Genomic DNA, 43303 nt, shown 5'->3' with positions numbered 1-43303 from the left:
CTAAGCTATATCCTTGTTTTCTAAGTTCATAGACCTGAACTTTATCATCATAAGTTAATTTCATAATAAAAACACCCCAAAAGTTAGATTTTTTTCTGTCTAACTTTTGGGGTGCAGTTCAGAAAAGTCATCTTCGGATGGCTTTTTTGTTTTTATATAAAGATAAAAGTCAATAGATTTTGTGCTATAATCAAGTAGAATGATATTGTATGGAGGAAAGAAGACTTGGAAAAGAAAATCGTAAGAGATATGATATTTTTATCGCAGGTATCCCAGCCTGCTAGTCAGGAGGATTTACCTCTAGCAAAGGATTTACAAGATACCCTACAGGCCAATCGTGAGACCTGTGTTGGACTAGCGGCCAATATGATTGGGGTGCAAAAGCGAGTGATTATTTTTAATATTGGCATGATTCCCATGGTCATGTTTAATCCCGTTATCAAGTCTTTTGAAGGGCCATATGAAACGGAGGAAGGATGTTTGTCTTTGACAGGAGTAAGACCGACAACTCGGTATGAAAAAATTACCGTATCCTATAGAGATGTTCATTGGAAAGAACAGACCATTACCCTGACAGGTTTTCCGGCTCAGATCTGTCAGCATGAACTCGATCATTTAGAAGGTCGTATTATTTAGGCTCAAATCCTTGGTAGTCATAGGAAAATATGCTACACTAAGACTATGAAAATTCTAATCCCAACTGCAAAAGAAATGAACACTGAAATCCCTAGTTTAGATGCAAATCCCTTGCGTCCTGAAAGTCAGGCTATACTAGAGGAGTTAGCAACATACTCGGTCCAAGAACTAGAGACTTTTTACAAAATTTCTGCTGAAAAAGCACAAGAAGAGTATGAACGCATCCAAGCTTTAAAAAATGGAACTGCAAACTCTTATCCTGCTTTGCAACTCTTTGATGGACTTATGTATCGTAACATCAAACGGGACAATCTAACCAAGGCTGAACAAGCCTATCTGGAGAAACACCTCATGATAACGTCAGCTCTTTACGGTGTGATTCCAGCCTTTGCACCGATTGCACCTCACAGACTGGACTTTTTGATGAAGCTTAAAATCGCTGGGAAAAGCCTGAAAAGTCACTGGCAGTCAGCTTATGAAGAGTCGGTGAAGGGTGAAGAACTAATCTTTTCACTCTTGTCTTCGGAATTTGAAACTGTCTTCCCTAAAGAGGTTCGCGAGCAAATGGTGACCTTTAAGTTTATGGAAGACAGAGATGGAAAACTAAAAGTCCACTCAACCATTTCAAAAAAAGCTAGAGGTGCTTTCTTAACAGCCTTGATGGAAAATCAGGTGACTTCTGTAGAAGAAATCAAAAAGCTCAGCTTTGCAGGTTTCCACTATCGAGAAGACTTGTCTAGTGACAAGGAAATGGTCTTTGTAAAATAGATTGAAAATAGAGTCTGTCCTAGGTTGTATCAGGGCAGACTTTTTTATGATTTGACGCTCCTATTTTTAATTCAGAATGGTAGGAATTTTCTCACAATTTTGGTATAATAGGACTATTAGAAAATTTCGAGGAGACAAATATGTCAGTTAAGATTGCTTTACTTGGATTTGGTACAGTAGCCAGTGGTGTACCATTCTTACTAAAGGAAAATGGAGAAAAAATTGTTCAAGCAGCACATTCAGAAATTGAAGTAGCCAAGGTTTTGGTCAAAGACGATGAAGAGAAAGCACGCTTGCTTGAGGAAGGAAATGATTTTAATTTTGTAACAAATATCGATGAAATCTTGTCAGACAAAGACATCACTATCGTTGTTGAGTTGATGGGACGTATCGAGCCTGCTAAAACATTTATCACTCGTGCATTAGAAGCAGGGAAACACGTCGTGACAGCCAACAAGGACCTCTTAGCTGTCCATGGTTCTGAATTGCTTGAGATTACCAAAGCTCATAATGTTGCTCTTTACTATGAAGCAGCTGTTGCGGGAGGAATTCCAATCCTTCGTACCTTGGTTAACTCGCTAGCATCAGACAAAATCACACGTGTTCTTGGTGTTGTCAATGGAACATCTAACTTCATGATGACCAAAATGGTAGAAGAAGGCTGGTCTTATGCAGATGCCCTTGCTGAAGCCCAACGACTTGGCTTTGCTGAAAGTGATCCAACTAATGACGTTGATGGGATTGATGCAGCCTATAAGATGGTTATCCTCAGCCAGTTTGCTTTTGGGATGAATGTCAAATTTGAAGATGTGGCCCATCAAGGAATCCGCAACATCACTCCAGAGGATGTGGCAGTTGCCCAAGATCTTGGGTATGTGGTTAAATTAGTAGGTTCTATCGAAGAAACACCATCTGGAATCGCTGCTGAGGTTACACCGACTTTTCTTCCTAAGGCTCACCCGCTTGCAAGTGTCAATGGGGTTATGAACGCAGTCTTTGTAGAGTCTATCGGGATCGGCGAATCTATGTACTATGGACCTGGTGCAGGACAAAAACCAACTGCAACGAGTGTCGTAGCCGATATCGTTCGTATCGTTCGTCGCTTGAATGACGGTACCATTGGAAAAGCCTTTAACGAATACCATCGTGACCTTGTTTTGGCTCAGCCAGAAGATGTCAAAGCCAACTACTATTTCTCAATCTTGGCACCAGATTCAAAAGGTCAAGTCTTGAAATTGGCTGAACTCTTTAATGCAGAAGATATTTCCTTCAAGCAAATCCTTCAAGATGGCAAGCAAGAAGGCAAAGCTCGTGTCGTTATCATCACTCATAAAATCAACAAGTCACAGCTTGAAAATATTACAGAAGCTTTGAAGGCCTTGTCTGAGTTTGAACTTCTCAACACCTTCAAGGTTTTAGGAGACTAAGATGAAGATTATTGTACCTGCTACAAGTGCCAATGTGGGTCCAGGTTTTGACTCGGTTGGTGTAGCTGTAACTAAGTATCTAGAGATTCAGGTTTGTGAAGAACGTGAAGAATGGATGATTGAGCACCAACTAGGTAAATGGATTCCACGTGACGAACGTAATCTTTTGCTGAAAATTGCTCTACAAATTGTTCCAGACCTACAACCACGACGTTTGAAAATGATTAGTGATATTCCTCTTGCACGTGGACTTGGTTCATCGAGCTCTGTCATCGTTGCAGGGATTGAACTGGCAAATCAATTAGGAAATCTTAAATTAAGCGATCATGACAAATTGCAATTGGCGACTAAGATTGAAGGGCATCCTGATAATGTTGCCCCAGCCATCTACGGAAATCTGGTCATTGCAAGCTCAGTCGAAGGTCAGGTTTCAGCTGTTGTGGCGCCTTTCCCAGAGTGTGCTTTCCTAGCTTATATTCCAAACTATGAATTGCGAACTCGCGATAGTCGTGGTGTCTTGCCTAAGAAATTATCATACAAGGAAGCTGTTGCAGCAAGTTCAATAGCCAATGTGGCTATCGCAGCTCTATTGACAGGAGATATGGTCAAAGCTGGTCAAGCTATCGAGAGTGACCTTTTCCACGAGCGTTATCGTCAAGATTTGGTTCGAGAATTTGCGACAATTAAAAAAGTTGCCAAGAGAAACGGTGCTTATGCGACCTACTTGTCTGGCGCTGGGCCTACTGTCATGGTTCTAGCTGATCCTGATAAGATGCCGAAGATTAAGGCAGAGCTTGAAAAACAACCGTTCAAAGGCAAGCTTCATGATTTGCAAGTAGACACACAAGGCGTGCGCGTCGAAGAAAAATAAATATTGCGATAGGATGGGGAAACTCTCTATTAGAGGGCTTCCTATCCTTTTTTTGAAAATGAAAGATGGGATATGAAATGTTTCCCACTTTTGCTGACCGATAGATGGTCAAGGAGGATTTGAAATGGCAGAAATATATCTAGCAGGCGGTTGTTTTTGGGGTTTGGAAGAATATTTTTCCAGAATTTCTGGAGTGTTGCAAACCAGTGTTGGTTATGCTAATGGTCAAGTAGAAACTACTAATTATCAATTAATCAAAGAAACAGATCATGCAGAGACTGTGCAAGTTATCTATGATGAAAAGGTGGTGTCCCTCCGTGAGATTCTACTCTATTATTTCCGAGTCATTGATCCACTGTCTGTCAATCAACAAGGAAATGACCGTGGTCGTCAGTACCGCACAGGGATTTATTACCTAGATGAAGAGGATTTGCCGACTATCTATGCTCTTGTCCAAGAGCAGGAGCGCATGCTCGGTCGCAAGATAGCGGTAGAAGTGGAGAAACTCCGTCACTATATCCTGGCTGAGGACTATCACCAAGACTACCTCAAGAAAAATCCTGGTGGCTATTGCCACATTGATGTGAGGGATGCTGAGAAACCACTGATAGATGCCGCCAACTATGAAAAACCTAGTCAGGCAGTTTTAAGAGAGAATTTGTCAGAAGAGTCTTATAGAGTTACTCAAGAAGCTGCGACGGAAGCTCCCTTTAGAAATGCCTACGACCAAACTTTTGAGGAAGGAATTTATGTTGATATCACGACTGGTGAGCCTCTTTTCTTTGCTAAGGATAAGTTTGCCTCAGGCTGTGGTTGGCCAAGCTTTAGCCGACCAATTTCCAAGGAACTCATTCATTACTACAAAGACTTGAGTCATGGTATGGAACGTATCGAAGTCCGATCACGTTCGGGTAATGCCCACTTGGGACATGTCTTTACTGATGGACCTCAGGAACTAGGAGGCTTACGCTATTGCATCAATTCTGCCTCTCTACGATTCATTGCTAAGAATGAAATGGAAGAGGCTGGTTATGGCTACCTACTTCCGTATTTGAACAAATAAAAAAGATGGTGGTTTTTCCACCTTCTTCATTTTGAAAATAGAAGGGACATATGAAACAATTACTTTCTTACTTTAAACCCTACCTCAAGGAGTCTTTCCTAGCACCTCTGTTTAAACTGCTAGAAGCCGTTTTTGAACTCTTGGTACCCATGGTGATAGCTGGAATTGTTGACCAATCCATCCCTCAAAAAGATCAGGGTCATCTGTGGATGCAAATGGGCCTCCTCTTTGTGTTTGCAGTCATCGGTGTCCTAGTCGCCTTAGTGGCCCAGTTTTACTCAGCCAAGGCAGCGGTTGGATTTGCCAAGGAGTTGACCAATGACCTCTATCGTCATATTCTTTCATTGCCCAAGGATAGTCGAGACCGTTTGACGACTTCGAGTTTGGTAACGCGTTTGACTTCAGATACCTATCAGATTCAAACGGGAATCAATCAATTCTTGCGCTTATTTTTAAGGGCGCCTATTATTGTTTTTGGTGCCATTTTCATGGCTTATCGACTCTCGCCTGAATTGACCTTCTGGTTTTTGGTCATGGTTGCCATTTTGTCCTTTGTCATTGTCGTGTTATCACGCTTGGTCAATCCTCTCTATAGTATTTTGAGAAAGAAAACAGACCAGCTGGTTCAGGAAACACGCCAACAGATACAAGGTATGCGTGTGATTCGTGCCTTTGGCCAAGAAAGACGAGAAATCGAGAACTTCCAAGTACTCAATCAAGTCTATACAGCTATCCAAATGAAAACAGGCTATTGGTCCACTCTCTTGCCCCCCTTGACCTATTTGATCGTCAATGGAACCTTGCTAGTGATTATCTGGAATGGCTATATTTCTATCCAAGGCGGACTCCTCAGTCAAGGCGCCTTGATTGCCCTGATTAACTATCTTCTACAAATCTTGGTAGAGTTGATAAAACTAGCCATGCTCATTAATTCACTCAACCAGTCTTATATTTCTGCCAAGCGGATTAAAGAAGTCTTCGCTGAAAAACCTGAAGATATACTGGCAGAAATTGCTCAAAAAGAAACTTCCTCGAACCAGTCCTTACGAGTTGAACACTTGAGCTTTACCTACCCAGATGCTGCTCAACCATCCTTGCAAAATCTTTCTTTTGCTATGCAACAAGGACAAATTCTTGGAATCATCGGTGGGACTGGTTCTGGTAAATCGACCTTGGTACAAGTCCTACTTGGGATCTATCCGGCAGATAAGGGAAGTATTTCCCTTTATCGAGATGGACGTAGTCCTCGCAATCTTTCTGAATGGCGGTCCTGGATGGCATATGTTTCTCAAAAGGTTGAACTCTTTAAGGGAACCATTCGTTCTAACTTGACTCTGGGTATGGAAGAAACTGTCTCTGACCAAGAACTCTGGCAGGCTTTGGAAATTGCTCAGGCCAAGGACTTTGTCAGTGAAAAGGAAGGTCAGTTGGACGCAGAGGTTCAAGCAGGCGGTCGTAATTTTTCAGGTGGACAAAAGCAACGCTTGTCGATTGCCCGGGCAGTCTTGCATCAAGCATCTTTTCTCATCTTGGATGATGCGACTTCAGCCCTTGATACCATCACCGAGTCCAATCTTCTGAAGGCTGTTCAAGATAACCTACCAAACACCAGCTTGATCTTGATTTCCCAACGAACTTCAACCTTGAAGATTTCTGATCAAATTCTCCTTTTAGAGAAAGGGGAGCAATTAGCACTTGGAAATCATAAGGAATTGATGGAGACTAGCCAAGTCTATCGTGAAATCAATGCATCCCAACATGGAAAGGAGGACTAGAATGAAAGGCAAACATGCAAGTCAAACCCTTAAACGATTAGCAAAAGATTTAGCTGGCCATCCCGTCCTTCTTTTCCTGGCTTTCTTAGGTACCATTGCTCAGGTAGCCCTATCAATCTATCTACCAATCTTGATAGGACAGGTGATTGACCAAGTCCTAGTCGATGGTTCATCTCAGCTATTTTGGCAGTTTTTCCTCCAGATGATTTTGGTGGTGATAGGAAATACGCTGGTACAATGGGCCAATCCTCTCCTCTATAATCGACTGATTTTCTCCTATACTAGAGATTTGCGCGAAAAAATCATTGAAAAGCTCCATCGTCTTCCGATTGCCCTTGTAGATAGACAAGGTAGTGGGGAAATGGTCAGCCGTGTAACGACAGATATCGAGCAGTTGGCAGCGGGTCTGAATATGATTTTCAACCAATTTTTCATAGGAGTTTTGATGATTTTGGTCAGCATCCTTGCTATGCTCCAAATCCATCTATTGATGACTCTCTTGGTTCTGCTCTTAACACCTCTATCTATGGTCATTTCACGCTTTATCGCTAAGAAATCCTACCATCTCTTTCAAAAGCAGACAGAGACTAGGGGGATTCAGACTCAGTTGATAGAAGAATCGCTCACCCAACAGGCCATTATCCAGTCCTTCAATGCTCAGGAAGAATTTATCGAGAGACTTCATGAGGCAAATGACAACTACGCAGGTTATTCTCAGTCGGCTATCTTTTATTCATCGACAGTCAATCCTTCCACCCGTTTTGTCAATGCCCTCATTTATGCCCTACTTGCTGGTGTTGGAGCCTTACGCATCATGGCAGGTTCTACTTTGACGGTTGGGCGTTTAGTGACCTTTTTGAATTATGTGCAGCAGTACACCAAGCCTTTTAATGATATTTCATCGGTCTTAGCTGAGTTGCAAAGTGCCTTGGCTTGTGCAGAACGTGTTTATACTGTTTTAGAAAGCCCTGAGATTAGAGAAACTGGTCTTAAAGAATTGAACAGCGACCAAGTCAAGGGAGCTATTTCCTTTAAGCATGTCTCCTTTGGCTACAATCCTGAAAAGATCTTAATCAAGGACTTGTCTATTGACATTCCGGAGGGTAGCAAGGTTGCCATCGTTGGGCCAACGGGTGCAGGGAAGTCAACCCTCATCAATCTCCTCATGCGTTTTTACCCGATTAACTCTGGAGATATTTTGCTAGATGGTCATTCGATTTATGACTGTACCCGATCATCATTGAGACAGCAGTTTGGGATGGTGCTTCAAGAAACTTGGCTCAAGCAAGGAACCATTCATGACAATATTGCCTTTGGAAATCCTGATGCTAGCCGAGAGCAGGTCATTGCGGCAGCCAAGGCAGCTAACGCAGACTTCTTTATCCAACAGTTGCCACATGGTTATGATACCAAGCTTGAAAATGCAGGGGAATCCTTGTCTGTTGGTCAGGCTCAGCTCTTAACTATTGCCCGTGTCTTTCTAGCTATTCCTAAGATTCTTATCTTAGATGAAGCGACTTCATCCATCGATACCCGTACCGAGGTGCTGGTTCAGGACGCCTTTGCCAAACTCATGAAAGGGCGGACAAGCTTTATCATTGCCCACCGTTTATCGACCATTCAAGATGCTGATTTGATTCTTGTCTTGGTCGATGGAGATATTGTCGAATATGGCAATCATCAGGAACTCATGGCGAGAAAAGGCAAATACTATCAAATGCAAGAAGCAGCGGCTTTTAGTCCAGAATAGACTTTACCTAGTTTCTTAAGCAAATACAAAGTAAAAGTTGCCTTCGGGTGACTTTTTTGTTACAATAGCTAGAAAAATTATCCAGTATGAATACTTATATAGAAAAGGAGCCTAGGGATGAAAGTCTTTCAGCATGTAAATATCGTGACTTGTGACCAAGATTTCCACGTCTATTTGGATGGTATCTTGGCTCTTGAAAATTCTCAAATCGTCTATGTCGGTCAGGAAAATCAAGAGATTCTTAAACAAGCAGATCAAATCATAGACTGTCAGGGTGCCTGGATTATGCCTGGCTTGGTTAACTGCCATACTCACTCTGCCATGACAGGCTTGAGAGGCATTTGTGATGATAGCAATCTCCACGAATGGCTGGAGGACTATATCTGGCCAGCAGAAGCAGAATTCACACCAGAGATGACTACAAAGGCCGTCAAAGAGGCGCTAACAGAGATGCTCCAGTCAGGAACGACAACTTTCAATGATATGTACAATCCGAATGGAGTAGAGATAAAGAAGATTTATGAAGTGGTCGATGCGTCTAAGATGCGTTGCTATTTTTCTCCGACTCTCTTTTCGTCAGACATGGAGACGACTGATGAGACTATAGCAAGAACACGAGCTGTTATCGAGACAATCAAAGGATATCGGGATCCCAATTTCAAGGTCATGGTGGCCCCTCATTCGCCCTACAGTTGTAGTCGAGAATTATTAGAGGCTAGCTTGAACCTAGCAAAAGAAGAGAACATTCCTCTTCATATCCATGTTGCAGAAACACAGGAAGAGTCAGGTATTATCCTGAAGCGCTATGGCAAACGCCCACTAGCCTTTCTAGATGAACTTGGATATTTAGATCATCAGGCTGTATTTGCTCACGGTGTGGAGTTGAATGAAGCAGAAATTACCCGCTTGGCAGATTCGCAAGTTGCCATTGCCCACAATCCTATCAGCAATCTCAAACTAGCTTCGGGAATTACACCAGTCGTCCAACTTCAAAAGGCAGGAGTGCCAGTCGGTATTGCGACTGACTCAGTTGCTTCTAACAATAACCTTGATATGTTTGAGGAAGGACGGACCGCAGCTCTTTTACAGAAAATGAAAAGTGGCGATGCTAGCCAATTTCCAATCGAAACTGCCCTCAAGGCTCTGACTATCGAGGGAGCTAAGGTGTTGAGAATGGAAGATGAGATTGGTAGTCTAGAAGTCGGCAAACAAGCAGATTTTCTCGTCATTCAACCCCAAGGAAAAATCCATCTCCAACCTCAAGAAAACATGCTTTCTCACCTCGTTTATGCTGTCAAATCGAGTGACGTTAATGACGTCTATATTGCAGGTGAGCAAGTAGTGAGAGCTGGGAAGGTACTAACAGTAGATTTGTAAGTGATACTCTTTCTAATTTTTTAAAGCTAGGTCGGTGTTGTCTTGACTTAGTATGCTCTAACAAGTTTATTGAGTGGGTATTTATTGTGTAGGCTATATAGAAAAAGAAGACTCTGTAAGGTCTTCTTTTTGTTACATAATATTTAATTTGAACATTTTTGAGAGGGACCTCTATCCTCTTTTAATTTTAGAACGAACTAAGTCAAGTGCATAATGAAGTGTTTTATCTTTGATAATAAAGAGGGTGATGGCGTAATAGATGCCACAAGCTGCGATTGTAGAAAGAACCATGCTAATCATCTTCATCGTAACTTCATAGCTATGAACTTGGAAGAGGGTTTTAAAAATATAATAAATTGGGATGAAACCAAGTGATACGATTGTGTAGCGAGCCAAGGTTGTAAAAATCTCTTTCAAATCCAATAGTTTGTACTTCTTAATAAAGCGAATCTCTAGCAGAACCACAATTGCTTCAGCTAGAACGGTTGTGCCAATGTAGTATTCAGGAGTGAAGATATTATTGAAAAACAGCAAGGAGTTAAATAGAATATTTGCTCCACCTCCGATAAAGTAGAAAGCAGTCAAGTGATTTTCATGGTCATTGATAAAGATAATTTGTTTAGCAAGGATTAATTCGATGGCCCAGATAATGGTACGAAAGGCAAAGACACTTGTTACAATTCCAGCTTCTAGATATTTCTCAGAAGAGTAAATAACTGTAGCATAGGTTCCCAAAACCATAATACCAATACTGGTAGGAATCATGAGGAAGTAAAAGAGGGATGCGCCCTGATTGACCAAATTTTTATAAGAAGTAAAATCTTTTTTTCCTAGATAATAACCAAGTCGTGGGATGCTGACGTTGATAGCTCCGCTAAGGACACTAGCAATCAGCATTACGATACTTGAGGCAATGGTGTAGTAGGAGATGAAATTCTCGTCAGGTCCCTTAGTGATGAACATACGGTCTAGCAAGGTATAGAGCATATTAGCATTTGCTAGAAGGAGCATGGTTAAGAGTGGTTTAGATGACTTGAGAAGTTCGATGAACTCAATCTTAACAAAGGAAACCTCTCGCTTAATCCATAGGAAGCTAAGTAGATAGTTGATAATGGTTGTCGCACTCATGATTGTGGCATAGGGAACAATATCATCAGGAGTCTTAACGAAAGCGAAGATAGCGACCAACATTCCAATACGAATAACCAGTGTTTTATAAAGGATAAATGAATAATTCTCATAGGCTTCATTCATCCACTCGATATTCAGAAATTGGAAGAGGGCTTGAATTCCAAGGATATAGTAAAGGATTTTCAGATTGACAATACTAGTATCAAAATGAATAAAGAGGAAATAGATAGCTGTTGTTACAGCTGAAGTAATTAGCGAAATATAGAACAACTTAGAGAAGACATAATTGATCTTGTTTTTGTCATCCTTAACCTTACTGATAGCTCGAATCCCATAATTATAAATCCCAAAGGCAGCGAGTGGAATGACAAAGCTTGCCCAGGTGTTGGCAGTGTTGAAGTAACCGTAATTGGATTTACTAAGAATCCGCGTTAAATAGGGATTAGTAATCAAAGGAAAAACGATATTCAAGATGTTGACCAGCAAGCTAGCCAAAGCATTAACTTTTATATTTTTCATGAAACTTTCTTTCTTATATTCTAAAATAGATACTAGTATTATATCACATTCCAACGCCATTCTTTTGATAAAATCTATGAAATCTTGTATAATAGATAGAACTGAAAGTATGAGGTTACGAACTATGAAAATGAAACAAATCAGTGATACGACATTAAAGATCACCATGTCTTTAGAGGATTTGATGGATCGTGGAATGGAAATCGCAGACTTTCTCGTTCCGCAAGAGAAAACAGAAGAATTTTTCTATGCCATTTTGGATGAGCTAGAGATGCCAGATAGCTTCTTGGATACAGGTATGCTTAGCTTCCGAGTGACTCCTAAGCCAGATAAGGTTGATGTCTTTGTGACCAAGTCTAAGATTGACCAGAATTTGGATTTTGACGATTTGGCAGACCTTCCTGATATGGATGAGTTGGCTAAAATGTCTCCAGATGAGTTTTTGAAAACCTTGGAGAAAACCATGGCAGAAAAAACTAAAGACGATATTGAAGCCATTCAATCTTTGGAACAAGTTGAAAAGGAAGAGGAAGCAGTGCTTGATGAAGCCCTCGAAGCAGAAGAAGGAAAGAGAGAGCCTTATATCTACTATATCTTACGCTTTGACGATTTATCTAGTTTGGTTTCTTTCGCTAAAACAGTTGATTACCAAATGGAGACTTCAGAGCTATATAAGATGAATGATCAATACTATTTGACAGTTTTAGTGGATGTAGAGGATCGTCCAAATCTTTATCCTGCTTGGTTACTGGCTCGCATGCGAGAATTTGCGGATGATAGTGATATCAGTCGCTCAGTCCTTCAAGAATACGGTCAAATCATCATCAACCACGATGCCGTCAAAGGACTCCAAAAAGTTTAATCTAGAAAAAGAGGTTGGGACAAAAGATCCCGACCTCACTTTTTATTAGCAATCAAACTTTGACGCGGTAGCTGATTGAACTTTTTGTTCGTCCTTTAGACTCCAAAAAGCTCCTAATCATCCTCGCGGGGCTGGGACTACGAAATCTAGACTTTGTCTATCGATTTCTGTCACACCGCCTTTTGTTATCTTCTCTGTAAAATCTATTTTAAAAAAATTGGATACAGTTTGTATTCAAAAAATTGCTATATTATAATTTGATAGTAGAATTAAAATTTTAGCATCATTTCATGAAAATTTTCTGAATGGTCAAAGGTTAGTACAAAGTAGAAAAAAAGTCCAAAAAATAAGGTAAAGTAGTAGCTTAAAAGTAAGAAATGGGGTAGAATGGAGGAAGTTACTTTCGGTAGTTTAGAATCGAATTGACTGACAAATCTTTTAGGTGTAAATGTTGTTACATCAACGATTTTACTAAACTATTATATTTTTTTTGTTTTCAAAGTATAATTTTAGTTTATATTTGAAAATAGATAAAATTTGAATCAGTTTTTGAAAAGAGCCCTCATATAGTTTTTGAATCCGAGCAAATGGTATTCCTATGTCTTCCAATCTTGCTAAAATTGATGAAAAACGATATGATAGAATGAAAAAAGCGAGGTGAAATATGGACCAAAGACGGATTCAAATAGAAACACAGCAGATTCTTGAAGATGTACTAGACAAGGCTTCTTTACAGGAGGGAGCACTATTTGTCTTGGGTTTGTCTTCGAGTGAAGTGCTGGGAGGACACATCGGAAAAGATTCGAGTCAGGAAATCGGTGAACTAATTGTCAAGACTATGTTGGAACTGTTAACGGCTAAGGGAATTCACCTGGCTGTTCAAGGTTGTGAACATGTCAATCGGGCTTTAGTTGTTGAACGAGAAGTAGCTATAAAACATCAGTTGGAGATTGTGAGTGTACTCCCGACCTTACATGCAGGAGGTTCTGGTCAATTGGCCGCCTTTCGCTATATGAAGGATCCTGTGGAGGTCGAATTTATTAGAGCTGATGCTGGTTTGGACATCGGAGATACTGCTATTGGGATGCATATCAAACATGTTCAGGTACCCATTCGACCAGTCTTAAGAGATATTGGTCTGGCTCATGTGACAGCACTTGCTAGTCGACCAAAACTCATTGGAGGGGCGCGTGCTCAATATCCAATAGATCACATTAGAAAGATTTAAAATGAAAAACAGAAAAATGCAGTTTGATAAAGTTATTAAATACTCTATTCGGAAGTTCTCAGTTGGTGTAGGTTCTGCAGTTATCGGGACATTTCTTTTGGGAGCAAACAACTTTTTAGTTGAAACTGTTGCAGCTAACGAAGTGGCAGCACCAAACCAAGTTCATTACCGTTATTTGGCTGAACAAGAATTGACAGAAGCAGAAAAGGCTTTGATCCATCGCGAACTTCCTTCAGATTTAAAGCAAGATGATGTTGTCTATCTTGTTTACAGAAAAAAGGAAGTGAATTCTCAACAATTGCCGAACACTGGAAGCAAGGAGTTGGCCCTAGCAACTCTTGGTTTTGCAACAGCGTCTTTGGTTGTTGTGGTGATGTCTAAAAAACATCGTAATAAAATGTTGGGTATTCTCTTTATTGGAGCTCTAGGTGGTAGTTACTTTATCCCTCAGTCAGCTCAAGCCTTTGAGAATAAAATCTTGGTGTCTTATAACCAAACGATTGCTGGAAGTAGTCAAGAGGACTTGGCAAAAGGTGTCATTCAAATTGAAGGATACGAGTACGTAGGTTACTTTAAAGCATCAGATTTCCAAGACCAGTCAGAGAAAATTGCTACTGCTAAAGGCACTCAAGAAGCAGGCCACGAAGGCGAATCTTTGGTTCAACCAGAATTGCCAGCCTATACAGGCGAACTTAGCGCTAAAGGCACTCAAGAAGCAGGCCACGAAGGCGAATCTTTGGTTCAGCCAGAATTGCCAGCCTACACCGGCGAGCTTACAGCCAAAGGAACCCAAGAAGAGGGTCACGAAGGCGAATCTTTGGTTCAGCCAGAATTGCCAGCCTATACAGGCGAACTTAGCGCTAAAGGCACTCAAGAAGCAGGTCACGAAGGCGAATCTTTGGTTCAGCCAGAATTGCCAGCCTATACAGGCGAACTTAGTGCTAAAGGCACTCAAGAAGCAGGCCACGAAGGCGAAACTTTGGTTCAACCAGAATTGCCAGCCTATACAGGCGAACTTAGCACTAAAGGCACTCAAGAAAAAGGTCACGAAGGTGAGTCTTTAGTTCAGCCAGAAAACCCAGCTTATACAGGTGAGATCAGTGCTAAAGGCACGCAAGAAGAGGGTCACCAAGGCGAAGCTTTAGTTCAACCAGAAGAACCATCCTACACAGGCGAAATTACAGCAAAAGGAACTCAAGAAGCAGGTCACGAAGGTGAGTCCTTAGTTCAGCCAGAGTTGCCAGCCTACACAGGTGAGATTAGCGCTAAAGGAACTCAAGAAGAGGGCCACGAAGGTGAATCTCTAGTTCAGCCAGAAGAACCAGCTTATAAACCTGAAGAAAGTGCTAAAGGCACGCAAGAAGAAGGCCACGAAGGCGAATCCCTAGTTCAGCCAGAGTTGCCAGCGTATGAAGTAGCTGAAGCAACTGTCACAGAAACTGAAACAGTAGCAGTTCCATATACAAAGGAGTATGTAGCTGATGATACTCGATACACTGATGAAGAAACAGTGATTCAAAACGGTCAAGCAGGAAGTCAGCTGATTCATCGTGTCTATAAGACAGTCAATGGCCAAAAAGTTGGGGACCCAATCAGCACGAGTACAGAAATTGTTACGGCGCCAGTAAACGAAAAAATTAGTCGTGGTACCAAGGCTATTGAAGGTCAAGTTGAAGAAGTTTCGTTTGAAGAAATTCCTTTCGAGACAAGAACAGAAGTAGACAGCACTCTTCCGAAGGGAACAGAAGTTGTTGCTCAAGCTGGTCAAAACGGTAAGAAAAAGATTACCAAAGTCTATAAGACTCTTAAGGGCGTGAAAACTGCGGATGCTCCAACGATTTCAGAGGAAGTTGTTGAAGCAGTTCAAGATCGTATCATCAAAAAAGGTGATCAAATCCTGACTGAGCCAACGTTGACCCTCACTCATATAGATAAAGAAGAATTAGAGCGTAGTGCCAAGGTTCGTTACCAATTGGTTAAACCAACAGGTGTAACCATTAAATCTCTTGAAGTTGTCTTGAAAGATGGTGATACTAGCCTTCAAACAGTCAACATGTCTGAGGGAGACCTGACTGCAAATCTTACAAACTTGAAATACTACAAGGACTACAAGATTGCGACTAAGATGGTTTACGATCGTGGAAATGGGAATGAAGAAGTAGTTCTCACGGAAGAACCACTGCGACTTGATCTCAAAAAAGTCGAAGTCAAAAACATCAAGGAAACCAGCCTTATCAGTGTTGATAACCAAGGTGTAGAAACTGATAATAGTCTCTTGTCAGCAAAACCATCAGATGTTAAACCTTATTACTTGAAAGTGACAACTCATGATAACAAGGTTACAAGACTAGCTGTTGACAAGATTGAAGAAGTTACTGTAGATGGTAAAACATTGTACAAAGTAACTGCCCAAGCCCCTGATTTAATTCAGCGTAATTCAGACAACAAGTTCAGTCAAGAATATGTCCATTACTTTGCTAAGCCAAAAGCTCATGAAGGTGATGTTTATTACGATTTCAATGATCTTGTAAAGGCCATGCAGGACAATAAAAATGGAACATTTAAACTAGGTGCTGATCTTAATGCAGCTAATGTTCCAACACCAAATAAACAATATGTACCTGGTAAGTTTAGTGGAACTTTAACAAGTGTTGAAGGAAAGCAGTACACAATCCACAATATGGCTCGTCAATTGTTCGATAATATCGAGGGTGGCTCGGTTACAAATGTTAACCTAGGTAACGTTGATATCAATATGCCTTGGGCTGAAAATATTTCACCACTTGCAAGAACGATTAAAAATGCTACAGTTGAGAATGTCAAGGTGACTGGTAGTGTTCTTGGTAAAGATGGTATTGCTGGTATTGTCAATAAAGCAGATGTTGGTGGCCTACTTAAAAATGTCGCATTCATTGGTAAACTTACTGGTGTTGGTGACAAAGGCTGGGATATTGGTGGTATTGCCGGTGAAATTTGGAGAGGGAATATCAAACACGCTTATGTAGATGCTGATATTACAGCAAATAAAGCTCGTGTTGGTGGTCTTCTTGCTAGATCTGATAATGGTTCGGATCCTAATGGAATCGACAAGTATGCTTCTGTTCGTAATGCTGTTACTAAAGGAACCATTAATGTTAAGACACCTGTTGAGGTTGGTGGATTCATTAGTAAAAACTGGACATGGGGTAGAGTTGCTGATACTGTTTCAATGATGAAAGTTGAAAATGGTGAAGAGTTCTACGGTTCAAAAGACTTAGACGAAGAAGACGGTTACTATACAAACGATTGGATTGAGCGAAACTATGTTGTTAAAGATGTCAGCTCTGGTAAACGTTCATTCAAACGTTCTCGTACTAACAGAATTCAAGAAATCAGTCTTGAAGAAGCAAATAAAAAGATCGCTGAATTCGGTATCACTGCTGATACGTTTGAAATTAAACCTCTTGTTGAGGATACTCTCAATAATAAGAAAGTAAAAGCTGATACTTATAAAGATACTCAAGATTACGATGCCTCTCGTGAACTTGCCTACCGTAATATCGAAAAATTACAACCTTTCTATAATAAAGAATGGATCGTAAACCAAGGAAACAAACTTGCTGCAGGCAGTCCTCTCTTGACCAAGGAAGTCTTATCTGTTACTGCTATGAAGGGCAATGCCTTTGTGACAGAATTAGCTGATGCTGACCATATTATGGTTCATTATGGTGATAAGACTAAAGACATCTTTACTGTTGAGCTGAAAGAATCTAAGGTTAAACAAGTGAAAGAGTACAGCATTGCTGAACTTGGAGAAGTTGTTTACACGCCTAATATCGTTGACAAAGACCGTAGCGATCTTATCAATGCTATCGTTGAAAAATTAAGTCCAGTTGAGCTACAATCAGATCCAATTTACCAAAAACTTGGTAGAACAGGACCAAATAAAGTTAACGCTATCAAAGATCTTTACCTAGAAGAAAGCTTCAAAGAAGTCAAGGATAATCTGGCTAAATTTGTGAAACAGTTGCTGGAAAATGAAGATCATCAATTAAACACAGATGAGGCTGCTAAACGTGCTTTGATCAAGAAGATTGATGATAACAAGGCAGCGGTTCTCCTTGGTCTATCTTACCTTAACCGTTATTACGGAGTGAAGTTTGATAACTTCAATATTAAGCAACTCATGTTGTTCAAACCAGATTTCTATGGTAAAAATGTAAGTGTATTAGACTTCTTGATTCAGATTGGTTCTAAGGAAAGTAACATTAAAGGTGATAGAACTCTAGAAGCTTATCGTGAAGCTATCGGTGGAGTTATCGGTATCGGCGAGTTAAACAGTTTCTTAGACTATAATATGCGTCTATTCACAGAAGACAAAGACCTAAATGATTGGTTCATCAAAGCAACCAAAGACAATGTTTATATCGTTGAACCAAAAACAACAACTCCTGAGTTTGCCGATAAGAAACACAGAGCCTACGAAGGTTTAAACAACGATGTGCATGGTAAGATGATCTTGCCACTCTTGAACTTGAAAGATGCCCATATGTTCTTGATTTCAACTTACAATACAATGGCTTATAGTTCATTTGAAAAATATGGTAAGTATACTGAAGCAGAACGTAATGCCTTTAAAGCTGAAATCGATAAGGTTGCAAAAGGTCAACAGAATTATCTAGACTTCTGGTCACGTCTATCAATCGATAAAGTTCGTAATCAACTTTTGAAGAGCAACAACATGGTTCCAACACCTGTTTTGGATAACCAAAACTATAAAGATATTAGTACTGATAAATATGGTCACACTAATAGTGGTAAAGATGTGGCGCCTATCCGTGAATTATACGGACCTACAGGACGTTATCATGCGACTGACTGGCGTATGGGAGCTGTGGCTCGCGTTTATCAGAATCCATATAAAGATGATTCTGTCTTCTTCATGGTTACGGACATGATTAGTGACTTTGGGGTTTCTGCCTTTACCCACGAAACAACTCACGTAAATGATCGTATGGTCTACTTGGGTGGTTCAAGACACCGTGAAGGAACAGATCTTGAAGCATTTGCACAAGGAATGTTGCAAACTCCATCAGTATCAAATCCAAATGGTGAATACAAAGCCCTAGGTCTCAACATGGCTTATGAACGTCCAAACGATGGCAATCAATGGTACAACACAAATCCAAATGACCTTAAATCTCGTGAAGAAATTGATCGTTACATGAAGGGCTATAATGACACCCTCATGCTTCTGGATTATCTTGAAGGAGAAGCTGTCCTCGATAAAGGAAATCAAGATTTAAACAACGCTTGGTTCAAGAAGGTTGATAAGCAGTACAGAGGAAATAACACCAAGAACCAATTCGATAAGGTTCGACCTTTAAGTGATGAGGAAAAAGCTATTCCTTTACGCACAGTAGATGACTTAATTACGAACAACTTCATGACTAACCGCGGTCCGGGTAACAGAGTTTATAATCCTACTGACTTTGATTCTGCTTATGTGAATGTTCCAATGATGACTGGTATCTACGGTGGGAACACAAGTGAAGGTGCTCCTGGAGCTATGTCCTTCAAACACAATACCTTCAGAATCTGGGGTTACTATGGCTACGAAAAAGGCTTCCTAAACTATGCTTCTAACATGCTTAAAGCTGGATCTAAAAAAGCTGGTAAAGATACTCTAGGTGATGACTTTATCATTAACAAGATTTCTGAAGGAAAATTCAACAATCTTGAAGAATGGAAGAAAGCTTACTTCAATGAAGTTGTAACAAGTGCCAAAAATGGAATTCAATCTATTGAAATCGATGGTAAAACATACAATAGCTATGAAGACTTGAAACGTGCATTTGCTGAAGCAGTTGATAAAGATAAGGCTACTCTAAGTAACGGATCTGTCAAATTTGACAACACCGTATCACTTAAAGAAAAACTCTTTAAGAAACTTCTTCAACAAACAGATAGCTTTAAAACTTCTATCTTTAAATAATCCCAAACTCTCATCTGCTTAGCAGGTGGGAGTTTTTGGGTTTCCAAGAGTTTTAAGAATTTTCCAAACAGATTCCAAGTATTTTTAGCAAGGTAGGTATATAATAGAACTATAAAGTGAATATCTATATTCATATAACAAAAAAGAAGGTGATGAAAATGAAAAAATGGCAAGCAACTGTATTGGTCTGCACTAGTCTGTTTTGTCTATCGGCTTGTAAAAATCAGACAACAAGCGAAACTGATAAACAAAATGGAGACAAACAAGCGCAAGTTAGCTCTCAGGTAGCAAAAAAAGGAGAAGTAGTTCCAGATTTTGAACTCATGGGAGTTGATGGGAAAAACTACCATCTATCAGATTACAAAGGTAAAAAAGTCTATCTCAAATTTTGGGCTTCCTGGTGTTCTATCTGTCTAGCCAGCCTCCCTGATACCGATGAGCTGGCTAAAGAAGAAAGCGATGATTATGTTGTTTTGACAGTCGTTTCTCCTGGTCAAAAAGGCGAGCAAGCAGAAGAAGGCTTCAAGAAATGGTATCAGGGCTTGGACTATAAAGATTTACCAGTATTGTTAGACCCTTCGGGACAACTTTTGGCGAGTTACGGAGTTCGTTCTTATCCGACTCAGGCTTTTATCGATAAAGAAGGCAAACTAGTCAAGACCCAGCCAGGTTTTATGGACAAAGAAACTATTTTACAGATGCTAAAAAGCATAGATTAGAGGCTCATCATGAATGATAAATTAAAAATAATTGTATTCATTGGAATCATCATTTGCATTATTATTGGATTTTTATTTCTTTTGGAAAAAAGGAGCGCAAGCTACACAGATACCACTCAAATCGAGAAGGCAGCAGTTAGTCAAGGGCAAAAAGTCACGAAAAAAACTCAATCAAGTAAAGATGCTGACTTACATGATATCTATCTAGCTGGAGGTTGTTTCTGGGGAGTTGAAGAGTATTTTTCTCGAGTGGCAGGTGTGACAGATGCTGTTTCTGGCTATGCGAATGGGAGAGGAGAAACAACACAGTATGAATTGATCGGCCAAACCGGGCATGCTGAGACTGTTCATGTGACCTATGATGCCAATCAAATCTCTCTAAAAGAGATCTTGCTTCATTATTTCCGCATTATCAATCCAACTAGTAAAAATAAGCAGGGAAATGATGTGGGGATTCAGTATCGGACTGGTGTCTACTATAAGGACGAGCATGACCTAGAAGTCATCAATCAAGTTTTTGAACAAGTTGCTCAGAAATACGACCAGCCTCTAGCGGTTGAAAAGGAAGCCTTAAGCAATTTTATTGTGGCTGAGGACTACCACCAAGATTATCTCCAGAAAAATCCTAACGGCTATTGCCATATCAATGTCAATCAAGCAGCCTATCCTGTTATTGATGCAAGTCAATATCCAAAACCGAGCGACGATGAATTGAAAAAACTTTTGTCTCCAGATGAGTATGCCGTGACTCAAAATGGTCAAACAGAACGTGCCTTTTCAAATCGTTACTGGGATAAATTTGAAGCAGGTCTTTATGTGGATGTTGCGACTGGCGAACCCCTCTTTTCTTCGAAAGATAAATTTGAATCGGGTTGTGGTTGGCCAAGTTTTACCCAGCCGATCAGTCCAGATGTTGCGACCTATAAGGAAGACAAGTCATACAATATGGTCAGAACGGAAGTCAGAAGTCGAACAGGGAATTCTCACCTAGGACATGTCTTTACAGATGGACCTCAGGACAAGGGAGGTCTACGCTATTGTATCAATAGTCTATCCATCCATTTTATCCCAAAGGATCAAATGGAAGAAAAGGGCTATGGCTATTTGTTGGATTATGTAGAGTAAACTTGATATTTTTAAAAAAGAGTTTATAGAAATCTATTTTATATTCATAAGAAGTGTAGAATTTGGATTTTAGAAGAGGTTGGGCAATTTAATCGAACGTGTTGGGATCACTCCTGAAAATTTTTGATTTTGAAAATAAGTAAGGTGAAAGCCATCCGTTTTTCAATGCTTGAAGCTATTTGTAAAGAACTGGGGTGTCAGCTAGATGATTTATTGGAATATCAACCAAATTAAAAATGTTTGATTTATAATGAGGCTTTGATGCTTTTAGATTATCTGGAAGGAGAACGAGTTCTCGCTAAGAATGATCTGGTTTTGAAGAAGGCCTGGTTTGATGCTATTATTGCCAAGGCAAAACGAGGAATCCATAGTTTTGAAATTGATGGTCAGCAAATTGATTCTTATGAGAAATTGCAAGACTTGTTTGACCAAGCAGTAGAAACGGATTACCGAAACTTCAAGTATGGAGGCTCAGTTGCCAATTATACAGTAGCTCTGAAGAAAAAAGTCTTCCAAAAACTATTGCAGGTGACAGATGCCTTTTCATCCGAACTCTTTCCCAAAGGATAGATAAAAAGTCGGTATGATAAAAGAGAATGCTATGTTCAGATTTTCTTAGAAAGTGACATCTACTTTATCATTCTCAAAGAATAAAATTGCCAGATCTCCTGTTGGGGTCTGGCTTTTATGGTATACTTAGGATATGCATAGAAAAACAGTGATTGATTTTAGGGCTTTGGGCGAGCGATACACCTTTACCCAGCCTATCAAAGAGTTAAAAACCAGAGATTTAGCAGAAGTAACAGACTTGTTAGCTCAAGTGGAAAGCTACCAAGAGCAGGGCTATTATGTGGTGGGTTATGTCAGCTATGAGGCTGCGCCAGCTTTTGAGGAGAAGTTGGCGGTTCACGAGGGTCCCTTGTTAGGAGAGTATCTCCTCTATTTCACTATTCATGACAGCGTTGAAAAATCTAGCATTCCTCTGACTTATGAGGAGGTGGATTTGCCGTCAAACTGGCAGGAAGTAACAGCAGCAGAGGACTATGAAAAGGCGATTGCCCAAATTCACCATCATTTACGACAAGGGGATACTTATCAGGTCAATTATACGGTTCAACTTATGCAGGAGTTGTCTGCCGATCCTTTTGCTATCTACAATCGTATGGTTGTAGAGCAGGAAGCGGGATATAATGCTTACGTAGAGCACGATGACATGGCAGTGATTTCCTTGAGTCCAGAACTCTTTTTTGAGCAAAATGGTCGTGAATTGACGACTCGTCCAATGAAGGGGACGACTAAACGTGGTTTGACTGATGCTGAAGACTTGAAAGAGGCAGTTTGGTTAGAAAAGGATCCTAAAAATCGCTCAGAGAATATGATGATAGTGGACCTCTTGCGCAATGACATGAATCGTCTGTCTGAGGTGGGAAGTGAGCATGTGGAACGTTTATGTCAGGTGGAACAGTATTCAACGGTTTGGCAGATGACTTCGACCATCAAGAGTCAGTTACGACCAGATGTTGACCTAGTTGAAATTTTCCGTTCACTCTTTCCATGTGGTTCTATTACAGGAGCTCCCAAGATAGCGACTATGGAAATTATCAAGAATTTGGAACCGCAAGCTAGAGGAGTTTACTGTGGAACTGTTGGACTCTTGCTTCCCAATGGACGACGGATTTTCAATGTGGCTATTCGAACCATTCAACTCTACAAGGGGCAAGCCATCTATGGAGTCGGTGGAGGCATCACTTGGGATAGTACTTGGGAGTCAGAATACCGTGAAGTCCAGCAAAAGGCTGCTGTTCTTTATCGCAAACAGCCTCGCTTTAAGCTGATTACGACAGGGAAAATCAGCCAGAAAACCTTGCTCTTTAAAAATCAACATCTAGAAAGATTGCAAAAGGCTAGTCGTTACTTTACCTTTTCTTTTAATGTAGAAGACTTGAGACAAAAGATAGAGGAAGAGTGTCAAGCTTGTGACCTCCATCAAGACTACCGTTTGCGAATCAGTCTCAGCAAATCTGGAGAAATAGAAATTGATCGACAAGTATTAACACCACTTAGTCCAACTTTTTGTCAAGCTAAACTTTGTCTGCAAGAAGCTGATTTGCAGCAGGCCTTTACCTACTTTAAGACGACACACCGACCACATTTGACAGTGGGAGAGCAGGAAATTATCTATCACACTGCTGATGAAAAATTGCTTGAAACCTCTATTGGGAATCTGGTCTTAAAAATGGATGGCAAACTCTATACCCCACCTAGCATTCTTGGTATTTTACCAGGGATTTATCGCCAGCATTTACTTGAAATCGGGCAGGTAGAAGAGAAGGTCTTAACCATAGAAGATTTGAAGCAAGCAGAAGTCATTTATGGCTGTAATGCAGTTAGGGGCTTGTATGAGTTATCCTTGAAGAAGAACTAAATGAAACTAATATTTTTACACGGCCTAGGTCAGTCAGCGGAGAGTTGGAAAGAAGTGCAAGAGTTGCTTGCAGATTATCCCTCTGAAGCCCTAGACTTATTCCCTGCTGGAGTTGCTAGCTATCAAGAAGCTAAGGAGCGCATTTATCAGCGCTTATCAAAGGAGACAGAACCTTTTGTCCTAATCGGTTTATCCTTAGGGGCTACCCTCGCACTGGAGCTTTCAAGTTCTGAGATACCAAATTTTCAGGCCTTGGTTTTGTCAGGCTGTCCATTAAAACTGGCGGGCAATATCCTTTTTTACATTCAGTTGCTGATATTTAAACTACTCCCAAAAAGGATATTTGAGAAACAGGGAGCAGATAAGGCTCTTATGGTTGGAGTTTCCGAGGAATTAAAAACACTTGATTTAAGAGAGAATGCAAAGAATTGTCCCTATCCAAGCTTGTTAATTTGTGGTAGTCAGGATAAGCCAAATCTCAGTTCAATGAAAAGTATTCATGAACTGATGCCAGATTCTCAGTTTGAGACCATCCCTGACGGCCCTCATGTCTTGAATAAGGCAAAACCAAAAGAGTTTGCAGAATTAACCAGAAGTTTTCTTGAATTGCTGAAACAAGTTTGATAAAATAATAAAGAAGTGATAAATCATAAAGGAGATAAAAATGAGTCAAAAGATTATTGGGATTGACCTTGGTGGAACTTCTATCAAGTTCGCTATTTTAACGCAAGAAGGAGAAATCCAAGAAAAATGGTCTATCAAGACTAACATTTTGGATGAAGGAAGCCATATCGTAGACGATATGATTGAAACTATTCAACATCGTTTGGCCTTGCTTGGATTGTCTGCTGAAGATTTCCGTGGAATTGGTATGGGGTCACCTGGTGTGGTTGACCGTGAAAAAGGGACTGTTATCGGTGCCTACAACCTCAACTGGAAAACTCTTCAACCAATCAAAGAAAAGATGGAAAAAGCCTTGGGTATTCCATTCTTTATCGACAATGACGCTAACGTAGCTGCTCTTGGTGAGCGTTGGATGGGTGCTGGTGAAAACCAACCAGACGTTGTCTTTATGACTCTGGGTACAGGTGTTGGTGGCGGTATCGTGGCAGAAGGTAAATTGCTTCACGGTGTTGCAGGTGCTGCTGGTGAACTTGGACACATCACAGTTGACTTTGATCAACCAATCGCATGTACTTGTGGTAAAAAAGGCTGTCTTGAGACAGTAGCTTCAGCGACAGGTATCGTTAACTTGACTCGTCGTTATGCAGATGAATACGAAGGCGATGCAGCCTTAAAACGCTTGATTGATGACGGAGAAGAAGTAACTGCTAAAACTGTCTTTGACTTGGCAAAAGAAGGGGACGATCTTGCCTTGATCGTTTACCGCAACTTCTCACGTTACTTGGGTATTGCATGTGCCAACATCGGTTCTATCCTAAATCCATCAACGATTGTTATCGGTGGTGGTGTATCAGCTGCTGGGGAATTCCTTCTCCAAGGCGTGCAAAAGGTTTATGATGAAAATACCTTCCCACAAGTGCGCACAACAACTAAACTAGCTCTTGCCACTCTAGGAAATGACGCTGGAGTTATCGGAGCAGCATCACTTGTATTGCAATAATGCACATGAATCAAGAGCTTGGATATTGATCAAGCTCTTTTTTAGTTGAAGTTGTTAGAATAAAGTAATAGCTCACTAATGATAGGAGGAGTTTTGGATGAATACTGTAGAACAGTCCATGGTTGATTTAGCCTTGTCTATTGCTAGGCAAGCTCATGAAGGGCAACTGGATAAGGCAGGAGTAGATTATATAGAACATCCAATCTATGTAGCAAGCCAAGTTGATACTGAAGAAGAAAAAGCAGTGGCTCTGCTACATGATGTTATAGAGGATAGTCCTGTTTCAGCTGAAGAATTACTAATTGCAGGTTTACCAGAGGAAGTTGTTACTGCTGTTCAGGTTTTGACAAAGAAAAAGGAGCAAGATTATCAAACATATCTGGAAACTGTGAAGAAAAATCCTCTTGCACGAGTAGTAAAATTAGCTGATCTAAAACATAATTCAGATTTATCGAGATTGCCTTCTATTACTGCAAAGGATAGGGAAAGATTGAAGAAATATAAAAAGGCCATTGATTTTCTGAGCAGGTAGAAAAAACCTTTTTATGCTATACTAGTTAAGACAATAATTGAGGTGAGAGTAAATGACAAAAGCAGACACGATTTTTAAAGAAAATATCGAGCGAATCTTGAATGAGGGTGTGTTTTCCGAGCAAGCACGTCCCAAGTATAAGGATGGAACAGTAGCTAACTCCAAGTACATCACAGGTGCTTTTGCGGAGTATGATTTGTCTAAGGGTGAATTTCCAATCACAACCTTGCGACCAATCGCAATCAAATCAGCCATCAAGGAAGTGCTTTGGATCTACCAAGACCAGACAAATAGCCTAGAAGTACTCAATGACAAGTACAATGTTCACTACTGGAATGATTGGGAAGTTGGAGATACAGGGACTATTGGGGAGCGTTATGGGGCTGTTGTTAAGAAGCATGATATCATTAACAAGATTCTCAAACAGTTAGAAGCCAATCCTTGGAACCGTCGCAATATCATCTCACTTTGGGATTATCAAGCTTTTGAGGAGACAGATGGCCTTCTGCCTTGTGCCTTCCAGACCATGTTTGATGTCCGTCGTGTGGATGGTGAGATTTATCTGGATGCGACTTTGACCCAGCGTTCTAACGATATGCTGGTGGCTCACCACATCAATGCCATGCAGTATGTGGCGCTTCAGATGATGATTGCTAAACACTTTGGTTGGAAAGTTGGAAAATTCTTCTACTTCATCAATAACCTTCACATTTATGACAATCAATTTGAACAAGCTCAGGAATTGCTTCATCGTGAGCCGTCAAACTGCCAACCACGTTTGGTCTTGAATGTACCAGATAAGACCAACTTCTTTGATATTAAAGCAGAGGATTTTGAGTTGGTTGATTATGATCCAGTCAAGCCACAGTTGAAGTTTGACTTGGCAATTTAATACTCTCTGAAAATCTCTTCAAACCACGCTAGATTCCTAGTTTCCTATTTGGTTTTTATTGAGTATAAAAGAATAGAACAAAAGAAGTTGAGAAAAAATCTCAACTTCTTTTGTTTTATGTGACTTTCAGTCCGTCTCGCTCCGTTAGGTGCGAGACAAATAAACCACCCGCTATGCGGGTGCGCGTCGAAGGTTATACCAAAAAAACTCCAAACGCGATACAATAAAGGTGTTCAAGCCAATTGTAAAGCGAGAGGAGAAAAATATGGCACAAAAAGCACATAGTTTATCACACACAAAGTGGATGTGTAAATATCACATTGTGTTCACCCCTAAGTATAGACGAAAAGTAATCTATAATCAATATCGGAGTAGTTTAGGTGAAATATTTCATCGCTTGTGTAGTTATAAAGAAGTTGAAATTATCGAGGGTCACTTAATGCCAGACCATGTACATATGTTAGTCAGTATTCCACCAAGGATAAGTGTTTCGAGTTTCATGGGTTATTTAAAAGGTAAAAGTGCACTCATGATGTTTGACAAACACGCCAACCTCAAGTACAAGTTTGGGAATCGGCATTTCTGGGCAGAAGGTTATTATGTGAGTACAGTAGGGCTTAATGAAGCCACGATAAGGAAATACATACAAGATCAGGAAAAGCATGATATAGCACTAGATAAATTAAGTGTAAAAGAATATGAGGGTCCCTTTAGGGATAGTGGTAAGTAATACTCACGCCTCTTCAAGAGGCAAGTGACGAGTCAAGAGCAATGAGGCTTGAACAACGTGAAAGCCAGCGTCTTTAGGCGCTGGCTGGTAATTTGGGCTTATAGCCCTGGTGCAAACCACCCGTTTGACGGGTGGTTATGATTGCTTAGTGTGATACGCGACGACGCGCTGCTTTCTTACGGTTTTCTTCGATGAAAGCTGCTTTTTGTTCTTCTGGTTCGATCACTTTCTTTTTAACTGCGTATACTGCACCTGCAACTGCAGCGACAGTTCCTGCAATACCTGTTACAAGACCTTTAGCGAATCCTTTAGCCATGAGTATTCCTCCTTTAACTTATAAATCAGCCAGCTACCTCAAGAGGTCGCATTTTTCTGACTGACCTTTTTGTGATATAATAATAGTAACGAAAAAATGGGAATTTTTCAAGGAAAAAAGATGAAAACAAAAATAATTGTGATTGTTGGACCGACTGCAGTTGGAAAAACAGCTCTAGCCATTGAAGTTGCAAAGCGTTTTAATGGCGAAGTGGTTAGTGGAGATAGCCAACAAGTCTATCGAGGTCTAGATATTGGGACAGCCAAGGCTAGTCCAGAGGAGCAGGCAACTGTCCCTCATCATTTGATTGATGTGAGAGAAGTAACCGAGTCTTACTCGGCTTTTGATTTTGTTTCAGAAGCTAAGGCGGCCATTGAGGATATTCAAAGTCGAGGTAAGCTCGCTATTATTGCAGGTGGGACAGGACTTTATATCCAGAGTCTGCTAGAAGGATATCATTTAGGTGGGGAGACACCTCATGAGGAGATTTTAGCTTATCGTGCTAGTCTAGATCCTTTTTCAGATGAGGAGTTAGCCCATCTTGTAGAGCAAATAGGCCTTGAAATTCCCCAGTTTAATCGTCGTCGTGCCATGCGTGCCTTGGAAATTGCCCATTTTGCTCAAGACTTGGAAAATCAAGAGACCTTGTATGAACCTCTGATTATTTGCTTGGATGATGAGCGTAGTCAGCTTTATGAACGGATTAACCACCGTGTGGATTTGATGTTTGAAGCTGGACTATTGGATGAAGCTAAGTGGTTGTTTGAACATTATCCAGATGTGCAGGCTGCTAAAGGGATTGGCTATAAGGAACTCTTTCCCTATTTTCGAGGGGAGCAGAGCCTGGAGGAGGCTAGTGACAGTCTCAAACAGGCGACCCGTCGTTTTGCCAAGCGTCAGCTAACCTGGTTCCGTAATCGTATGCAGGTGACCTTTTATCAGATAGGAGAATCTGGTGTGAAAGAGCGTATTTTAAGCCAGATTGAGGAGTTTTTAAATGATTGAAACGGAGAAAAAAGAGGAACGGGTCCTGCTCATTGGTGTAGAATTGCAGGGCATGGACAATTTTGACCTCTCCATGGAAGAGTTGGCTAGTTTAGCTAAGACGGCTGGTGCAGTTGTAGTCGATAGCTACAGACAAAAACGAGAAAAATATGACTCCAAGACCTTTGTTGGTTCTGGTAAGTTGGAAGAAATATCGAAAATGGTGGACGCAGAAGAAATCACGACTGTCATCGTCAATAACCGTCTGACACCTCGACAAAATGTCAATCTCGAGGAAGTTCTCGGTGTTAAGGTCATTGACCGTATGCAGTTGATTTTGGATATCTTTGCTATGAGAGCTCGAAGCCATGAAGGCAAACTCCAAGTGCATCTAGCTCAGCTCAAATACCTCTTGCCTCGTTTGGTTGGTCAGGGGATTATGCTCAGCCGTCAGGCAGGGGGAATTGGTTCCCGTGGACCTGGTGAAAGCCAGCTGGAGCTGAATCGTCGTAGTGTTCGCAACCAGATTACAGATATCGAACGTCAACTCAAGGTGGTTGAGAAAAATCGAGCGACAGTTCGAGAAAAACGTTTGGAGTCAAGTACTTTTAAGATTGGTTTGATTGGTTACACAAATGCTGGTAAGTCAACTATTATGAATGCTTTGACTAGCAAGACCCAGTATGAGGCAGATGAGCTCTTTGCGACTCTGGATGCGACGACTAAGAGCATCCATCTTGGTGGCAATCTACAGGTAACCTTGACAGATACCGTTGGATTTATTCAAGACTTACCAACCGAATTGGTGTCAAGTTTCAAGTCGACCTTGGAAGAAAGCAAGCATGTAGACCTTCTGGTTCATGTTATCGATGCCAGCAATCCTTACCATGAGGAACATGAAAAAACAGTTCTTTCCATCATGAAAGACTTGGACATGGAGGATATTCCTCGCTTGACCCTTTATAATAAAGCGGATTTGGTGGAGGACTTTACGCCTACCCAAACGCCGTATGCACTGATTTCTGCCAAGTCTGAGAATAGTCGCGAACAGTTGCAGGCTTTATTGCTGGATAAGATTAAGGAAATTTTTGAACCCTTTACTTTGCGCGTGCCTTTTTCTAAGTCTTACAAGATTCATGATTTGGAGAGTGTTGCTATCTTAGAAGAACGTGACTACCAAGATGACGGCGAAGTCATCACAGGCTTCATTTCTGAGAAAAATAAATGGAGATTAGAAGAATTTTATGACTGATATCAAATCATTAGCTCTCAAGTATGGTGGCTATACAAGTTTAGACAAGGTCTATCTGGACCAGCTTTTAGCTGGTAGGTCTGAAGAGGAACAGCTAGCCCTTATCACTCCTCCACCCAGCGTGGTTAATGCCTACTTTGCTGAGCTCTACCAGAAAAAGAGCCCCGAGGCTGCGACCGATTATTTTGCAGAAGTCAGCCAAGAACTGAACCTCTATAATGCTGAGCCAAGTTTCGCTTTGGAAAGCAAGCCCTTTATTCGCCTCAATCTATCGGGTAAATCCTTTGGCTTTTGCTATGAGTGTGAGAATCTGGGGAGAATTTTTTCTGAGAATGAAGAGAAGATTTCAGATGACTTGCTTTTTGAGATTGCGCAAATTTTTCCTCATCAGCTAGTTTTTGAGGAGTCTGGGAAAATTTACATGAAGGCAATCGGAGAAGAGGAAGTTGTTAGCGTGGAAAATCTCACAGCCTTGACAGATTTGGAAACCTTGGCAGATGGAAGAAAGCGACTTAAAGGCTACAGCCAAGAGGATTTACTACAAGAAGCTAGAGCTTTTTATGGCAAGTTTTATTATCGCTCGGAAAATAGAACTGCTATGTTATATATTGATTAATTAGAAAGTATCGAATGGATATTCAATTTTTAGGAACGGGGGCTGGTCAGCCCTCTAAAGCCCGCAACGTTTCAAGTCTCGCCCTGAAACTCTTGGACGAGATTAACGAAGTCTGGCTCTTTGACTGTGGCGAAGGTACGCAAAATCGCATTCTGGAAACTACGATTCGACCACGGAAGGTCAGCAAAATCTTTATCACCCACTTGCACGGAGACCATATTTTTGGATTGCCCGGTTTTCTCTCTAGTCGTGCCTTTCAAGCTAATGAAGAGCAAACAGATTTGGAAATCTATGGTCCCCAAGGCATCAAATCTTTTGTCTTGACCAGTCTACGTGTGTCAGGTTCACGCCTGCCTTATAAGATTCATTTCCATGAATTTGACCAAGATTCTCTAGGGAAAATTCTTGAAACAGATAAATTCACGGTGTATGCGGAAGAGTTGGATCACACTATTTTCTGTGTGGGTTATCGTGTCATACAAAAGGATCTAGAAGGGACCTTGGACGCTGAAAAACTAAAGGCTGCTGGTGTACCATTTGGACCGCTTTTTGGAAAAATCAAAAACGGTCAGGATGTTGTATTAGAGGACGGCACCGAGATCAAGGCAGCAGACTACATCTCAGCTCCACGTCCAGGTAAGATTATCACTATCTTGGGTGATACTCGAAAAACGGATGCCAGTGTGCGTCTGGCTGTCAATGCGGATGTTCTTGTCCATGAGTCGACTTATGGCAAAGGAGATGAAAAAATTGCTCGCAATCACGGTCACTCAACTAATATGCAGGCTGCGCAGGTGGCAACAGAAGCAGGAGCCAAACGACTCTTACTCAACCATATCAGCGCCCGTTTCCTTTCAAAAGATATCAGCCAGCTTAAGAAAGATGCGGCAACGATTTTTGAAAATGTCCATGTGGTCAAAGACTTGGAAGAAGTGGAAATTTAAGTTTCACAGAAAGGATAAGTATGTCTACTATTCTCATTACAGGAGCCAGTGGTGGTCTAGCCCAAGAAATGGTCAAACTCTTGCCAAATGACCAACTCATTTTACTTGGTAGAAATAAGGAAAAACTAGTTCAGCTATACGGAAATCATCCTCAGGCAGAATTGGTCGAGATTGATATTACCGATGAGCAAGCCTTAGAAGGACTGGTAGCTGAACTTTACCAACGTTATGGCAAGATTGATGTTTTGATTAATAACGCAGGTTATGGAATTTTTGAAGATTTTGACAAGATTTCTGATCAAGATATTCATCAGATGTTTGAGGTTAATACCTTTGCTCTCATGAATCTATCTCGTTTGGTTGCTTCTCGCATGAAGGAAATGCGAAAAGGTCATATCCTCAATATCGTCAGTATGGCAGGATTGATAGCGACTAGCAAGTCCAGTCTCTACTCAGCGACCAAGTTTGCGGCCATTGGTTTTTCAAATGCTTTGCGCCTTGAACTCATGCCCTATGGTGTCTATGTGACAACTGTTAATCCAGGACCTATCCGTACAGGATTTTTTGACCAGGCTGATCCGGATGGAACCTACCTTAAATCGGTTGACCGTTTTCTCTTGGAACCTGACGCAGTAGCCCAAAAGATTGTTAAGACCATAGGAAAAAACAAACGGGAACTCAATCTCCCAGTATTGCTCCATTTAGCCCATAAATTTTATACTCTTTTCCCTAAGCTAGCAGATAAGTTGGCTGGAGAAACCTTTAATTATAAGTGAGAAAGTATAAGTGAGAAAGCTGTTCCCTTGAGGAATGGCTTTTTGCTTTAATTAGGAGAAGTTGTTGACCAAAAAAAAACCTGAAAATACTGGTAGTTTATCCCTGTTAGATAGCTTTGAGGTATAATAGAGATAAGAAAGCAGAAAAGAGAGGATAAACTTCGAGTCTAACATAACTAAAAGTATATCTATAGTCGAAGCTTATGAAGTCAAGATAAAATAGGATTAAAAGAACTTGCCCTTTGTCAGATTGACTAGGCTGTAAATCGGAGTTAGAAATATTCTTAGAATAGAAGAAAATAAAAAAGCCTAAAAATGTTAAAATATCTTGACATTTTATCGATTTAGAGTATAATAAAAAATGTAAAGAGCTCTTGACATTGTTTTGACGGATTGGAGGAACAGGACTATGAGAAAAATGGATGAAATGGACAGAGCGATTCAGCTACGTTCTGAGGAATGGGGTTATAAAACGGCTCTATTTGGCTTATGTGGATGGACAGTATTTAATATTTATCAATCTATTACAAAAGGCATTAAACTTGAAATGTTACCATGTCTGATTTTATGTTTATCTATTTCTGTTCAAGGATTTACACAATTTGCCATAAAACAGAAAATGATTGATGCTGATGAAGAGTTTAAAGAACCAAATAAACTTGTTCAAGGAGTAATTTTGATGGTTGTTATCCTTATCGTAGTTTTGGCGATTGGCATTTATTGTTTTCAGAAAGACTAATGCTGTATGAAAAATAATATCAAACAGTTAAGAAAGTCTGAAGGACTACGTCAGGAAGATATGGCAAAAATATTAGGCGTTAGTCGACAAACCATTATTGCTATCGAGAATGACAAGTACAATCCTACACTTGAACTAGCAATGAAAATTGCAAGGTTGCTACAACTACATGTTGAAGAAATTTTCATTTTAGAAGATTAAAGACATCAGATAGCATTTATTCTAATCATCTGATTCGTAATGATGGAGAGTTTTCCGGTTCATGGAAACTCTCCTTTTAAAGCTCATAAAGAGTCTACTCAATTTTACCCTTGTCCATCTATATATCTATCGTTAAAACTGGTATAAAAATTGCAAATCGAATCTTTAAATAGTATACTAGTTCTGTTAGTTGTAAAAACGTTTGCGTTTTTGTTGATGATGATTATTTAGGAGACAAGACATGGAATTGACAGCCATTTATCATAGACCAGAATCAGAGTATGCTTATCTTTACAAAGAAGGTCAGCTACATATCCGAATCAGAACCAAGAAAGATGATGTCCAGCAGGTCATCTTACACTATGGAGATCCCTTTATCTTCATCGAGGATAAGTATGAAGCCAAGAAAGAAATGACTAAAGTAACTTCAGACGCCTTGTTTGATTATTGGCAGGTTACGGTCTCTGTTGATTTTGCACGGATTCAATATCTCTTTGAGCTCCTTGATAAAGAAGGTCAGGGTGTTTTTTACGGTGATAAGGGTTGTGTAGAACATACTCAAGAAAACTTGGATGCTGAAGGCAATGGCTTTAAGCTTCCTTATATTCACGAAATCGACGGATGTCAGGTTCCTAGCTGGGTTTCAAATACCGTTTGGTATCAGATTTTCCCAGAACGCTTTGCTAATGGAAATCCTAATTTGACTCCAGATGAAGCTCGAGAGTGGGATGCTGTTATTGCACCTAACATGGATGATTTTTTTGGTGGAGATTTACAAGGGATTATTGACCATTTAGACTATCTTAAAGATTTGGGAATCACTGGACTTTACCTATGTCCGATTTTTGAAGCAACGACCAATCACAAGTATGATACGACGGATTATTTTGAAATCGACCGTCACTTTGGAGACAAGGAAGTCTTTCGTAATCTAGTCGAGGAAGCCCACAAACGTGGGATCAAGATTATGCTAGATGCGGTATTTAATCATATTGGCAACCAGTCAGTCCAATGGCAGGATGTTCTAAAAAATGGAGAAAACTCAGTTTATAAAGATTGGTTCCATATCCAAGAATTCCCAGTTACTGAGGATAAACTTCAGAATCCAAGACAACTCCCTTATCATACTTTTGCCTTTGCTAGCTATATGCCTAAGTTAAATACAGTCAATCCTGAAGTCAAAGACTATCTTTTAAGTGTTGCGACCTACTGGATTGAGAATTTTGATATTGATGCTTGGCGTTTGGACGTTGCCAATGAAATTGACCATCAGTTCTGGAAAGATTTTAGAAAGGCAGTTCTCGCTAAAAAGCCTGATTTGTACATCTTAGGTGAAATCTGGCATACGTCCCAGCCTTGGCTACAAGGGGATGAGTTCCATGCTGTCATGAACTACCCGCTCTCTGAAAGTATCAAGGACTATTTCCTGCGTCAGCGTAAAAAGACGGAGCAGTTTATTTCAGAAATCAATAGCCAGTCGATGTACTACAAGCAACAAATATCAGAGGTGATGTTTAACCTTTTAGATTCTCATGATACAGAGCGTATCCTCACAACTGCCAAAGGAAATGTCCAGCATGTCAAGGCTGCTTTAACCTTCCTCTACCTTCAAAAAGGGACTCCTTGTATCTATTACGGAACAGAGCTTGCATTAATAGGTGGACCAGATCCTGATTGCCGTCGTGTCATGCCTTGGGAGCATGTGTCTGAGGAAAATGATATGCTGAATTTTATGAAACAATTGATTCAAGTCCGTAAGGAAGTGGCAAGTATGATTCAGCATGGTTCATATAGTTTAGAAGAAGTGAAACCAGATGTTTTATCCTTGAAGTGGAACTACCAAGGAAAAGAAGTTCAAGCCATCTTCAATCAGTCTTCTGAGAAATATATTTTAGACAGAGATTCAGTTGATTTAGCGAGTCATTGCCAGTTTGAAGATAAACAAGAGGTTATCTTACCAGATGGATTTGTAGTTACTATTTCTGAGTAAAAAGGATAAAAACAATGTCACTCAAGGAAGTTTATGATTATTTTCGTCACTATGATAAGGAAACTTATCAGGTTGTCGCCTGCATGGGCAATGAACCATCGGAAGAAGAAATCCAGGATTTTGAAAATCAATATGGCATTCGTCTTCCAGAAGATTTCAGGGAATTCACCATGTCATCTCTTGGAGGTCTCTTTATGGAGGTCAAAGAAGAGATATGGCCAAGAGCCAAGGCTTACGATGTAGCACCATTTTGGACTTTCTGCCGAGGTATTAAGGTCTTGGGAATTGCAAATGGTATCCCAGACTTCCTAGACATTCGAATAAAAACCAAGGAATTACACGCTCTGGGCTTTGTGGATTATATCCCATTTCTGTCTATCGTCGGGGATGGAGATGTGATTTTCTGCTTTGATAAGGACAATCACATAGTCGCCCTAGATTGGTATAATAGTGGCGAAACTGAAGAGCTTGAATGTGATTTTTCAGGACTTTTACTCCAGCAAATTGCCGAGCTAGAAGAACGTAAAAATGAGATGGTCAAGCTTTTGGAAAAGGGGAAATCTAGTCAATAATCTATAAGGAAATATCAGTTTGATAGTCCGTAAAAGAGGTTGGGACAAAAGATCCCGACCTCACTTTTTATTAGCAATCAAACTTTGACGCGGTAGTTGATTGAACTTTTTGTTCGTCTTTTATACTCTTCGAAAATCTCTTCAAACCACGTCAGCGTCGCCTTGCCGTATATATGTTACTGACTTCGTCAGTTCTATCTACAACCTCAAAGCAGTGCTTTGAGCAACCTGCGGCTAGCTTCCTAGTTTGCTCTTTGATTTTCATTGAGTATTAGACTCCAAAAAGCTGCTAATCATCCTCGCGGGGCTGGGACTACGAAATCGAGACTTTGTCTATCGATTTCTGTCCCACTGCCTTTTTTAGTAAAATCATTCACTAAATGTACATTCAGATTTTCAAAGTTTTCTACAAATTATAGAAAAAAGAATCAAAAGTATGATTTTTATGCTGCCAGTATTGAAGTTTCTTATATTATTTTATAAAATAGAAGTTAAATACTACTATAAAAGTAGAGCGCTTACACAAAAATGGAAGCGGTTACGAATATAAGGAGGATCTTATGGGGAAAGATCATTGGAATCGAAAAAGAGTGTATAGTATCCGGAAATTTACGGTGGGTACTTGCTCAGTGCTCATCGGTACTTGCTCGGTATTATTTGGAGCAAGTGTAGCTGGTGCAAATCCAGTAGCTGCGGAAGAAACTCCGATTACAGTTGCTACAGAAAAAGTAGAGGACGAATCTAAAAAAGAGAACCTTGTTGAAACGGCAAATTCAGTTGCTGATGAAGCGGTTGCTCCAAGCCATGAAGCTGAAAAAGCACAGGACGATCAAACTCTACAATCAGACTCTGACAAAAAAGAGGATTCCATGCTAGATAAGAAACCTCAAGTAATTACTCAAGATCAATCTGCTCAAACGGAAAAACCGGATCTAAAACCGGCTACCAGCGAGGAGGTAAATCAATTGGTTGAGGACCGTAAAGTAGAATTTAACCAAAACTGGCATTTTAAACTCAATGCCAATGCAAAAGACGCTATCAAACCAGATGCAGATGTATCAAGCTGGAAGAAATTAGACCTTCCTCATGACTGGAGTATTTACAATGACTTTGATCATGATTCTCCTGCCCAAAACGAAGGTGGACAACTCAATGGTGGTGATGCTTGGTATCGCAAGACCTTTAAACTTGATGAAAAAGACCTTAATAAGAATGTTCGTCTGGTCTTTGATGGAGTTTATATGGATTCGCAAGTCTACGTAAACGGTCAGCTAGTTGGTCACTATCCAAATGGTTACAACCAATTCTCATATGACATCACTGACTATCTCAATAAAGACGGTCGTGAGAATGTCGTAGCTGTACATGCGGTCAATAAACAACCAAGTAGCCGTTGGTATTCAGGAAGTGGTATTTACCGCGATGTTACCCTTCAAGTCACAGATAAGGTTCATGCTGAGAAAAATGGTACAACCATCTTAACACCAGAGCTTGAAAAACAACAGAATGGTAAGGTTGACACTCACGTATCAAGTAAGATTGTCAATACAGATGATAAAGACCACGAAATCGTAGCTGAGTATCAAATAATCGAACGTGGAGGAAAAGCAGTAAGTGACCTAGTTCGTACAGCTAGTCAAGTCTTGAAAGCTCATCAGTCAACTAGCCTGAATGCTATCTTGCAAGTTGAGAAACCAAAACTTTGGACAGTTCTCAGCGACCAACCAGCTCTCTACGAATTGGTAACGCGTGTGTATCGTGATGGTCAGTTAGTTGATGCGAAGAAAGATATGTTTGGTTACCGTTACTACAACTGGACACCAAACGAAGGCTTCTCTCTTAACGGCGAAAAAATGAAATTCCATGGTGTTTCTCTTCACCATGACCACGGGGCTCTAGGAGCAGAAGAAAACTACAAAGCAGAATACCGTCGCCTCAAACAAATGAAGGAGATGGGTGTTAACTCTATCCGTACAACTCACAACCCAGCTAGTGAGCAGACTCTACAAATTGCGGCAGAGCTTGGTTTGTTGGTTCAGGAAGAAGCTTTTGATACTTGGTATGGTGGTAAGAAACAGTACGACTACGGACGTTTCTTTGAAAAAGATGCCACTCACCCAGAAGCTAAAAAAGGTGAAAAATGGTCTGACTTTGACTTGCGTACCATGGTCGAAAGAGGCAAGAACAACCCAGCTATCTTCATGTGGTCTATCGGTAATGAAATCGGTGAAGCTTCAGGAGATCCACATTCTCTAGCGACTGTTAAGCGTTTGGTCAAGGTTATCAAGGACGTTGATAAGACTCGTTATGTCACAATGGGAGCAGATAAATTCCGTTTCGGTGATGGTAGCGGTGGACATGAAAAAATCGCTGATGAACTCGATGCCGTTGGATTTAACTATTCAGAAGACAACTACAAGAAACTGCGTGCGAAACATCCAAACTGGTTGATTTATGGATCAGAAACTTCTTCAGCGACTCGAACACGTGGAAGTTACTATCGTCCAGAACGTGAATTGGTACATAGCAACCAGGCTTATCGTAATTACGAGCAGTCAGACTACGGTAATGACCGTGTTGGTTGGGGTAAAACAGCTACAGCATCTTGGACATTTGACCGTGACAATGCAGGCTATGCAGGTCAGTTCATCTGGACAGGTACTGACTATATTGGTGAGCCGACTCCATGGCATAACCAAAACCAAACACCAGTTAAAAGTTCTTACTTTGGTATCGTAGATACAGCTGGAATCCCTAAGAATGACTATTACTTGTACCAAAGCCAATGGGTTTCTGCTCAGAAGAAACCAATGGTTCACCTGCTTCCTCACTGGAACTGGGAAGATCCTACTCTAAAAGCGAACGTAGCTGATGCAGATGGTAAGATTCCAGTCCGTGCCTACTCTAACGCTGCAAGTGTTGAGTTATTCTTGAACGGTGAATCTCTAGGCAAGAAGACCTTTAACAAAAAACAAACAAGCGATGGCCGTACTTACCAAGAAGGTGCCAATGCAAAGGAACTTTACCTTGAGTGGAAGGTTGCTTATCAACCTGGAACCTTGGAAGCAGTAGCTCGTGATGAAGCAGGTAATGAAATTGCTCGTGATAAGATTACGACTGCTGGTGAGCCTGCAGGTGTTCGCTTAGTCAAAGAAGAACATGCTATTGCAGCAGACGGAAAAGACCTCACTTATATTTACTATGAAATCGTTGACCAGGCTGGTAATGTAGTTCCTACAGCTAATAATCTTGTGCGCTTCCAGTTGCATGGTCAAGGTCAGATTGTCGGAGTGGATAACGGTGAACAAGCAAGCCGTGAGCGTTACAAAGAGCAAGCTGACGGTTCATGGATTCGCAAGGCCTTCAATGGTAAGGGTGTTGTAATTGTTAAATCAACTGAGCAAGCTGGTAAATTTACCTTGACTGCCCACTCTGATCTCTTGAAATCTGATCAAACAACGATCTTTACAGGTAAAAAAGAGCAAGCAGAAAAAACTGTCTTAGGTACAGAAGTACCTAAAGTACGTACTGTTATCGGTCAAGCACCGAAAATGCCTAAGAAAGTAGCCTTTATCTACAGTGATGGCAGCCGTGCCAAACTTCCAGTAGAATGGTCAGCAGTTGATGTCAATGAACCAGGAATTGTGACTGTCAAAGGTGTGGCAGACGGACGAGACGTCGAAGCGCGTGTTGAAGTCTTGGCTCTCGAAGCAGAATTGCCTGTAGTCAAGAGAATCGCTCCAAATACAGACCTAAATTCAGTTGACAAATCTGTTTCTTACGTATTGTCAGATGGTACTGTAGCAAGCTATGATGTTAATAAGTGGGAAATTGCAGCAGAAGATCAAGCTAAACTAGCTATCCCAGGATCTCGCATCCAGGCAAAAGGTATTTTAGAAGATGAAGAAATTGCTGCAACCTTGGTAGTGGCAGAAGGTGAAGCTGCTAATCCAGTAGTTCCAAGCGTAACTGTGGCAGATCAAGCGGTTGAAGGCCTTTCGACTGACCAACCTGTAAAATACCACAAGCTTGCTTATGGAGTAGCCTTGCCAGAGGTCAAAGCTACAGCTGAAAATGCGGAAGTGACTGTTATTCAAGCTAGTGAAGCGACGGGTATGCGAGCAACTATCCATGTTCAACCAAATGATGGTGGCCCACTACAAATCTATGCTATCCAATTCCTACAAGAAGCTCCACAAATCGAACGATTGAGCTTAGAGGTAGAGAACGAATCTGCACTTAAAGAAGACCAAACGGTCGGTATCAAGGTCTTGGCTCACTACCAAGATGGTACTCAGGCAGTCTTGAAGGCTGACAAGGTTACCTTCTCAACTACAGGTGTGGGAGATGTAGCCGTTCGTAAAGGTATGCTTGAATTGCACAAACCAGGTCAAGTAACTCTGAAAGCTCAATTTGAAGGAGCAGAAGGTCAGATTGACTTGAACATTCAAGCAAATACTGAAAACAAAGTCGTACAAGCAATCCGCCCAGTCAGCGTAGTGACAGGCTTGAATCAAGAACCAAGTCTCCCAGCTACAGTAACTGTAGAGTATGACAAAGGATTTCCAAAGGTTCACAAGGTGACTTGGCAAGCAGTTGCTAAGGAAGACCTTGCTAAATACCATAGCTTTGATGTTCTTGGTAAAGTAGAAGGGCTCGAAAAAGAAGCTCATGCTAAGGTATCTGTTGAAGGTATCATTGCTGTCGAGGAAGTGAGCGTAACAACTCCAGTTGCAGAAGCTCCTCAACTACCAGAGAGTGTTCGGACTTATCACTCAAATGGCCAAGTATCTTCAGCTAAAGTAACTTGGGACGCAATTGAACCAAGCCAGTACGCAAATGAAGGCAGCTTTACTGTTACTGGTCATGTTGAAGGAACTCAGTTACCAACCAAACTTCATGTTCGTGTCTCTGCTCAAACAGAAGTTGGTGCTAACATCTCTGACCAATGGACTGGTTCAGAATTGCCACTTGCCTTTGCATCAGACTCAAATCCAAGTGACTCAGTAGCCAATGTCAATGACAAACTAATTTCATATAACAACCAACCAGCAAACCGCTGGACAAACTGGAACCGTACAAGTGAAGCATCCGTAGGAATTCTCTTTGGTGACTCTGGTATCATGTCTAAACGATCAGTTGATAACCTCAATGTAGCCTTCCACGAAGACCACGGTGTTGGTGCACCTAAATCCTATGTCATTGAATACTATGTCGGTTCAGCAACTCCAACAGTTCCTAAGAATCCAAGCTTCGTAGCACGCGAAGACCATGTCTTTAATGACGATAAAAACTGGAAAGAAGTAACAAATCTCAAGGCTCCAGATCAAGTCAGAGCTGGAGAAATGACCCATTTTAGCTTTGATAAAGTCAACACTTACGCAGTTCGTATCCGCATGGTTCGACCAGATGGTAAATGGGGAACTTCTATTACAGAAATGCAAATCTTCTCTAAACAAGTAGCTGCAGCTAAGAATGCTCAAGCACAAATCCAAGTAGATGGAAAAGATTTGCCAAACTTTAACCCAGGCTTGACTGACTACTATCTAGAAGCAAGCCAAGGAAAAGCTCCAACTGTAACAGCAAGTGTCACTGAAAATGGTATTGCAACAGTTGTACCAAGCGTAGGTGAAGGAGATCCAGTTCGTGTTGTTGTCAAGGCTGAAAACGGAGATATCCTAGGTGAATACCGCCTACACTTCACAAATGATAAAGATTTGCTCGCAAGTAAACCTGTTGCTGTTGCCAAATCATCTCGCTTGGTTGCTAAAGGACAAACTCTTGAGCTACCAGCAAAAGTTCCTGTTTACTTCACAGGAAAATCTGACTATGAAGTCAAAGACTTGGCTGTTGACTGGGAAGCAGTCCCAGCAGAGAATCTAACAAAAGCAGGTGAATTTACAGTTCATGGTCGCGTTTTGGGTACTGATTTAACTGCTGAAGTAGCTGTTCGTGTAACAGACAAACTCGGAGAAAATCTTTCAGACAACCCAGACTTCGATGATGACAGCAACCGTTCATTTGCCTCAGCAACTAACGATATTGATCCAAACTCTCATGACCGTGTAGACTATGTTAACGATGGTTCAGATGATGAAAGCCGTCGTTGGACTAACTGGTCTCCAACTCCATCTGAAAATCCAGAAGTTTCAGTAGGGGTTATCTTCAGAGAAAATGGTAAGATTGTTGAACGTACAGTAGCTGAAGGAAGCATTCGCTTCTTTGCAGATGGTGGAACAGACGCCCCTTCTAAACTAGTATTAGAACGCTATGTTGGACCAGAATTTGATTCACCAGAATATTACTCTAACTACCAACCATACGATCCTGATCACCCATTCAACACTCCTTCTAACTGGGAGAAAGTTGAATACCGTGCGGATCAAGAGATTCAAGCAGGAACTGACATCCATGTAACCTTTGCACCAGTCAAAGCTAAAGCTATGAGATGGCGCATGGAAAGAAAAGCAGACAAGAAGGGTGTGGCTATCACTGAAATGGCCTTTATCGCACCAAGTGAAGCACCTAAGGACAATACAGCTTCTAAACTTCTTGTGGATGGTAGAGAGCTTGCTGACTTCTCAGAAGGTCGCGTTGATTACTCAGTTACCTATAGTGGAAAACGTCCTAAAGTGACAGTTGAAGCTGGTGAAAACGTAGCGTCGACAGTTGTTGATAGTGGTGACGATAAACTTCCAGTCTTGGTACATCTCGTTTCAGAAAGTGGTAAACACGTCAAGGAATACCGTATCCAATTGACCAAAGAAAAGGTTGAAACTGGAAAAGTTGCCCCAGCTGTTCAGGAAGAGCTTCCTAGCCTAGAAGTGGTAGAAGAAGCTCTCAGCTTCAAGACAGTGAAGAAAGAAGATCCAACTCTAGCAGAAGGTGAAACTCGTGTAACTCAAGCAGGTCGTGAAGGTAAAGAACGTATCCTGACTGAAGTAGCACTAGATGGAAGCCGTACTGAAAAACTTCGTGAAACTATTGAAGCACCGCAAGATGAGATTGTCTTAGTCGGAACTAAGAAAGAAGTATCTGGTAAAACAGATCCAGCTATCCATGAGGTTCCAGAATTTACTGGTGGAGTAAATGGTGTCGAAGCAGCTGTTCATGAAGTTCCAGAATACACAGGAGCTATTGGCACAGTAGGTGATGAAGCAGCACCAGTAGTAGAAGTCCCAGAATTCAAGGGTGGCGTTAACGCAGTCGAAGCAGCTGTTCATGAAGTTCCAGAGTACATTGAAGAAAATGAAGCAGCTGATAAAATCCAACCACCAGTAGTAGAAGTCCCAGAGTTTACTGGCGGAGTGAATGGAGCAGAAGCTGCTATCCATGAAGTTCCAGAATACACAGGAGCAATTGGCACAGTAGGTGATGAAGCAGCACCAGTAGTAGAAGTCCCAGAATTCAAGGGTGGCGTTAACGCAGTCGAAGCAGCTGTTCATGAAGTTCCAGAATACACAGGAGCTATTGGTACAGTAGGCG

At 40.9% G+C, this 43303-nt stretch carries 33 protein-coding genes; 31 read left to right on the top strand and 2 right to left on the bottom strand.

Annotated features, from left to right (window positions below; genetic code table 11):
- The first annotated feature begins 225 nt into the window (after positions 1-225).
- The 8 genes from QM406_RS08745 (at position 226) to QM406_RS08710 (ending at position 9667) form a co-directional block, all read left to right on the top strand.
- Positions 226-636 (top strand): peptide deformylase, encoded by a 411-nt coding sequence (locus tag QM406_RS08745; protein WP_414274001.1) that lies wholly within the window; start codon positions 226-228, stop codon positions 634-636.
- A 45-nt stretch (positions 637-681) separates the two neighbouring features.
- On the top strand, positions 682-1404 hold the full coding sequence (gene yaaA / locus QM406_RS08740; RefSeq protein ID WP_414274000.1) for a peroxide stress protein YaaA: 723 nt from the start codon (positions 682-684) through the stop codon (positions 1402-1404).
- Positions 1405-1544: 140 nt separating this feature from the next.
- Positions 1545-2831 (top strand): homoserine dehydrogenase, encoded by a 1287-nt coding sequence (locus tag QM406_RS08735; RefSeq protein WP_414273999.1) that lies wholly within the window; start codon positions 1545-1547, stop codon positions 2829-2831.
- Between the two features lies 1 nt (position 2832).
- A complete protein-coding gene (gene thrB / locus QM406_RS08730) occupies positions 2833-3702 on the top strand; it encodes a homoserine kinase (RefSeq protein ID WP_049509590.1) in 870 nt (289 codons plus the stop codon).
- Positions 3703-3826: 124 nt separating this feature from the next.
- A complete protein-coding gene (gene msrB, locus QM406_RS08725; protein WP_414273998.1) occupies positions 3827-4765 on the top strand; it encodes a peptide-methionine (R)-S-oxide reductase MsrB in 939 nt (312 codons plus the stop codon).
- A 50-nt stretch (positions 4766-4815) separates the two neighbouring features.
- Entirely contained in the window at positions 4816-6540 is a 1725-nt protein-coding gene (locus QM406_RS08720) for an ABC transporter ATP-binding protein (RefSeq protein WP_414273997.1), read from the top strand.
- Position 6541: 1 nt separating this feature from the next.
- Complete coding sequence (locus tag QM406_RS08715; RefSeq protein WP_414273996.1) at positions 6542-8290, top strand: ABC transporter ATP-binding protein; 1749 nt, start codon at positions 6542-6544, stop codon at positions 8288-8290.
- Positions 8291-8407: 117 nt separating this feature from the next.
- A complete protein-coding gene (locus tag QM406_RS08710; protein WP_414273995.1) occupies positions 8408-9667 on the top strand; it encodes a TRZ/ATZ family protein in 1260 nt (419 codons plus the stop codon).
- A gap of 171 nt (positions 9668-9838) precedes the next feature.
- On the opposite strand, the gene QM406_RS08705 is transcribed toward QM406_RS08710, so the two are convergent.
- Entirely contained in the window at positions 9839-11317 is a 1479-nt protein-coding gene (locus QM406_RS08705) for an oligosaccharide flippase family protein (RefSeq protein WP_414273994.1), read from the bottom strand.
- Positions 11318-11441: 124 nt separating this feature from the next.
- Between QM406_RS08705 and mecA the strand changes: the two genes are divergently transcribed.
- From mecA to tnpA, 13 genes are all read left to right on the top strand, one after another.
- Positions 11442-12179: an adaptor protein MecA gene (gene mecA, locus QM406_RS08700; protein ID WP_311523280.1), complete on the top strand. Its 738-nt coding sequence runs from the start codon at positions 11442-11444 to the stop codon at positions 12177-12179.
- Between the two features lie 664 nt (positions 12180-12843).
- A complete protein-coding gene (locus tag QM406_RS08695) occupies positions 12844-13407 on the top strand; it encodes a TIGR01440 family protein (protein ID WP_075231412.1) in 564 nt (187 codons plus the stop codon).
- A 1-nt stretch (position 13408) separates the two neighbouring features.
- Complete coding sequence (locus QM406_RS08690) at positions 13409-19381, top strand: ZmpA/ZmpB/ZmpC family metallo-endopeptidase (protein ID WP_414273993.1); 5973 nt, start codon at positions 13409-13411, stop codon at positions 19379-19381.
- Between the two features lie 158 nt (positions 19382-19539).
- Positions 19540-20100 (top strand): redoxin family protein, encoded by a 561-nt coding sequence (locus tag QM406_RS08685; RefSeq protein WP_414273992.1) that lies wholly within the window; start codon positions 19540-19542, stop codon positions 20098-20100.
- 9 nt (positions 20101-20109) lie between these two features.
- Positions 20110-21225 (top strand): peptide-methionine (R)-S-oxide reductase MsrB, encoded by a 1116-nt coding sequence (msrB, locus tag QM406_RS08680; protein WP_414273991.1) that lies wholly within the window; start codon positions 20110-20112, stop codon positions 21223-21225.
- A gap of 165 nt (positions 21226-21390) precedes the next feature.
- Entirely contained in the window at positions 21391-21459 is a 69-nt protein-coding gene (locus QM406_RS08675) for a helix-turn-helix domain-containing protein (RefSeq protein ID WP_414274002.1), read from the top strand.
- Positions 21460-21486: 27 nt separating this feature from the next.
- Positions 21487-21795, top strand: a complete 309-nt coding sequence (locus QM406_RS08670; protein ID WP_414273990.1) for a ZmpA/ZmpB/ZmpC family metallo-endopeptidase — start codon at positions 21487-21489, stop codon at positions 21793-21795.
- Positions 21796-21928: 133 nt separating this feature from the next.
- On the top strand, positions 21929-23650 hold the full coding sequence (gene pabB / locus QM406_RS08665; RefSeq protein WP_414273989.1) for an aminodeoxychorismate synthase component I: 1722 nt from the start codon (positions 21929-21931) through the stop codon (positions 23648-23650).
- Entirely contained in the window at positions 23651-24274 is a 624-nt protein-coding gene (locus tag QM406_RS08660) for an alpha/beta fold hydrolase (RefSeq protein ID WP_414273988.1), read from the top strand.
- A 40-nt stretch (positions 24275-24314) separates the two neighbouring features.
- Positions 24315-25274, top strand: coding sequence for an ROK family glucokinase (locus QM406_RS08655; protein ID WP_414273987.1), 960 nt, complete (start codon positions 24315-24317; stop codon positions 25272-25274).
- Positions 25275-25371: 97 nt separating this feature from the next.
- A complete protein-coding gene (locus tag QM406_RS08650; protein ID WP_414273986.1) occupies positions 25372-25806 on the top strand; it encodes a GTP pyrophosphokinase in 435 nt (144 codons plus the stop codon).
- 52 nt (positions 25807-25858) lie between these two features.
- A complete protein-coding gene (locus tag QM406_RS08645) occupies positions 25859-26698 on the top strand; it encodes a thymidylate synthase (protein WP_414273985.1) in 840 nt (279 codons plus the stop codon).
- Between the two features lie 265 nt (positions 26699-26963).
- Positions 26964-27428 (top strand): IS200/IS605 family transposase, encoded by a 465-nt coding sequence (gene tnpA, locus QM406_RS08640; protein ID WP_414273453.1) that lies wholly within the window; start codon positions 26964-26966, stop codon positions 27426-27428.
- 145 nt (positions 27429-27573) lie between these two features.
- Here tnpA and QM406_RS08635 read toward each other — a convergent pair whose 3' ends face one another.
- Positions 27574-27744, bottom strand: coding sequence for a DUF3042 family protein (locus QM406_RS08635; RefSeq protein ID WP_001051776.1), 171 nt, complete (start codon positions 27742-27744; stop codon positions 27574-27576).
- A gap of 120 nt (positions 27745-27864) precedes the next feature.
- Between QM406_RS08635 and miaA the strand changes: the two genes are divergently transcribed.
- From miaA to bgaA, 10 genes are all read left to right on the top strand, one after another.
- The gene (gene miaA, locus QM406_RS08630) at positions 27865-28749 is read left to right on the top strand and encodes a tRNA (adenosine(37)-N6)-dimethylallyltransferase MiaA (protein WP_414273984.1); all 885 of its coding nucleotides are present in this window, start codon (positions 27865-27867) and stop codon (positions 28747-28749) included.
- Entirely contained in the window at positions 28742-29980 is a 1239-nt protein-coding gene (hflX, locus tag QM406_RS08625) for a GTPase HflX (protein WP_414273983.1), read from the top strand. The genes miaA and hflX overlap by 8 nt, the downstream gene beginning before the upstream one ends.
- Entirely contained in the window at positions 29973-30596 is a 624-nt protein-coding gene (locus QM406_RS08620) for a cystathionine beta-lyase (RefSeq protein ID WP_414273982.1), read from the top strand. Before hflX ends, QM406_RS08620 begins: the two co-directional genes overlap by 8 nt.
- A gap of 14 nt (positions 30597-30610) precedes the next feature.
- Positions 30611-31540, top strand: coding sequence for a ribonuclease Z (rnz, locus tag QM406_RS08615; RefSeq protein WP_414273981.1), 930 nt, complete (start codon positions 30611-30613; stop codon positions 31538-31540).
- Positions 31541-31560: 20 nt separating this feature from the next.
- The gene (locus QM406_RS08610; RefSeq protein ID WP_414273980.1) at positions 31561-32316 is read left to right on the top strand and encodes an SDR family NAD(P)-dependent oxidoreductase; all 756 of its coding nucleotides are present in this window, start codon (positions 31561-31563) and stop codon (positions 32314-32316) included.
- 409 nt (positions 32317-32725) lie between these two features.
- Positions 32726-33055, top strand: coding sequence for a hypothetical protein (locus QM406_RS08605; protein ID WP_414273979.1), 330 nt, complete (start codon positions 32726-32728; stop codon positions 33053-33055).
- Between the two features lie 6 nt (positions 33056-33061).
- Complete coding sequence (locus QM406_RS08600) at positions 33062-33256, top strand: helix-turn-helix transcriptional regulator (protein ID WP_033584559.1); 195 nt, start codon at positions 33062-33064, stop codon at positions 33254-33256.
- A 241-nt stretch (positions 33257-33497) separates the two neighbouring features.
- A complete protein-coding gene (locus QM406_RS08595; RefSeq protein ID WP_414273978.1) occupies positions 33498-35246 on the top strand; it encodes a glycoside hydrolase family 13 protein in 1749 nt (582 codons plus the stop codon).
- Between the two features lie 14 nt (positions 35247-35260).
- Positions 35261-35818 (top strand): SMI1/KNR4 family protein, encoded by a 558-nt coding sequence (locus QM406_RS08590; RefSeq protein WP_414273977.1) that lies wholly within the window; start codon positions 35261-35263, stop codon positions 35816-35818.
- Between the two features lie 560 nt (positions 35819-36378).
- Positions 36379-43303 (top strand): LPXTG-anchored adhesin/beta-galactosidase BgaA (gene bgaA / locus QM406_RS08585; protein ID WP_414273976.1); only part of this gene is annotated, 6925 nt, incomplete at its 3' end.

This window comes from Streptococcus infantis, from assembly GCF_047465035.1.
Lineage (GTDB): Bacteria > Bacillota > Bacilli > Lactobacillales > Streptococcaceae > Streptococcus > Streptococcus infantis_T.
Note: the sequence above shows the minus strand (reverse complement) of the source record. Positions and strands in the feature narration are given on the sequence as shown.

Bases quoted from the DNA above. Each gene is read 5' to 3' on its own strand.
- yaaA (WP_414274000.1), top strand. From the start codon at position 682: ATGAAAATTCTAATCCCAACTGCAAAAGAAATGAACACTGAAATCCCT.
- QM406_RS08735 (WP_414273999.1), top strand. From the start codon at position 1,545: ATGTCAGTTAAGATTGCTTTACTTGGATTTGGTACAGTAGCCAGTGGT.
- thrB (WP_049509590.1), top strand. From the start codon at position 2,833: ATGAAGATTATTGTACCTGCTACAAGTGCCAATGTGGGTCCAGGTTTT.
- msrB (WP_414273998.1), top strand. From the start codon at position 3,827: ATGGCAGAAATATATCTAGCAGGCGGTTGTTTTTGGGGTTTGGAAGAA.
- QM406_RS08720 (WP_414273997.1), top strand. From the start codon at position 4,816: ATGAAACAATTACTTTCTTACTTTAAACCCTACCTCAAGGAGTCTTTC.
- QM406_RS08715 (WP_414273996.1), top strand. From the start codon at position 6,542: ATGAAAGGCAAACATGCAAGTCAAACCCTTAAACGATTAGCAAAAGAT.
- QM406_RS08710 (WP_414273995.1), top strand. From the start codon at position 8,408: ATGAAAGTCTTTCAGCATGTAAATATCGTGACTTGTGACCAAGATTTC.
- QM406_RS08705 (WP_414273994.1), bottom strand. From the start codon at position 11,317: ATGAAAAATATAAAAGTTAATGCTTTGGCTAGCTTGCTGGTCAACATC.
- mecA (WP_311523280.1), top strand. From the start codon at position 11,442: ATGAAAATGAAACAAATCAGTGATACGACATTAAAGATCACCATGTCT.
- QM406_RS08695 (WP_075231412.1), top strand. From the start codon at position 12,844: ATGGACCAAAGACGGATTCAAATAGAAACACAGCAGATTCTTGAAGAT.
- QM406_RS08690 (WP_414273993.1), top strand. From the start codon at position 13,409: ATGAAAAACAGAAAAATGCAGTTTGATAAAGTTATTAAATACTCTATT.
- QM406_RS08685 (WP_414273992.1), top strand. From the start codon at position 19,540: ATGAAAAAATGGCAAGCAACTGTATTGGTCTGCACTAGTCTGTTTTGT.
- msrB (WP_414273991.1), top strand. From the start codon at position 20,110: ATGAATGATAAATTAAAAATAATTGTATTCATTGGAATCATCATTTGC.
- QM406_RS08670 (WP_414273990.1), top strand. From the start codon at position 21,487: ATGCTTTTAGATTATCTGGAAGGAGAACGAGTTCTCGCTAAGAATGAT.
- pabB (WP_414273989.1), top strand. From the start codon at position 21,929: ATGCATAGAAAAACAGTGATTGATTTTAGGGCTTTGGGCGAGCGATAC.
- QM406_RS08660 (WP_414273988.1), top strand. From the start codon at position 23,651: ATGAAACTAATATTTTTACACGGCCTAGGTCAGTCAGCGGAGAGTTGG.
- QM406_RS08655 (WP_414273987.1), top strand. From the start codon at position 24,315: ATGAGTCAAAAGATTATTGGGATTGACCTTGGTGGAACTTCTATCAAG.
- QM406_RS08650 (WP_414273986.1), top strand. From the start codon at position 25,372: ATGAATACTGTAGAACAGTCCATGGTTGATTTAGCCTTGTCTATTGCT.
- QM406_RS08645 (WP_414273985.1), top strand. From the start codon at position 25,859: ATGACAAAAGCAGACACGATTTTTAAAGAAAATATCGAGCGAATCTTG.
- tnpA (WP_414273453.1), top strand. From the start codon at position 26,964: ATGGCACAAAAAGCACATAGTTTATCACACACAAAGTGGATGTGTAAA.
- QM406_RS08635 (WP_001051776.1), bottom strand. From the start codon at position 27,744: ATGGCTAAAGGATTCGCTAAAGGTCTTGTAACAGGTATTGCAGGAACT.
- miaA (WP_414273984.1), top strand. From the start codon at position 27,865: ATGAAAACAAAAATAATTGTGATTGTTGGACCGACTGCAGTTGGAAAA.
- hflX (WP_414273983.1), top strand. From the start codon at position 28,742: ATGATTGAAACGGAGAAAAAAGAGGAACGGGTCCTGCTCATTGGTGTA.
- QM406_RS08620 (WP_414273982.1), top strand. From the start codon at position 29,973: ATGACTGATATCAAATCATTAGCTCTCAAGTATGGTGGCTATACAAGT.
- rnz (WP_414273981.1), top strand. From the start codon at position 30,611: ATGGATATTCAATTTTTAGGAACGGGGGCTGGTCAGCCCTCTAAAGCC.
- QM406_RS08610 (WP_414273980.1), top strand. From the start codon at position 31,561: ATGTCTACTATTCTCATTACAGGAGCCAGTGGTGGTCTAGCCCAAGAA.
- QM406_RS08605 (WP_414273979.1), top strand. From the start codon at position 32,726: ATGAGAAAAATGGATGAAATGGACAGAGCGATTCAGCTACGTTCTGAG.
- QM406_RS08600 (WP_033584559.1), top strand. From the start codon at position 33,062: ATGAAAAATAATATCAAACAGTTAAGAAAGTCTGAAGGACTACGTCAG.
- QM406_RS08595 (WP_414273978.1), top strand. From the start codon at position 33,498: ATGGAATTGACAGCCATTTATCATAGACCAGAATCAGAGTATGCTTAT.
- QM406_RS08590 (WP_414273977.1), top strand. From the start codon at position 35,261: ATGTCACTCAAGGAAGTTTATGATTATTTTCGTCACTATGATAAGGAA.